At 55.9% G+C, this 54,578-nt stretch carries 45 protein-coding genes and 2 rRNA genes; 21 read left to right on the top strand and 26 right to left on the bottom strand.

Annotation, left to right across the window (positions count from 1 at the left end):
• From B9Y55_RS07865 to B9Y55_RS07835, 7 genes are all read right to left on the bottom strand, one after another.
• Window positions 1-312, bottom strand: a 312-nt coding sequence (locus tag B9Y55_RS07865) for an Rpn family recombination-promoting nuclease/putative transposase (protein WP_143340867.1), incomplete at its 3' end; no start/stop codon positions are given.
• Window positions 313-579: 267 nt separating this feature from the next.
• Window positions 580-1,668 (bottom strand): non-hydrolyzing UDP-N-acetylglucosamine 2-epimerase, encoded by a 1,089-nt coding sequence (gene wecB / locus B9Y55_RS07860; protein ID WP_085544813.1) that lies wholly within the window; start codon window positions 1,666-1,668, stop codon window positions 580-582.
• Entirely contained in the window at window positions 1,668-2,615 is a 948-nt protein-coding gene (locus B9Y55_RS07855) for an NAD-dependent epimerase/dehydratase family protein (RefSeq protein WP_159448285.1), read from the bottom strand. Before B9Y55_RS07855 ends, wecB begins: the two co-directional genes overlap by 1 nt.
• Window positions 2,616-2,617: 2 nt before the next feature.
• The gene (locus B9Y55_RS07850; protein WP_085544818.1) at window positions 2,618-3,154 is read right to left on the bottom strand and encodes a winged helix-turn-helix domain-containing protein; all 537 of its coding nucleotides are present in this window, start codon (window positions 3,152-3,154) and stop codon (window positions 2,618-2,620) included.
• Window positions 3,155-3,317: 163 nt separating this feature from the next.
• Window positions 3,318-6,485 (bottom strand): carboxypeptidase-like regulatory domain-containing protein, encoded by a 3,168-nt coding sequence (locus B9Y55_RS07845; protein WP_085544811.1) that lies wholly within the window; start codon window positions 6,483-6,485, stop codon window positions 3,318-3,320.
• A 174-nt stretch (window positions 6,486-6,659) separates the two neighbouring features.
• Window positions 6,660-9,695, bottom strand: a complete 3,036-nt coding sequence (locus tag B9Y55_RS07840) for an efflux RND transporter permease subunit (protein ID WP_085544810.1) — start codon at window positions 9,693-9,695, stop codon at window positions 6,660-6,662.
• 9 nt (window positions 9,696-9,704) lie between these two features.
• Window positions 9,705-11,006 carry an efflux RND transporter periplasmic adaptor subunit gene (locus B9Y55_RS07835; protein ID WP_085544809.1) on the bottom strand — a complete coding sequence of 434 codons (1,302 nt, stop codon included), beginning with the start codon at window positions 11,004-11,006 and terminating at the stop codon, window positions 9,705-9,707.
• Window positions 11,007-11,109: 103 nt separating this feature from the next.
• Between B9Y55_RS07835 and B9Y55_RS07830 the strand changes: the two genes are divergently transcribed.
• Window positions 11,110-12,081: a DMT family transporter gene (locus B9Y55_RS07830; protein WP_085544808.1), complete on the top strand. Its 972-nt coding sequence runs from the start codon at window positions 11,110-11,112 to the stop codon at window positions 12,079-12,081.
• A gap of 1 nt (window position 12,082) precedes the next feature.
• Here the strand turns inward: B9Y55_RS07830 and B9Y55_RS07825 are convergent, their stop codons facing one another.
• A complete protein-coding gene (locus B9Y55_RS07825; RefSeq protein ID WP_085544807.1) occupies window positions 12,083-13,780 on the bottom strand; it encodes a putative bifunctional diguanylate cyclase/phosphodiesterase in 1,698 nt (565 codons plus the stop codon).
• A 430-nt stretch (window positions 13,781-14,210) separates the two neighbouring features.
• Between B9Y55_RS07825 and B9Y55_RS07820 the strand changes: the two genes are divergently transcribed.
• Complete coding sequence (locus tag B9Y55_RS07820; protein WP_085544806.1) at window positions 14,211-15,107, top strand: DMT family transporter; 897 nt, start codon at window positions 14,211-14,213, stop codon at window positions 15,105-15,107.
• Here the strand turns inward: B9Y55_RS07820 and B9Y55_RS07815 are convergent.
• Window positions 15,104-15,508 (bottom strand): FAD binding domain-containing protein, encoded by a 405-nt coding sequence (locus B9Y55_RS07815; RefSeq protein WP_085544805.1) that lies wholly within the window; start codon window positions 15,506-15,508, stop codon window positions 15,104-15,106. The genes B9Y55_RS07820 and B9Y55_RS07815 overlap by 4 nt on opposite strands.
• Entirely contained in the window at window positions 15,505-16,482 is a 978-nt protein-coding gene (locus B9Y55_RS07810; RefSeq protein ID WP_085544804.1) for a GNAT family N-acetyltransferase, read from the bottom strand. Before B9Y55_RS07810 ends, B9Y55_RS07815 begins: the two co-directional genes overlap by 4 nt.
• A gap of 232 nt (window positions 16,483-16,714) precedes the next feature.
• Between B9Y55_RS07810 and B9Y55_RS07805 the strand changes: the two genes are divergently transcribed.
• From B9Y55_RS07805 to B9Y55_RS07775, 7 genes are all read left to right on the top strand, one after another.
• On the top strand, window positions 16,715-17,185 hold the full coding sequence (locus tag B9Y55_RS07805; RefSeq protein ID WP_085544803.1) for a methylglyoxal synthase: 471 nt from the start codon (window positions 16,715-16,717) through the stop codon (window positions 17,183-17,185).
• Between the two features lie 3 nt (window positions 17,186-17,188).
• Complete coding sequence (locus tag B9Y55_RS07800; protein ID WP_085544802.1) at window positions 17,189-19,015, top strand: methyl-accepting chemotaxis protein; 1,827 nt, start codon at window positions 17,189-17,191, stop codon at window positions 19,013-19,015.
• A gap of 51 nt (window positions 19,016-19,066) precedes the next feature.
• Window positions 19,067-19,921 (top strand): metal ABC transporter solute-binding protein, Zn/Mn family, encoded by an 855-nt coding sequence (locus B9Y55_RS07795; RefSeq protein ID WP_085544801.1) that lies wholly within the window; start codon window positions 19,067-19,069, stop codon window positions 19,919-19,921.
• Window positions 19,918-20,646: a metal ABC transporter ATP-binding protein gene (locus B9Y55_RS07790; RefSeq protein WP_085544800.1), complete on the top strand. Its 729-nt coding sequence runs from the start codon at window positions 19,918-19,920 to the stop codon at window positions 20,644-20,646. The genes B9Y55_RS07795 and B9Y55_RS07790 overlap by 4 nt, the downstream gene beginning before the upstream one ends.
• Window positions 20,643-21,434: a metal ABC transporter permease gene (locus tag B9Y55_RS07785; RefSeq protein ID WP_085544799.1), complete on the top strand. Its 792-nt coding sequence runs from the start codon at window positions 20,643-20,645 to the stop codon at window positions 21,432-21,434. Before B9Y55_RS07790 ends, B9Y55_RS07785 begins: the two co-directional genes overlap by 4 nt.
• An 82-nt stretch (window positions 21,435-21,516) precedes the next feature.
• Window positions 21,517-21,750 (top strand): type II toxin-antitoxin system RelB family antitoxin, encoded by a 234-nt coding sequence (gene relB / locus B9Y55_RS07780; RefSeq protein ID WP_159448284.1) that lies wholly within the window; start codon window positions 21,517-21,519, stop codon window positions 21,748-21,750.
• Complete coding sequence (locus tag B9Y55_RS07775) at window positions 21,734-22,036, top strand: type II toxin-antitoxin system RelE family toxin (RefSeq protein WP_085544797.1); 303 nt, start codon at window positions 21,734-21,736, stop codon at window positions 22,034-22,036. The genes relB and B9Y55_RS07775 overlap by 17 nt, the downstream gene beginning before the upstream one ends.
• 137 nt (window positions 22,037-22,173) lie before the next feature.
• On the opposite strand, the gene B9Y55_RS07770 is transcribed toward B9Y55_RS07775, so the two are convergent.
• The gene (locus tag B9Y55_RS07770; RefSeq protein WP_085544796.1) at window positions 22,174-23,580 is read right to left on the bottom strand and encodes an alkaline phosphatase; all 1,407 of its coding nucleotides are present in this window, start codon (window positions 23,578-23,580) and stop codon (window positions 22,174-22,176) included.
• 132 nt (window positions 23,581-23,712) lie between these two features.
• A complete protein-coding gene (locus tag B9Y55_RS07765) occupies window positions 23,713-25,725 on the bottom strand; it encodes a PAS domain S-box protein (protein ID WP_159448283.1) in 2,013 nt (670 codons plus the stop codon).
• 200 nt (window positions 25,726-25,925) lie between these two features.
• Between B9Y55_RS07765 and B9Y55_RS07760 the strand changes: the two genes are divergently transcribed.
• The 9 genes from B9Y55_RS07760 (at window position 25,926) to B9Y55_RS07720 (ending at window position 34,377) form a co-directional block, all read left to right on the top strand.
• Window positions 25,926-26,735 (top strand): phosphate ABC transporter substrate-binding protein, encoded by an 810-nt coding sequence (locus tag B9Y55_RS07760; RefSeq protein ID WP_085544794.1) that lies wholly within the window; start codon window positions 25,926-25,928, stop codon window positions 26,733-26,735.
• A gap of 70 nt (window positions 26,736-26,805) precedes the next feature.
• Complete coding sequence (gene pstC / locus B9Y55_RS07755; RefSeq protein WP_085544793.1) at window positions 26,806-27,675, top strand: phosphate ABC transporter permease subunit PstC; 870 nt, start codon at window positions 26,806-26,808, stop codon at window positions 27,673-27,675.
• Window positions 27,672-28,520: a phosphate ABC transporter permease PstA gene (gene pstA, locus B9Y55_RS07750; protein WP_085544792.1), complete on the top strand. Its 849-nt coding sequence runs from the start codon at window positions 27,672-27,674 to the stop codon at window positions 28,518-28,520. The genes pstC and pstA overlap by 4 nt, the downstream gene beginning before the upstream one ends.
• A 17-nt stretch (window positions 28,521-28,537) precedes the next feature.
• On the top strand, window positions 28,538-29,302 hold the full coding sequence (pstB, locus tag B9Y55_RS07745; RefSeq protein ID WP_085544791.1) for a phosphate ABC transporter ATP-binding protein PstB: 765 nt from the start codon (window positions 28,538-28,540) through the stop codon (window positions 29,300-29,302).
• 22 nt (window positions 29,303-29,324) lie between these two features.
• Window positions 29,325-30,026: a phosphate signaling complex protein PhoU gene (gene phoU / locus B9Y55_RS07740; protein ID WP_234986177.1), complete on the top strand. Its 702-nt coding sequence runs from the start codon at window positions 29,325-29,327 to the stop codon at window positions 30,024-30,026.
• Between the two features lie 2 nt (window positions 30,027-30,028).
• The gene (locus B9Y55_RS07735) at window positions 30,029-30,739 is read left to right on the top strand and encodes a response regulator transcription factor (RefSeq protein WP_085544816.1); all 711 of its coding nucleotides are present in this window, start codon (window positions 30,029-30,031) and stop codon (window positions 30,737-30,739) included.
• Window positions 30,726-32,450, top strand: a complete 1,725-nt coding sequence (locus B9Y55_RS07730) for a sensor histidine kinase (RefSeq protein ID WP_085544790.1) — start codon at window positions 30,726-30,728, stop codon at window positions 32,448-32,450. The genes B9Y55_RS07735 and B9Y55_RS07730 overlap by 14 nt, the downstream gene beginning before the upstream one ends.
• 304 nt (window positions 32,451-32,754) lie before the next feature.
• A complete protein-coding gene (locus B9Y55_RS07725) occupies window positions 32,755-33,519 on the top strand; it encodes an oxygen-binding di-iron domain-containing protein (protein WP_085544789.1) in 765 nt (254 codons plus the stop codon).
• A 15-nt stretch (window positions 33,520-33,534) separates the two neighbouring features.
• Window positions 33,535-34,377 carry a methyl-accepting chemotaxis protein gene (locus B9Y55_RS07720; RefSeq protein ID WP_085544788.1) on the top strand — a complete coding sequence of 281 codons (843 nt, stop codon included), beginning with the start codon at window positions 33,535-33,537 and terminating at the stop codon, window positions 34,375-34,377.
• Between the two features lie 4 nt (window positions 34,378-34,381).
• On the opposite strand, the gene B9Y55_RS07715 is transcribed toward B9Y55_RS07720, so the two are convergent.
• The gene (locus B9Y55_RS07715) at window positions 34,382-35,596 is read right to left on the bottom strand and encodes a CdaR family transcriptional regulator (RefSeq protein ID WP_085544787.1); all 1,215 of its coding nucleotides are present in this window, start codon (window positions 35,594-35,596) and stop codon (window positions 34,382-34,384) included.
• 146 nt (window positions 35,597-35,742) lie between these two features.
• On the opposite strand from B9Y55_RS07715, the gene B9Y55_RS07710 reads away from it, so the two are divergent.
• On the top strand, window positions 35,743-36,108 hold the full coding sequence (locus tag B9Y55_RS07710; protein WP_085544786.1) for a hypothetical protein: 366 nt from the start codon (window positions 35,743-35,745) through the stop codon (window positions 36,106-36,108).
• 93 nt (window positions 36,109-36,201) lie between these two features.
• Here the strand turns inward: B9Y55_RS07710 and B9Y55_RS07705 are convergent, their stop codons facing one another.
• The 4 genes from B9Y55_RS07705 to B9Y55_RS07690 form a co-directional block, all read right to left on the bottom strand.
• Complete coding sequence (locus B9Y55_RS07705) at window positions 36,202-37,083, bottom strand: GGDEF domain-containing protein (protein WP_085544785.1); 882 nt, start codon at window positions 37,081-37,083, stop codon at window positions 36,202-36,204.
• Complete coding sequence (locus tag B9Y55_RS07700) at window positions 37,055-39,160, bottom strand: GAF domain-containing hybrid sensor histidine kinase/response regulator (protein WP_159448282.1); 2,106 nt, start codon at window positions 39,158-39,160, stop codon at window positions 37,055-37,057. The genes B9Y55_RS07705 and B9Y55_RS07700 overlap by 29 nt, the downstream gene beginning before the upstream one ends.
• Before the next feature lie 17 nt (window positions 39,161-39,177).
• Entirely contained in the window at window positions 39,178-40,428 is a 1,251-nt protein-coding gene (locus B9Y55_RS07695) for an HDOD domain-containing protein (RefSeq protein WP_085544783.1), read from the bottom strand.
• Window positions 40,429-40,509: 81 nt separating this feature from the next.
• Window positions 40,510-42,252, bottom strand: a complete 1,743-nt coding sequence (locus tag B9Y55_RS07690; RefSeq protein ID WP_159448281.1) for a methyl-accepting chemotaxis protein — start codon at window positions 42,250-42,252, stop codon at window positions 40,510-40,512.
• Window positions 42,253-42,455: 203 nt separating this feature from the next.
• On the opposite strand from B9Y55_RS07690, the gene B9Y55_RS07685 reads away from it, so the two are divergent.
• Entirely contained in the window at window positions 42,456-45,248 is a 2,793-nt protein-coding gene (locus tag B9Y55_RS07685; RefSeq protein ID WP_085544781.1) for an AfsR/SARP family transcriptional regulator, read from the top strand.
• 42 nt (window positions 45,249-45,290) lie between these two features.
• On the opposite strand, the gene B9Y55_RS07680 is transcribed toward B9Y55_RS07685, so the two are convergent.
• The gene (locus tag B9Y55_RS07680) at window positions 45,291-45,533 is read right to left on the bottom strand and encodes a hypothetical protein (RefSeq protein WP_085544780.1); all 243 of its coding nucleotides are present in this window, start codon (window positions 45,531-45,533) and stop codon (window positions 45,291-45,293) included.
• A 14-nt stretch (window positions 45,534-45,547) separates the two neighbouring features.
• On the bottom strand, window positions 45,548-45,739 hold the full coding sequence (locus B9Y55_RS07675) for a hypothetical protein (protein ID WP_085544779.1): 192 nt from the start codon (window positions 45,737-45,739) through the stop codon (window positions 45,548-45,550).
• Window positions 45,740-45,840: 101 nt separating this feature from the next.
• On the opposite strand from B9Y55_RS07675, the gene pepT reads away from it, so the two are divergent.
• Window positions 45,841-47,058, top strand: coding sequence for a peptidase T (pepT, locus tag B9Y55_RS07670; protein WP_085544815.1), 1,218 nt, complete (start codon window positions 45,841-45,843; stop codon window positions 47,056-47,058).
• A gap of 270 nt (window positions 47,059-47,328) precedes the next feature.
• On the opposite strand, the gene B9Y55_RS07665 is transcribed toward pepT, so the two are convergent.
• The 7 genes from B9Y55_RS07665 to B9Y55_RS07635 form a co-directional block, all read right to left on the bottom strand.
• Window positions 47,329-48,465, bottom strand: coding sequence for a Fic family protein (locus B9Y55_RS07665; protein ID WP_085544778.1), 1,137 nt, complete (start codon window positions 48,463-48,465; stop codon window positions 47,329-47,331).
• A gap of 98 nt (window positions 48,466-48,563) precedes the next feature.
• A complete protein-coding gene (locus B9Y55_RS07660) occupies window positions 48,564-49,619 on the bottom strand; it encodes an ABC transporter ATP-binding protein (RefSeq protein ID WP_085544777.1) in 1,056 nt (351 codons plus the stop codon).
• Window positions 49,620-49,624: 5 nt separating this feature from the next.
• A complete protein-coding gene (locus B9Y55_RS07655) occupies window positions 49,625-51,307 on the bottom strand; it encodes an ABC transporter permease (protein WP_234986176.1) in 1,683 nt (560 codons plus the stop codon).
• A gap of 314 nt (window positions 51,308-51,621) precedes the next feature.
• Entirely contained in the window at window positions 51,622-52,623 is a 1,002-nt protein-coding gene (locus tag B9Y55_RS07650; RefSeq protein WP_085544776.1) for an ABC transporter substrate-binding protein, read from the bottom strand.
• A 118-nt stretch (window positions 52,624-52,741) separates the two neighbouring features.
• On the bottom strand, window positions 52,742-54,106 hold the full coding sequence (locus B9Y55_RS07645; protein ID WP_085544775.1) for a YjiH family protein: 1,365 nt from the start codon (window positions 54,104-54,106) through the stop codon (window positions 52,742-52,744).
• A gap of 169 nt (window positions 54,107-54,275) precedes the next feature.
• Window positions 54,276-54,390: ribosomal RNA gene (rrf, locus tag B9Y55_RS07640) — 5S ribosomal RNA — on the bottom strand.
• Window positions 54,391-54,440: 50 nt separating this feature from the next.
• Window positions 54,441-54,578 (bottom strand): 23S ribosomal RNA (locus tag B9Y55_RS07635); the annotation flags it as partial.

Genomic DNA, 54,578 nt, shown 5'->3' with positions numbered 1-54,578 from the left:
TCCCGTTTTTATCAGGTCTTGATACAGTAGTCCTATGTAGGTCAGGAGTCTCACTCCCATCCATCGGTCCACCGTGGACTGAAACTCCAACAGGATGTAGACGTACAGCCATCTGTCCCTAAATCCGATTTTCCAGATCATGTCGTCGTGTCTTTCCCTGAGGTCGTCGGAGACGTATGTCCCGGACACTCTGTCCATTTTGGAGAAGTCCAGTTCGCCTATCCAATCTTCCCTGACGAAGCCAGTCAGAAGGTCTTTCACCATCTCTTTGTTCGAGAATAGCTCTTTATATCCTAGGTCAGTCTGTCCCATAGCTCTATTCTAGATCAACCTAGGTTCAAAGGGCAAGCTCTCTCTCTGAATATGTAAAATCCGCGAGGAAATTGGTCGAGGGATAGAAGAGATCCTACACCGGCTCAGCCAATCAGGTAGATCCTTGAGGTGTAGCTAGCGCAGAGCCTGCCCAGGGTTGGGCAGGCTCTGTCTTAGTTCTCCAGTTCGGCGGCGTATACTTCCCGGTTCTCCGAGATGTCTTTGACCTTCTCCAGGGGCAGGATTATAACCAGTTCCTCGATGCTTTCACCGATACAGCCGCTCCTCCAGCGCCTTCGCCACCCGGACGGAGGCCTTGCCGTCTCCGTAGGGGTTGGGGGAGGAGGCCATCTGGGAGAGCCGTTTTTCGTCGTTCAGGAGGGCCAGGACCTTTTTCTTGAAGGGCTCTGGGTCGTTGCCCACCAAGGTTATGATGCCCGCTTTTACCCCTTCGGGCCTCTCTGTGACGTTTCTCGCCACCGCAACCGGAACAGCCAGGGAGGCTCCCTCTTCCTGGAGGCCTCCTGAGTCGGTGAGGATGAGTTCGCTGGCACAGAGGAGGGCCGCCATGGAGCCGTAGTCCAGGGGTTCTATGAGCTTTACGTTTGGCTCTCCCTCCAGAGCTGGATAGACCGCCTCCCGGACGACTGGGTTTAGGTGGACCGGGTAGACGAAGAGGTGGTCTCGGTGCTGCCTGGCTATTTCGGCCACCGCCTTGGCCAGTTTTGCTAGAACGGGCCAGTTTTCTCGGCGATGCAGGGTTACGGTGACCAGTTTATGGCCCTGTGGGACCTCCACCGGCATGGTTCCCTTTGTGGCGGCGTGCAGTATGGCGTCGACGCCGGTCTGGCCTGTGACGATTATCCTGTTTATGTCTTTGCCCTCCAGAAGGAGGTTGTCCCTGGATTCGTCGGTAGGGGGGAAGTAGAGGTCCGCTATGACGTCGGTGAGAACTCTGTTGGCCTCTTCAGGAAAGGGTTCGGCCATTGATCCCGAACGTAGGCCAGCCTCGACGTGTCCTATAGGGATTCCCTCCAGGAAGGCGGCCCAGGCCACGACGAAGGTGGTTAAGGTGTCGCCGTGGACCAGTACGTAGTCGGCGTTCAGCTCCCTCAGGGCTTTGGCGGCCTGGGGGAGGATTTTGGCCGCCAGATCCGGGAGGGTCTGGCGGTCGGTCATTACGTCCAAGTTTGCCTCGGCGGAGATGGAGAACAGATCCATGGCCTGATAGAGCTGTTCTCTGTGCTGGCCTGTGAGGAGGATTTTTGGGTTTAAGGAGGTTTCTTTGAGGGCCAGATAGACCGGGGCCATTTTTATAGCTTCCGGTCTGGTGCCGAAGGCTAAGACGACGTTCATTATTTTGCACCTACGTAGTAGGCCAGGGTCCGCTCTATGCCTTCCTCCAGTCCGACGAAGGAGGAGAGGTCGATTATGGCGGACAGTTTGGTCAAGTCGGCGAAGCTGTGCTTTATGTCTCCGATCCTCTCGGGCAGAAACTCCGGCGGAAGGGGGTTTTGAACCATCGAGGAGAGTATGCGATATACGCCGCTGACCGATTCTCTTCTGCCGCTGCCTACGTTCATCACCGAGGGGACCGATGGGGCACTTTGTTCCGCCGCTTTGACCATGACCCGAGCCACGTCTTTTACGAAGATAAAGTCTCTGGTCTGTTCTCCGTCGCCGAATATGGTGGCCGGTTTGCCTTCCAGCATGGCGGTGGCGAAGCGAGGTATGACCGAGGCGTAGGCCCCTTTAGGGTTCTGTCTCGGACCGTAGACGTTGAAGAACCTCAGTCCCGCCGTCGGTATGGAGTAGCACCGGGAGGAGGCGGCGGCGGCCAGTTCGTCCATGGCTTTGCTGGCTCCGTAGGGGGACTGGGGCATAGGGACCTCCGATTCCCGTCTCGGTCCGTCGTCGGTGCCTTCGCCGTAGATGGCGGCGGAGCTGGCGTAGACCACCGGAACCGGGCGAGACCTTATGACGTCCAGCAGGTCCGAGAAGGCTGTGAGGTTGGTGCGGTAGCATTCTGCGGGCCGCTCCACAGAGAGGGGAACCGAGACCATGGCGGCGAGGTGAAACAGTCCGTCGCAGCCTTTGACTATGGAGGACATGAAGTCCAGGTCCTCTACGTTTTTGACGTGGAGCTTTACGCCGTTGCCCTCCAGATGCTTTATGTTCGATCCGTCGGAGAGGGACAGGTTATCCACCACGTCGACGGCCCAGCCCAGTTCGATCAGGTGTTCACACAGGTGGGATCCTATAAATCCCGCTCCTCCTGTGACCACCGCTTTTTTTCGTGCCACTTTTATTCCTCCCTTTTCCACACCACAAGCGAGTCCTGGCTCTCGAAGTTGGGCCTAAGTTTCCGAAACTCCCCTTCCGATAGGACCAGCCATCTTATCTTGATCTTAAGCTCTTCCTCAAGCCGGGATATGAGGCCCTGGAGGTAGTCTTTCTCTATCTTGCCCACCAGCACCAGATCCATCAGGCCCGAGTTTACCCCTTTTGCGTAGTCTCCTGTGACGAAGGCGAGACTTACCTCTCCCAGCTTTGTGACCACCGATTCGACCAGTCTGTCTATGCCTAAGGTCTTTCTGACCAGTCCCTGTATCTCCGGAAACAGCGGATGGCCCTTGTTTGCCTTGTAGACTTTGGTCCGGCCCTCCGGTGCAGACTCCAAAAGGCCCGCCTCGGCGAGGCGGTTTAGCTCGACCCTGACCGAGTTGGTGGATTCGCCGAACTCGTCGGCGAGCTCCCTAAGGTAGCCCGACGATTCGGGATTCAAAAACAGCTTCATGAGAAGCCTGACCCTCGTTTTAGAGGTTATAAGAGATTCTAACATTAAGACCGCTCCATTCCTTTTTCGGGAATAAAACTTCCCGCCCCTTTTTTGGAGACTCCTCACTCAGCGAGCCTCCATGAGTCAAAATACTACTCACGGCGGTCCGGGTCAAGGAAAAAAACGAGCTGGCGGAGAGGATATCCGCCAGCTCGTTTTTAGCTGTTTACCAACTGTAGTATGGCCAGTTTCCGTTAATCTCTCTAAGTGCGGTCTTTTCGGGATTCTGTCCTTTAAGGACCAGGTCCATGAGGGACCGATAGCCTGTCACGTTGTCGAAGTCGACGACAGAGAGGGAGAGGGTCGGGTTTACGCCCTCCAGCCATACCTCAAGCTCCTTGGGGAGCTGGGGGAAGGTGTAGGTACGATCGCCTTTTTCCTTTTCCATGGCCGCTTCCCATTTGACAATGGATGTCTCGTCTGTGGTGTACCTGTAGCCGTTAATACCGACTATGAATATGTCTATGTCGTCGGTGGTCTCCAACCTCCAGGAAGCGGTCCTCTTGGTAGGAGCGCTGTCGGAGCTAACTACGTCCAGACTGACTTTGGAGAAGAGGTAGTCCGGCAGTTTCGCCGTAAGGCTCGAAGGCCTGGATGATCCCAGTCTCTTTTCCTCTTCTACGCCGGTTATGTCGGTGCTCAATGCGGGGTTGACATTTAAGCCTGATGCGGACTGGTAGAACATATCGGCTTCGAGATCGGCCACTTTGAGGATTCCCGATTTGGCTTTCTTTTCCATAGCCGCCTTCTGCTGAGCCCTTATTTCCTCCGCGGAGAAGCCCGTTCCGTGGTGGCTCCACATCTCCGCAAGGGTGTACTCTACCCCTTTACGGGCCGCCGAGAGGGATAGTCCTGTCAGGTCGACGTTGGAGGACCAACCTAGGTTGATCGGGGTCCTGTCCAGAGGCATGTTGTACATCTCACCGGAGACCGGGGTTACGTCGTATATTACTCCCCACTTGGCTAGGCCGATCTCGGAGGTCGTCTCGTCCCATTCCTGGACTATCGAGAGCAGGGTCATCTTGCCGTCGCTCTGAAGGTGTTCCCTGAGAACCGCTACGTCGTCTTTGAACGGCGAGTACTGATACAGCCAAACGTCGGTGAAAGGTTTTATCTGGGCACTGGATCGATCCCCTAGGTCCGCTGAGTTCACCGACAGGCCGATGGTCTGTAGACGATCCTCAGAGGTTGCCCCTGTCTCGTCGTCACCGAGAATATCCACCAGTATCTTGAGTTCCGCTACCGGTACGGCCTCCACAGTTCGGATAACCTTTCTGTTCACATCCCCTACCTTGCCTTCAAGGCCGTAGGAGATGGTAGCCGTCGGTCTTCCGATGTTGCCAAAGTCCGCTTTGCCCAGTGCGTTGGTGGTTATGGTTCGCTCAACCGATTTTGCATCGTCGGCCCTGTGAAGCACGACAAGAGCACCGGGAACGGGCTTGCCGTCTTTATCCACCAGATTTACCACGAGTCGACCTGCTAATGGCAGGGTTCCCCAGGATAGAGGCACCGTCATAGAGGTAGATTTACCCTCCAAGTCGGTGGCTGTGAAGGTAACCTGAGCCGTTCCAGACAGAGAGTTAGGAGCTGTCCAGATGGTTTCAGATCCTGTAGCGACGGACAGGGTGCCTTCGGTAGCCTTCCATCTATAGTTAAGGACACCGCCTTCAGGGTCAACCGCCTCTCCGAAAAGCTTGACCGATCCAAGGACGTTTACCTGTCCCTCAGGGTCTCTGGCGAGTTTTGTTATCACCGGGGCCTGGTTGGGAACGTTGAAGTTTACCGTTTCAGGTGTTGCCTTATCCTTAACGGTGACGGTCTTGCCCTCGACTCCCGCTATGTATACCGTCACAGGAGCCCCAACAGGGACCTTGAAGGAGTAGGCACCGGAGGCGTCGGTCTGGACCATTCCTCCCACGCTGGAGAATACCTTGATGTCCGCCAGGGCTTTGCCCGCTTCGTTGGAGACTTTGCCCTTTATCTCTCCCTCAAAGCTGACCTTAATAACGTTGGTTAGCTTGATGGAAGGTCTGCCATCGGTTCTCTCACACTGTTTCTCGTCGTAAGGTGTATAGATGTCGTCGGACACAACAGCGCCCTCGTCCGCGGAGATAACGTCGTACATGAACTTGACGTTTCCTGCCAGAGCATAGACCTGAGCCCTCTCCCTCTTATCCTTAGGATCCGCTGTGGACTTTTTGACCACTATTCCGCTGGCCCAGCCGTTTTCGTCGGTCCTGACGGGCTGGGATGTGTTTTTGTAGGTCACTCCCTGGGAGAATACCGGTACGTCCACTAAAGGCTTCCCGTCGCCGTCGACTACCTGAACGCAGAAGTAGGAAAATTCTTGAGGATAGTCGGCGTTCCACCAGCTAAAGTGGTTTACCATAGCGTTAACGTAGAGTTTTGCCGGATCCTGACCTTTTGATACATCACCGGAGGTAATCCAGGCCTTTCTCAGAGGATCAGCGGGCTGATCGGGGCTCACCGCGTCCTCCTGGACCCATTTAGCATCGTCTTTATCGTAGGACCACCATTCGATGAAGTCTCCCGAGACGTAGCGAGAGTTTGTATCGGGGTTCATGAGAGTCCCGTTCTGATAATCCTGAGGAAGCAACAAAGCCACCTCGATCGGATCGAATTTTTCGACCTTTGTATCCCCGCTGGTCAAGGTGGCCTCGAAGAAGGCCATGCTCACCAGGGGCACGTCGTCGCTGTTCGACCTGGCGGCCATGTAGTCGCCTGGGAAAACCGCCGCACCGTCGGAACTGGTCGGGTCTCCGACGAACAGGGTCATCTCACCTGTCCCTGGGGCTTTTATGCTTATGAGGTCGGTGGAGATAATTTGATCCTTGCTCACAGGCTTGGACGTAACCTCAAGGAGCACCGCGTGGACGGGATGAACCTCTCCGGGCTTAACGTTGATGGCCTTTTGATAGGTTATCCTGCCACTCTTGCTGAAGGTAAGGACCAGCCTGCCGCCCTCCTCAGGAACGGGGACGTCGAAGCCGTAGAACCCATTTCCGTCGGTAGTTGTGGTTCTTGCCAGCTCCCAGCCGTTCATAGAGGCCACAATCAAGACTCCGTCAAGGCCTGCCCCCGAACTTAGGCTCGAAGCCCTCATGGCACTGGCCCGTCCTGTCGCCGCCACGTTGATCTCCTTGCCCACCGAGTTGCTCACCTGCCCCGATACGGTCACCAGCCCGGAGGTCACAGGCTTGGGCTTCGGTCCCGGATCGTCGCTGCCTCCTACGTCGCACCCTCCAAGCAGGAAGGCCGAAGCCACCGCCAGAAGGGCCAGAAGGCCCCATCTTTTTAACCAGCTACTAGCCATTTCTCCCATCACTTCCTTTCATCACTCCAGCGTCCCATAGAGACGCCCCTCAGCCTATTGGCACTCACTTCTATAATACCATTTATCAGACAAAAGGCCAGAGCCGTCTGCGAGATATACGCCATGACTTAAGTCACAGAGTATATTCACCGACGGCCCTGGCCTCAAACTAAACTACTCCGGCACCTTTATCCCATAGAACAGGACGAAGAGAACCGGCACGAACACCAGTGTTAGCACCGTGGCGAAGGTGAGGCCACACATTATGGTCACCGCCATGGAGCCGAAGAGGACGTCGGTGACAAGGGGGATCATCCCAAGCACCGTGGTTCCCGCCGCCATGGCCACGGGCCTTAGCCTGCTGACACCAGAGTCGACCACCGCGTCGTAGGGAGTCATCCCCGCCTCCTGGTTGAGGTTGACCTGGTCTATGAGGACTATGGCGTTTTTGATTAGCATCCCCATGAGGCTGAGCACCCCGAGGAGGGCCATGAAGCTGAAGGATTTGCCAAACACCAGCAGTCCCACGGTGACCCCCACTATGTTCATAGGCAAACATATGACTATTATGGCGGTCTGCTTCATGGAGTTAAAGAGCATGACTATGATGGATAGCATTACCACCAGGCTCAGGGGGAGCATCTTTTTTATGCCGTCCTGGGCGTCTTTGCTGCTTTCGTACTCTCCGCCCCATTCCATTTTGTAGCCATGGGGGATGGGGATCGCCTCCACTTTGGACCTTACCCTGTCGAAATAGGCGGTGCTGTTAGCGCCTATGACCGGGTCCGCCATGACCGTGAGGGTCCGCTCCCTGTCTCGCCTGCGAATTATGGGGTTCTCGAACTCGGTGGAGACACCGGAGACCAGGGAGGTCAGGGGAACCATCTTGCCAGTCAGGGGGCTCCATACCTGGACGGTCCTCAGGTTGTCCACTCCGTCCCTTTCTCTATCTGGAAGGCGGGAGTATATGTTAAGCAGCCTGTTTCCCTCCCTATAGACCCCTACCGGCCTGCCCTGGTAGCTGACCATGAGGGCCTGGTTTATCTCCGCTCTTGATAGGCCGAAGTTCCTCATTTGGTTCTCCATTACGATAGGCCGTATGACCTTTTCCATCTGTTGCCAGTCGGTCCTTATGGAGCCAGACTGGTAGTCCGAGGCGAGGACCGCCATTGCCTGTTCACCTAAAGATCTAAGCACCGCCGGGTTTTGACCCTGGTAACGGACCTGGACCTTGGCCTGGCTCCCTCCCCCTTTGCTGAAACGAATGGCCTGGGCGGAGGCTCCAGGGAGGTTTTCCCTGACGAACTCCTCCGCTCCTATCATGGCATCCATAAGGGTGTTGGAGTCTTTGAGTATTACAACCGCCTGGGCGTAGGCTGGGTCCGAGTCCTCGGCGGTGTAGGTTAAGGTGAACCGAAGGGTTCCTCCTCCTACGGTGGAGGCAACCGCCTCTACGTCGGGACGGCTGAGGAGATAGGCTTCCAGTTTAGCCATATCCGAGGAGGTCCTGTATATGCTCGCTCCCGATGCCCTCCACAGGTCTACGGTGAACCTGGGAGCTGCGTCCTGGGGCATGAAGGATTTATCGACGAACTGAAATCCCCACACCGCCAGAACCAGCGATCCCGCCATTATTGCGGCAGTCAGTTTGGCGTTTTTAAGTGCGGTGAGGAGGACCGATCTGTAGGCCTTAAAGAACTTGCCCTTGTAGGGATCTTCGGGCTCGCCTTCCGGGTCCTTCAGCACCATGACCGCCAGGAGGGGGGTCACTGTGATGGCCAGCACCCAGCTCCAGAGGAGAGATATGCCGACGACCTGGAAGAGGCTTTTACAGAACTCCCCTGTGCTGTCAGGGGAGAGGCCTATGGCGGAGAAGGCCATTATGGCTATGATCGTGGCTCCTAAGAGGGGCCATATGTTTCCGGCGATGGTTCTTACCGCCGCTTTGGCCCCTCCCTCTCCCTTTTGGACCCCTATGAGCACCCCTTCTGTGACCACTATTGCGTTGTCCACCAACATACCTAGGGCTATGATCAGCGAGGCCAGTGAGACGCTCTGCATGGTTATGCCAGCGAATAGCATGGTGACGAAGGTGGCGGCGATGGTCAGCAGGAGTATGCCTCCTATAAGCAGGCCGCTCGTCATTCCCATGAAGACGACCAGCACTCCGACGACTATGACCAGCGATTCGGCAAGGTTGATGATGAAGCCGTTTACCGCCTTGGTGACCTCCTGGGCCTGTAGGTAGATAGGTTCGAGCTCCATCCCTACAGGGGTTATCTCCACCAGCTCTTTCAGCCTTTTGTCCACCGCCAGCCCCATGTCGACTACGTTACCACCGTTTACGGTGGATACACCGATTCCCAGGGCTGGGTGGCCGTTGTATCTCATTAGGAGGGTCGGGGGGTCGACGTATCGCCTCTCTATTGTGGCCACGTCTTTAAGCCTTATGACGCCGCCTGGACCTCCCCCGATCATGACGTCGCCGATCTCCTCCACCGATTTGATCGCTCCGGTTGGGTCTATCCTGAGATAGTCGTCTCCGACCTCCACCTTAGCCACCGGAGACAGGGCGTTCTGCTGATTTAACACCGAGTAAATATCGCTAGGGGACAGGCCTAAAGACGCCGCCCTGGCCCTGGATATCTCCACGTATATGCCCTCGGGCTGATCTCCGGTTATGGCTACGCTGGCGACTCCCTTTACAAGGAGAAGCTCTCTTTTGAGCTTGTCGGCGTGGTCTTTGAGCTCCCGATAGGAGTAGCCGTCTCCCACAAGGGCGAAGAACTGGCCGTAGACGTCGCCGTAGTCGTCGTTGACCACCGATGGTTGGACCCCAGGCGGCAGGCTGCTTTGGACGTCGTTGACCTTACGCCTCAGGATGTCCCATATCTGGGGAAGTTCCTTGGCGACGTATTCGTCCTTTATGTCCACGTATATTATGGACACGTCGGCTCTGGAGAGGGATTTTACCCTTTTGACCTCCCCCATCTTCTGGATGGCTTCCTCTATTTTGTCCGAGACTTCCTGCTCGACCTCTTCCGCCGTAGCCCCAGGGTAGGCGGTGTAGACCACAGCGGTCTTTATGGTGAAGTCGGGATCCTCAAGCTTTCCGAGTTTGAAGTAGGAGGCTATTCCGGCCAGGGCAATAACCACCGACAGGTAGAGGACCACTACTTTTTTATTGAGACAAAACTGAGCTATGTTCATGGCGAGCCTCTAGTTATCCGTCATGAGACGGACTTTCTGTCCCTCCCGTAGGAAGTTTACCCCTGCGGTTACGACTATCTCTCCTGGGGAGAGCTCGCCTTTTACGGAGATCCTATCTCCCTCAAGCTCCCCTAGGGCTACCGGGACCTTTTTGACCCTCCCGTCGACAAAGAGCCATAGGTAGGTGGCCGCTCCGTCGGAGAAGATGGCGTCGGAGGGGACGGAGAATCCTTCGTCCTCTTTATGCTCTAAAATGGCCTTTGGGGTTACGTCCACGGTGACTGTGACCGCCATGCCCGGTAGAACCGTCATGCCCTCGGGATAGGCCATGGTCATAGTGGCCTGGTAGGTCTGGGTCTTAGGGTCCGCCTGGGTGGAGAACTCCTTGAGCGTGACCGGGAAGGCCCGACCTGGTATGGAGTCCAGCGTCGCGGTCATGGTGAGATTGTCCACCTCTTTTTCCCTCATTCGAACCACGTCTCCGTCGGGAACGTGGACGACCATCTCTATGTTGCTCAGATCCTGAAGGCTCAGTATGGACTGTTTGGCCTGGACGAATTGGTGATTGTCGGCGAAGGTGTCCGCCACAACCCCGTCGAAGGGGGCCTTCAGCTCAGTGTCGGATAGAGCCGACTGGGCCGCCTCCACCACCGATCTCTGGGCGTCTATGGCCGCCTGTTGCTGCTGAAGCTCTTCCTTTCTGGCTCCAGAACGGGCCTTTTGGAGGTTGCCCTGGGCGGACTGGAGGGACGAACGGGCCACGTTGTAGGCGGTACGATACTGTTCGTACTGAACCTGGGACACCGCTCCCTGCTCCATAAGGGACTTAAACCTCTTGTAGTTGGCCTCGGCCTCGGAGAATTGGGCCTGAGCGGCGTTTACAGCGGCCTGAGCGGAGGAGACGTCCTCGGCCCTGGCGCCGGACTTCATCTCCGACAGTTTTGCCTCAAGCTGTTTTAGCTGGCTGTTGGCGCTGTCCAGGTGGTTTTTGAAGTCCCTGGGGTCCACCTTGGCTAGAAGGTCGCCCGTCTTGACCTGTTGCCCCTTTCGAACCGGAAACTCCACGAGAGGGCCGGATACCCTAAAGGACAAATCCACCCTCTTGGACGCCTGGGTTGTCCCCTGATATATGCCTTTAAATCCCTGGTCCCTGTGTCCCAGCACCTCCGCCCTGACAGGACGAACTACCTCGGGCTCCTCTTCCTTTTCCCCAAGCCTGGACCTGAGGACCTCCATAGCTCCGTATCCTCCGACGACGAGGATAAGCACCACCAGGGCCACTTTTTTACCTGCCCAGATCATTCGCTTCATAAGCAAACCTCCATCTTTACAAAAGGTATAGGTACTATAGGACGAGTATAAGCCATAACCGATGAAGAGGGTTAGAGCAAAAATGACCACTTGAGACGAATATATGATAGAGTCGTCAGGAGGGTTCCATAATGGAAGAAAGGGTGTGAGGGCCTTTAGGCCTGGGGATATGAACGAGAGAATTTACGACAAGAAAAAGATGATTTTGGGGGATCTGGGGATACTTACCTGTGCCCTTCTGTGGGGGGTGTCTTTCGCCGCCACCAAGGAGGTTCTGAAGTATATGGGCCCTCTGTGGCTGCTGACCTTTAGGTTCGCCTTCAGTTTTATTCTGATAGCCGCCATAACCCCTAAGAGGGTGAATAACACGGGCAAGCGAGACCTGAAGGTCGGAGGGATCATAGGATTTCTGCTGTTGGTGGCTATGGCGCTACAGACGATAGGGATACAGTACACCACGACGGGAAAATCGGCCTTTATAACCGCCTGCTATGTGGTGATGGTCCCTTTTATAACCTGGGCTGCGTCCAGGAGAAACCCAGGTCTTAAGGCTTTCGTGGCGTCGGCCATCTGTCTGGTGGGGATGGGGGCTATCACCTTAGACGAAACCGGGATGGGGTTTGGCCTTGGAGAGATGCTCACTCTGGGCTGTGCATTGGCCTTTGCGGTGCAGATAGTGGTAATAGACAGGATGGCCCAGGACAGGGACGCCCTGACCTTGACCATGATAGAGACGGCGCTGAGCGCTGTGGCCTGCGTCGTTGCGGCGCTCATATGGGAGCCTCTTCCGACCTTTTGGTCTCCGGCGGTGGTGGGATGGATGGCCTATCTTGTGGTGGGTTGCACTTTGATTCCCTATTCTCTACAGATAAAGTCGCAGCAGCTGACCTCGCCAACCCACGCCAGTGTGCTCATGATAATGGAGTCGGTCTTCGCCCTGATAGTTGGAATAGCGTTTCTCGGCGAGCCAATGACGTCTAGGCTGGTGTGGGGGTGTGGGCTGATATTTTTGTCCATACTTATAACAGAGCTGGACGTGGCGGGATTTACCAAGATGAGGAGACAGGAAGCCTGAGTTATTGGGCTTCCTGTCCCTTTATGGACTCTATGAAGGGAGGGATCAGCTGCGGGTCCAGAGGGCGGCTATAGAAAAAGCCCTGGATCACCAGGTCCTGTCGCTCTTTGCCGATTCGACCTATCTGGCCCTCGGTCTCCACTCCCTCTATGACCACGTCTTTGACCAGGTTTCGGGCCATCTGGATGATAGAGTCGGCCACCGCGGCGTTTCTGGCCGATCTCTCCAGGTCCAGCACGAAGGACCGGTCTATTTTCAGGGTGTCGAAGGCGAAGTTCCTTATGAAGTCGAAGGAAGAGTAGCCCGTTCCGAAGTCGTCTATGGCCACTTTTACCCCTAGATCTCTCAGGGATCTAAACACCGAGGACAGCCTGCCTCGGTCGTCTCTCAAGGTGTTTTCCGTTATCTCCAGGACCAGCCGTTCGGCGGGAAAGCCGGTCTCCTGTAAGGTCGACTGGACCGACTGGAAGAGGTCGTCTCCGTATATCTGGACCGGCGAGATGTTCACCGACAGCTTTAAGTCGTACCCCGCCTTACGCCATGTCTCCCCCTGAGAGCAGGCATCCGTAAGGATCCAGCGTCCCAGTCTGGCCATGGTGCCAGTCTCTTCGGCGAGAGGTATGAACTCGTTCGGGGGAACTATTTCCCCTCCCTGCCGTCTCCAGCGGAGAAGGGCCTCGACGCCGACCACCGAACGGCCTCCCATGGTTACCTGAGGCTGATACTGGAGGAAAAACTCACCTTTCTCCATGGCGGAGAGTATGTCCTGCTCGAGGGAGGACCTCCTTCTGGCCTCTAGGTCCATTTCCTCGGTGAAGAGGGCGTATCCTCCCCTTAGGGCCTCCCTCTTTACCCTGTGAAGGGCCAGCCCGGCGTTTCTTATGAGGCCGTCTCCGTCGGAGGCGTCCTCAGGATAGTTGCTGATTCCTACGCTAGCGGAGAGATCCACTTTGATGTCCCCTACGGAGATAGGGTGTCTGAAAAGGTGACAGATAGATCGAACCAGGAGGTTTACCCTGCCTGAGCCCTTTTCGTGAGGGACGACTAAGGCGAACTCGTCGCTTCCTACCCGAGCCACCAGCTCGTTATCCTCCGCAAGAGCTCTAAGCCTTACCGCTACCTCCCGGAGGACCCTGTCCCCTGCCAGGTAGCCTAGGCCGTCGTTTACGTCTTTAAACCGGTCAAGGTTGACCACCAGCAGGCCTACGGAGGTGTCCGACTTTCGGGCCTGGTCCACCGATAGGGCGATTCTCTCCATGAGGACGAACCGATCCGCCAGCCCCGTGAGAGGGTCCTGGCTCCTGTGGAGGGTCCGACCCTCCAGCCTGGATCTCATCCGGGATAGGTCGGAGAAGACCGCCAGGAAGTAGTCCCTTCCGTCGGTGCCGGGAATCTTCCTTATGCAGAGCCACTCGGGGTAGACTTCGCCGTCTTTTCTTCTGTTCCATATTTCCCCTGCCCACCGGCCCGAGAACCTTATGTCCTCCCACATGGATATGTAGAACTGGTCGTCGTGATGGTGGGATTTGAGTATTCTCGGATTTTGTCCTATAGCCTCGGCGGAAGAGTAGCCTGTTATGGCGGAGAAAGCGTCGTTTACCTCCAGGATCGTCCCCCGATCGTCGGTCAGGGTGACCCCTTCGGTGATCTCCTGAAGGATCGCCGAGGCAAGGTGGTCTGTTTTGATAGGTACCGACATGCCAATCCCCTCCCCTGATCTGATAACTGCCTAGACTGTTGTATTTTACCTGTACCGGGGGAAAAGGTCAAAGGTCTTTGTTTTGATGGAGAGTTGACAGGGTAGCTCAGGTGGTGTAATAGTGATGGATCCAAAGCTCTAGGGATCCTCTCAAAACTCTGACCCTCGGAGAGACCGTCCCGACGGAGCCCATTTGAGCCCGTATAATCGACATGCCGTCGTGTAGTCGAATGGGGCGACAGGACGTCGCCCCAAGCCGAGGGGGCACAGGACGTGCCCTCCGAGGCGGTTCGTACGAAACAGGCAGGTCGAGTATACGATTGGGCGAAACAGGGCGTAGGCGGGACGGTCTCTCCGAGGGGACTCGAAGGTGAGTTTTTAGAGATGCCCTCCAGGGATATCACCTAGAGCAAGAAAGGTTTGAGATAATATGATGGTCGACGAATACAGAGGATGGCGGGCATCCTGGCCTATGGTCACGGCGACTTTGCTGTGGGCAGGGGCTTTTGTGGCGGGAAAGATGTCGGTAGGGGAGTTCCCTCCGGTGACTTTGACCTTTTTGAGGTTTCTGGCCGCCGGGGCGATTATGGTTCCTGTGGCCATACTCTCCAGGGCGGAGTGGCGTTTTCCTAAAAAGGACTGGCCAGCGGTGGTGTTTTTGGGCCTGACCGGAATGGTGGGGTATCATCTGTTTTTTTTCGAGGCACTGAGACACACTACCGCCGTAAATTCCTCTATGATAGCAGCCACAAGTCCTCTGGTGACCGCCTTTTTGGCGGCGGTTATAGGCTCGGAGCGACTGGGGGCTAAGCAGATCGGGGCGGTGGTACTGGCGGTTTTAGGTGTGGTGGTCATAGTCACCGACGGACAGGTCCATCACCTGGGATCGGTGTCCTTCAACCGGGGAGACGTTACTATGTTTGGGGCGGTGGTGTCCATGGCGGTCTATTCGGTGGTGAGCCGTCGGTCGGGGCTGTCCCGCTCCCCTGTAGGGCTGGTGACCTGGACCTTTTTGGTCTGTGCGGTGGTTACGGGGTTTTTGAGCCCTCTTGAGGGGTCGGTACTCGAGATAGGCAGGGCGGCCTCCGCCGACGCCTGGTGGTCGGTGGCCTATATGGCGGTTTTCGCCTCCTGTTTCGGCTATTTTCTGCAGATGTTCTCCATAAGGAGGATAGGAGCCGCCAGGACCATGGTTTTTATAAACCTGATCCCCGTGTTTTCCACGATCCTGGCGGTTATGATTTTAGGCGAGTCGGTGTCCGCCCCTAAGGTGGCGGGGCTGGTGGTGGTTATCTCCGCGGTGTGGCTGAACTCAAAGGCCAGCTAGGCCAGAGGGATCAGCACCGATCGGAGGAGCTCACCTTCGGCTATAGGTAAGGGGAACGACAGGTCGGTTTCCCTGGACGAACCGCTGGACAGGAGCTCCACTTTGGCGCCTAAGCTTATCAGTTTTTCCCCAGGGCCCTGGGGAGAGGGCTTCAGCAGCTCCTCTCCCAGGGTCCTGTTCTGTTCAAAGCCCTGGGAGAGCTCCAACAGGGAAGGGGCCAGCTTTTGCACCAGGTCGCTGCCCCTTATCCTTCCCCAGGTGACCATAGGCCCTATGGCCAGATAGTCCCCTTTTATGGAGATCCATTGGAGGCACCGAACGTCCTCAAGAGAGACGTCCTGAGGCAAACCGGCCCAGTCTCCTGCGAGAGTAAAAAGGTCCTCCAGAGACTGGGGGTTCAAAGCAGTGTCTCCCTGTCCTTCCTGACGATGCCGAGAAGCCTCTGCCCTCTCGGGGTGACCGCCTTTATCTCGTCCCATCTGGGCAGTCCGGTCCTCTGAAGAAGCAGTCCGTCGGAGTTCTCGAACCATCTAGGCAGAAAGCCCCCCAGTCGGAAGCCCTGGGCGAAGGCCTCCTCCACCGCTCGGTCGATCCCCTTCACCAGAGGAAGCTGAAGCATGGTGGCGGGGAAGGAGTCGTAAGGAGCCAGCTCTTTTTTGAGATCCGCCCCAAAGCCCTCTCCTAGGGACAGTGCCGCCCCGTAGGCGGTGCCAGCGACGGGGAAGGCTGAGACCTCGAAAGAGCTTTTTCCCTCAGGAGCACCGTCGTCCTCGACGAAGTCCCTGGAGAATCCCTCCGCCAGTTCCTTTAAGACCTCTGCGTATCTCGACGGAAGGTATACCGCCGAGGCGTCGTCCTCTTTTTCCGCAAATCCCATGACGCAGCTGACCCGACCGGAGGCTATGAAGATATCGTCGTGTCTGTAGGTCGAGGGAGGTAGGAGATTTAGAGCCAGTGCACAGTGACGATGGCCCATCTTAAGGTCCACCCTCTGGGATATGTCGTGAGCTGTGGTGCTCTCGGTGTAGCGAGCGACCCAGCCCAGTTCAGGCAACAGCTGAGACATAAGGTTGGACGCCAGCATTCCCCCTATCCCCAGTCCTCTGAACCTAGGCAACACCAGAAGCCCTGTTAGCTCGAAGAGCTTAGGGTTCCAGGGGGATCTGACCGCCGCAACCTGACCTACTATACGATCGTCCTTAAAGGCAAGTAGCGTGGCCTGACGGCCGTCCTCTTCCCTCTTCTCCAGCTCCACAGGATCGTACACCCAGGGAATCGGGAAATCCTCTCCGTATATGGATCGATACAGCTCGCATACCGCCGGTACGGTGGAGCTGTCCAGTCTCCTTATGGAAATGTCGCTCTTTACACTCATGTGAAATCCTCCTGTAACATAGATATTCCCCTCATAGCTCCCCGCCCCATCTCGTTCTGACTGTTCCGATTATACCGGAAAAGTTTTGTTCTGGGAAACTCCGTGTAGAATGGTGAAAGACGGTTCAAAAGAACCATTTTCCGTGGGCCCAAAACCCACGGAAGTTAAGGCCTTAACGAGGCAATATACAGCTTAATAGAAGTGTGCCAGAACATCTGAGGGAGGGATTTTTATGGACGCGGTTAAGAGGTTGGCCCTTGTGGCCCACGACAGCAGGAAGAACGATCTGATCCGGTGGGCGATAAGACACAAAGAGGCCCTGTCCAGACACGTGCTATGCTCCACCGGCACCACCGGAGCGTTGCTGGAGAAGATTTTGGGCCTGCCCGTGGAGAGGCTCAAGTCGGGGCCACTAGGAGGGGACCAGCAGTTGGGGTCCAGGATAGCCTGCGACAGGTTGGACGGCATCGTGTTTCTGTGGGACCCGCTTAACTCCCAGCCTCACGACTCGGACATAAAGGCCCTTTTACGAATAGCCACCCTCTACAACATTCCAATGGCCTGCAATATGTCGTCGGCGGACTTTCTGTTCTCCTCTCCCCTTATGGACCAGCCCTACGACAACGTCAGAAGGGATTTCGACTCATATCAGGAGAGGAGAAACAAAGAGGCTATAGAGAAGTACAGGGAACAGGAGGGCTAAAAAATGAACCAAGTATGGGCAAAGGGAGCGGCTTTAGGGGTTGTGGCGGGAGCGGCAGCTGCGGCAGGGTCGGCGATGGCAAACTGGTGGAGCGTTCCGGCGGCGGCCATAGCTACCGCGGCAACAGGGGCTTTTCTGCTCCAAGGGAAAAAAGATAAGGAGCCTGAGCTTAAGGCCCTTCCCACCGGGCCGAGCCTCAGGCCCCTGGCCCAGAAAGGACAGACCCTGGCGGAGGACCTGGAGGTGCTTGTATCCGACGGATCTCGCTCGATGAAGGGAATTGGAGGCCACGCCGACGGTATGGCCCGTTCTCTGGCGGAGCTGGACCGGATTCTCGGCAACCTCAGCGACGAGGTTGGAGAGATAGGGAAGCTTCACCGACAGTCCACCGACCTCTTGAAGGAAATAGCCCAGGGTGGCTCATCTGTGAGGGATAAAGCGGAGGTCAACAGGGAGCTGGCCCAGAGGACCGAGACCGCCAACGACCAAGTCGTCCAGACTGCGGCGGCTTTAGGGGAATCCATAAAGAAGATGGTGTCGGTGAGCGGCGATATAAGCCGGTTCGTGGGGGTCATATCTGGAGTAGCGGACCAGACCAACCTGCTGGCCCTTAACGCCGCGATAGAGGCAGCCAGGGCAGGAGAGCACGGCAGGGGCTTCGCAGTGGTGGCCGAGGAGGTAAGGAAGCTAGCGGAGGAATCGTCTCAGGCGGCCAGAGAGATAGGCCAGCTTGCCCAGTCCATAGGGGCTTTGGCTAAAAACGGCCAGGAGAGGATATCCGACGCCGATCGTTCGGTGACCACCGCCATGGAGCAAGCGAAGGAGAGCAGGAATAACCTCGAGGCCATGGTGGAGGGTTTGTCAGGGGTCCAGGAAAGGCTGGAGAGGGCCACCAAGGCGGTGGAAAGCCAGTCCGACGGAATGGAGGGCTTCGTGGCTTCCCTCCAGCAGACCTCGACGGTCATATCCCAGGAGACCACAAGGCTGGACTCTCTGGCGGCGGCAATTGGGGAACAGGGCCTGGTCATGGATTGTCTGGAGCGAAGATCATCGGTGCTCGGCCCAGTGGCACTGGGACTGGAAAAGGGAGCTATCTCCGGCGAGGAGGGAGATCCGTCGGTTGAGTCCATAGTCCAGGAGGGAGCCTTAAAGGTGGCCATGCTGGACTCGGACTACGGTCTTTTCCATTTCGACCTTCACGGCGACCCCAAGGGCTTTGAGGTGGACCTCTCCAAGGCTATCGCAAAGGATATAGGGGTTCCCCTTAAGATAGTTCCCGTGCCAGGAGGTAGCGATGAGCCTGGAACTCGGTCGGGGATTCTAAACAAAGGCCTGTGGGGCGAGGGTATTCACATGATGGCCTCGGCGGTGACAAAGACCGCAGAGAGAAGCGAGGTAGTGCTGTTCTCCCCTGTGTCCTTCGCCAGCGGCCAGTGTGCCGTAGCCCTATCGGGCAAAGGATACCGCCATCTTAGGGATATGAAGGGCAGGTCCATAGGGGTCTACGGCGGTCTGACAGGGGAGACCCTGGCCAGGAAGGCATTCCCAGGAAGTTCTATAGCCCTCTTCGACGGCTGGGAGGATATTTTTCAGGCGGTGGAGTCGGGCAGGGTGAATGGAGCGGTGGTCGAGACACCGGTATACCTCCAGAGGCGGGCTAAAAACCCCGATCTGGTGATGGTGGGGGCCCAGATGGACAGAGAGAACTACGGCGTGGCGATGCCTATAGACTGCTCCCCCGACCTCTACCAGCTGGTGGCCAAGGTTGTGGAGAGGGAGAGATTGTCCCTCGAAAGAGTGTGGTTTTCCGGGGGCTTGAAAAAAAGTTAGGTTGATCGTATAATTCGACCTGAAAATCGCTCTCAATAACAGGAGGTTAAAATGAAAAAGATAGCTTTATTGACCTTGTTTGCGCTGATCCTGACCACCTCCGCCTTTGCGGAGACCAAAGTGGCGGTCAGCGTCGTTCCTCAGAGATATTTTGTGGAGAAGATCGCAGGAGATGCCGTAAGCGTCGTCACCGTGGTTCCCGAGGGGGCCAGCCCGGCGACCTACGAGCCTAAGCCCTCCCAGATGGGGGAGCTTGCCAGTTGCTCTTTGTGGTTCACCATAGGGGTTCCCTTCGAGAGGGCACAGAAGGACAGGATGTTGTCCGCCCTTCCCAACCTGAAGGAGATCCCGACCCACGATAACGTCAAGCTCAGGCCCATAAAGGGCCACGACCACGACGGACAGGGGCATCAACACGATCAAGGTTACGATCCCCACGTGTGGCTTTCTCCGTCGGCGGTGATGATCCAGGCCAGGACCATAGCCACCGGCCTATCGGAGCTGGACCCGAAAAATCGTGCGGTCTACATGGAGAACTACGCCGCCTTCGTGGCGGAGCTGGGGTCTCTGGATTCGGAGCTGGCGGAGCTACTTTCAGGCTCCAGGGGCAAGGCCTTTATGGTGTTCCATCCCTCCTGGGGATATTTCGCCCACGATTACGGTCTGGAGCAGATAGCCGTGGAGGTTGAGGGTAAGGAGCCTAAGCCTGCGGAGCTGGCCAAGTTGGTGGAAAGGGCCAAGGTCCTAGGCATAAAGACGGTTTTCGTCCAGCCCCAGTTCTCCACCGCCGCCGCAGAGGCCATAGCCAAGTCAATAGAGGGCCAGGTGGTCCCTCTGAACCCTTTGGCGGAGGACTGGCGGGACAACCTGATAAAGGCGGCGGAGGCTTTGGGGGCGTCCTTTTGAGCGCCCTGGAGTTTAACCAGGTCTCCTTCGGATACGACAGAGGCTCGATCTTCGATCGAGCCTCCTTTTCCGTTCCTAAAGGGGAGTTCCTGGTGATCATAGGGCCAAACGGCGGCGGCAAGTCCACCCTTCTGAAGCTGTCTCTGGGGCTATTGTCCCCCTCTCAAGGGGATATAAAGGTCCTGGGAGAGGCCCCAGGCAAGTCGAGGTCCATAGGCTACGTGCCCCAGGACGTCGGCCAGGGCCTCGCCATGCCCGTTACGGTGGAGCGAGTGGTGTCCATGGGGACCATGGGCAACCCTAAGGCCAACGGAAAATCGGTGGACCGGGCCATAGAGGCCATGGACTTAGCTAGCATAAGGAAAAATCCCATGAGGGATCTGTCCCAGGGCCAGAGACAGAGGGCCCTAATAGCCAGGGCCCTGGCGGGAGATCCCGACCTTCTGCTTCTGGACGAGCCCTTCGCCAGCGTGGATCCCGAGTCGAGACAGTCGGTTTTTCGGTGTCTCAAGGAGGCGGCGGCCAGCAAGACGGTGGTGGTGGTAAGCCACGACTATTCCATAATACCCGCCTGCGCCACGGCGGTGGCCTGTGTGGACAGGGGTATCTATTACCACAATAAGGGGGAGCTGACCGAGGAGCTTTTCCGAAGGGCGAGCTGCTCCTGTCCAGTGGAGGTAATAGGCCACGGACTGCCTCACAGGGTATTGGGGGATCACTCATGATAGAGCTTTTACAGTATGATTTTATGCGGAGGGCCCTGGTGGCGGCGCTCCTGGTGAGCGTTATCTGCGGCGTACTGGGGCCTATATCGGTCATAAAGAGATCGGTGATGACCACCGGGGGGATAGCCCACGGGGCCTACGGTGGGCTGGGCCTGGCCTGGTTTATGGGCTGGCCTCCCAGGGCGGGGGTCTACGGTGCGGCGGTGCTTTTGGCGGCCATGGCGACCTGGATGGAGAGGAAGGCCCCTAACAGGTCCGACACGGTCATGGGCATGATCTGGGCGGTTGGGATGGCGACGGGGGTCATCTTTACCGACCTGACTCCGGGATACGGGACGGAGCTCACCAGCTACCTTTTCGGCAGCATTTTAACGGTGTCCTCCGGGGATATCGCCATAATGGCGGCGTTGGCTCTGGGCTCTTTAGGCCTTGTGACTTTGGGCTTCCGCCCGGTTGAGGCCTTTTTGTTCGACCGCACCTTCGCCAGGACCAAGGGGGTTCCGGTTGGTTTTATAGATCTGACTATATCCCTCCTCACGTCACTGGCGGTGGTGGCGGTTATAAGGGTCGTTGGGCTGATTATGGTCATAGCCCTTTTCACCATGCCGTCGGCGCTGGTGGAGAAAAGCTGTCGCTCCTTGGCCTCGATGATGGCTCTGTCGGTGTTGGCGTCGCTGTTTTTCTGCCTTTCCGGCCTATGGATCTCCGTAGCCTTCGACCTGACCGCAGGAGCGGCGATAGTGGCAGTAGGCGGCCTTATAACCGTGGCTAAGAGGCTGATTTCCTAGAGGAAATGCTCGGCCCTTTGTAAAGGTAGGTTGTCGTGGTATGATTGGTATTACCAAGAATACGAAGAGAGGGGGAGTCAAAATGAAAACCGTGCTCACCGTAAAACTCGATGAAGACCTAAACCGTGTTCTTTCCGAGCGGGCGATCCGTGAAGGCAGGAGCAAAAGTTTTTATGTCCGTGAGGGACTGATCCAGTATCTTGAGGACCTCGAAGACCTTGAGGTCGCCGATGCAGCGTACAAAGATTGGGCGGCCGATGACTTTAAGACCCATAAGTGGGAGGACGTGAGGCTTCGTCTTGGCTTGGACGATTGAACTATCGTCAAAGGCGGAAAAGGAGCTTCTAGCCCTGTCCACCGAGGATCGCAAACGTGTGGGCCGCTATCTGGACGATCTTCTGACGCTGGAGACCCCCCGTGACCGAGGCCGAGCCTTGACGGGACAGTTCCGAGGATATTGGCGGTACCGCATAGGCGATGTTCGTGTGATCTGCGACGTCGAAGATAGGCGTCTTGTGATAGTGGCACTACGGATCGGCCGTCGAAATCAGGTGTACGATAGCCCTCTACCTCGAAGGGTCAGAGGGCGACCTGAGCGGTAGGTCTCAAAAGTGGCATCTCTGAAAACTCACGTTTCATTCCCCTCGGAGAGATCGTTCCGCTGGCGCCCTTTCTCAGGCGTAGGCGGAACGGTCTCCCAGAGGCCCAGCGTTTTTAGAGCCTCTTCAGTCCTTTCTGCCTACCTGTTCCTGTGCTCCATCCCCATGGCGGTCAGGATCTTTTTTGGTATGTCGGTGTTGTCGTAGGATCCGGAGAACAGGTCCTGGCCCTCTCCCTCTGCGGTTACGGGAACCGGTTGGCCGGTGTGGCCGAAGGTGGTCCAGGAGATTCCCCCTCTGGCCCCTATTATACCGGTCAGGGAGACCGAGAGGGGGTCGTGCCAGCCGTAGAGCCGGGAGAAATCCTTTCCCTTGGTCCTGTCCTTCGGCTCTTTCATCGATTCCACAAAGGCCTTTTTGATGGACTCCTTCTCCACCGTCGATAGTTCCTGCCAGGATATGCCGAAGGCCTTTTCTATCCGAGGGAGGAGCTTTTCCAGAGAGCCTTTTCCGGCGGTAGATCGCCGGTAGGAGAGGGTTATCTCGTCGAAGGCCTCGTAGGAGATCCTCTGCCTATCTATTACACTGACAAACCTCTCTCGGTCCTTTTTCGCCAGCTCTAAGGACATACCTCCGGTCTCGTGGTCTCCTGTCACAACCACCAGGGTATCGGGCCTGGTCCTCTGAAACTCCAGGGCAACCTGGACCGCCTGGTCGAAGGCCAGGGTGTCAAAGACGGCGGTGGCTCCGTCGTTGGCGTGACAGGCCCAGTCGATCTTTCCTCCCTCGACCATCAGGAAGAATCCCTCCGGGCCGTCGAGGAGCTCTATTCCCTTGGCGGTGAGTTCCGCAAGGGAGGGGCCTCCCTCTCGTCGGTCTATGTCGAAGGCCATTGAGGCACCGCCGGTCAGGATCGGGGTTACCGCCACCAGAGGCAGGTCGTCTTTGGAGAGAGCCCTAAAACCCTCCAGAGACCGGACGTAACGATACCCCCCTCGCTCTATGATCCCGACGACGTCGGGCCTGACGCCTTTTAATCCTCTGGGCCTGACGAAACCCCCTCCGGCAAAGTAGTGAAAGCCGCTTTTAGGTATCTGGACCGCTATATCGTAGTAGTCCTTTCTGTTCTTTTGGTGGGCGTAGAAGCAGGCGGGAGTGGCGCTGTCTAAGGAAATGGACGAGACTATCCCTACCTTCATGCCTTTTTTAGAGGCTTTCTCTGCTATTGTCTCGTAGGGCTTTGTCCCCGACGGGTCCATGGAGACGACCTTGGAGTTGGTCTTTCGCCCGGTGGCCAGCGCCGTTCCCGCCGCCGCCGAGTCGGTTATGGACGAGTCCAGGCAGTGGGTCGTGGCGGTTCCTCTCACCGCCATAGAGTCCATTGCGGTGGGACTCCCCAGGTAGAGGGAGGCGGCCTCCCTCTGGGCGGTGGACATTCCGTCGCCTATCATGAAAAAGACGTATTTCGCCTCCCCCCAGGAGAGGGAGGGCAGGGTTAGAAGGGCTAGTAAAGCCACAGAGATGGCTAGAAATCTTTTCCCGATCATCAAAAAACCCGCTTTCTGTGGTAGTCGCCACAGAGGGATCGACAGCCTGTCCTGACGGACGGGCTGTCGATCCCTCTTAATGAAACATCTAAAAACGCTGATCCTCGGAGAGACCGTTCCGACGGGTTTTGGTCAATCGACGAGAAAGTCCAGGTTTTCCCTGGTCCTGAGGAGGCCCATACAGGCGTCCACCGCGGCGGGGTCGTAGAGGGAGCCCTTTCCTCTGGCTATTTCCTCTAGAGCCGCCACCAGGCCCAGGCCCGGTCTGTAGGGCCTGTGGGAGGTCATGGCCTCCACCACGTCGGCCACAGCAAGGACCTTAGCCTGAGGGAGGATGTCCTTTCCCGATATTCTTCCCGGGTAGCCCGATCCGTCGATCCTCTCGTGGTGCTGGGCGACTATGGTGGCCACCGGCCATGGAAACCGGATGTTGGACAGTATTTCCTCCCCTATCTGGGGATGCTCTTTTATCATGTCGAACTCCAGAGACGACAGGAGGCCCGGCTTGTTCAATATCTCCGTGGGGACCCTTATCTTGCCTATGTCGTGGACCAGGGCGGATATCTTGAGTCCCTTTCGGAAATCGTCGTCCATCCCTAGCCTTGCGGCTATCAGGTTCGCCAGCCTGGAGACGTTTTTCTGATGTCTGGCGGTGTAGGGGTCTCTGGCGGCCAGCATCTCCCCCATGGTCTTTATGCTGCTTTCAAAGGTGTCCTGGATCGTGAGGTAGTTAGCCTTTAAGTTTTTTTCCCCTTCCTGTCTCTCAAGGGCAGCGGATATTATGCTGGAGAACACGTAAAAGTCGGACATCCCCTCCGACCTGTCTCCAAGCCTCGACGATCTGCCGAGACCGATAAGGCCAGACAGCTCCCCTCGGAGTATGAGGGGATAGAACAGGAAGTTATCCGCACCGGAAGCTTCCATTATCTGTTTTTCCAGTATGGCCTGCTGAGGTAGGGCGTCGGAGACGTTTACGACCACTACGTCGTCCTCTTTCAGCCTGCTCCACAGCCAGGGGATGTCTTTCGGCGAGATCCCCCGGGCGAGCCTCTCGAACTCCAGTGACCCTTCTGAAGGGTCGCCGTCGTGCCAGCCCAGGGAACGAATCACCTTGCCCGTTCCATCAAACTGGATAAGCCTGCACAGGTCCGCCTGGAAGAACCGTCCGAAGTCCTCAAGGGAACGGGTTATGAGGGAGTCTATCTCCTCCGAGGGCACCACGAATCGATAGGATACCCGGGCCAGGAGGTTCTGAAGGCTCGAGTGGTACCTAAGCCTTTCCTCGGTCTTTTTTCTGTCCGATATGTCCCTATATCCGCAGTAGGCGAAGGTCTCACCGCCAAAACGGAATGGGGAGGCGTGGATGGAGACGGGGATAAGGGAGCCGTCCTGCTTGGTCCTGTACGTATCGTAGACGAAGGATTCGCCGCTGAAGAGCTTTTTGGTCATTCTCTCTGCGTCCATCTGCACACCAGGGGAGTTTCCCACCAAGGTATTTATAAATGCCCCTTTTACATCCTGGCAGTCGCAGCCGAACATTTTGCAGAAGGATTTGTTGACCTGGATGATCCTGTCCTCTCCGTCCAGAAAGGCTATGCCCTCCGGGGACTGCTGAAAAAGCTGCTCCCAGAACCGTTTGCTCATGTCCAGCTCTTCGGTTCTGGAGCGGACCTCTCTCTCCAGTTTTTCCTCCCACTCTATCCTTTCCGCCAGCTCCTGTTGAAGGGCGGCGTAGGCCTGCTCCAGGGCCTCGGTCCTGGCTGCAAGGGGATCCTCCTCTTCCCTTTCGCTCCAACGATCCCCTATGTCCACCATGGAGATTAGATAGGAAACTATCTCTCCATCCCTCCTGATAGGGGATACGGTGAGCTCCACCCAAAAGGGGTCTCTACCTTTGGTCCTGTATCGCCGCTCCAGCCGTTTTATACCTAGTCTGTAAAGTCCCTTTATCTCCTCAACGGTAGGTGCAACGGCTTCGTCCTCCCACCATGGAAAAGGGGGCCTCGCTCCTAGGAGATCGGATTCGGCAAAGCCGGACATGCGGAGGAAGGCCTCGTTGACCAGCTCTATCTCCAGAGATCCCTTTAGGACCACTATAGGAACGGGCGACTGGAACAGTAGATCGGAATGAACGTTCTGTGACAAAGTACTCCCCCCTCGATACTCTATATGCCTCTTTGAGTATAGAGCCAAAGGGAACAGCGGGAAAGGGCCAATATGCCCAAGACGGGACACGAGATGTTACGTTGTCGTTACCTTAGCTACACAACTCCGTTACCTAGACGGTCTATACTTTCCCTGTAACGAGGGACGACCTATCTTTAGACCTAACAGGAGGATTAAGAATGAGAAAATCAGCTATTGCTATGGCGATCGCGGCTACTTTGTCACTGACAGGTTCGGCTTTTGCGAACAACCTGGTGCTTAACGGTTCCACAACGGTGCTTCCTATAGCCCAGTCGGCGGCGGAGAAGTTTATGGAGGCAAATCCCGATGTATCGGTGACGGTGTCCGGCGGAGGAAGCGGCAACGGCATAAAGGCCATTATCGACGGAACCACCGACGTGGCCAACGCCTCTAGGTTCATAAAAAACAGCGAGGTCAAGGCGGCTGTTGAAAATGGAGCTTATCCCGTTCCTTTCGCCGTGGCTATGGACGCCCTTCTCCCGGTAGTCCATCCCTCTAACCCCGTTAAGGATATCTCTATCGACCAGCTTTGCAAGATCTACAAAGGTGAGATCACCAACTGGAAAGAGGTCGGAGGCGAGAACGCCAGAATCGCCGTCGTAGGCAGGGACACCAGTTCGGGCACCTACGAGGTTTGGGACGAGAAGGTCATGCACAAAGAGAGGGTGACCCCAAGGGCTCTGGTCGTGGCCTCCAACGGAGCTATGGTCCAGACTGTAGCTAAAAACAAGCTGGCACTGGGTTATATCGGGGTAGGCTACGTCGACGATTCGGTCAAGACCCTGTCCGTCGAGGGCATTGAGGGCAATATGAAGACCGTTTTAGACGGCCAGTTCCCCGTCTCCCGGTATCTCTACATGTTCACCAGAGGCTGGCCTGAAGGCAACGCCCTTAAGTTCATAAACTTCGTCCTCAGCGACGCCGGTCAGGAGATCGTCGGCAAAACCGGATACATCCCCCTGAGATAGGATAGGTTCCCCCCCGGGCCTGTCGCCTTCGGTGACAGGCCTTATTCTATATCGAAAGAGAGGCCTAGAGATGAACGAGAAGACCCCAGGAGCGGTCATAACGGCCATCGCCAGTATGAGCCTGGTTATAATGATATTCCTCCTTTACTTTCTGCTCCAGGAAGGGATTCCCGCACTTCGGGAGATATCCCTGAGGGAGTTGGTTCTGGGGTTCGACTGGTACCCTACCGAGGAACCGCCAGCTCTTGGAATGGCTCCTCTGATAGTGGGATCCCTTTCAGTAACCGTTCTGTCCGCCTTTATAGCGATACCGGTGAGCATCGCAATAGCGGTGTTTCTGTCCGAGGTGGCCCCCGCCAGGGTTCAGGAGATACTTAAGCCCGCCTTAGAGCTTTTAGGTTTTCTTCCTTCCATAGTGCTGGGGTTTCTGGGCATGGTGGTTCTGGCCCCCTGGCTTCAGGAGAGGTTCGACCTCCTGTCGGGGCTGAACCTTCTTAACGCCTCGGTGCTAATGGGAGCGATGATAGTCCCTATAGTGGCATCCCTGGCGGAGGAGAGCTTTCAGGCTGTCCCCAGGGAGATGAGGGACGCGTCCTTCGCCTTAGGGGCGACCAGGTGGGAGACCATAAGGAAGGTGGTCTTTCCCGCCGCCCTGCCCGGCCTTCTGAGCGCATCTCTGCTTGGGATAATGAGAGCCCTTGGGGAGACTATGGTCGTCCTGATGGCGGCGGGAGGGGCGGCGCTGGTGCCCCTGTCTATCTTCGACCCTGTCAGGCCTCTGACATCGGCCATAGCGGCGGAGATGGGGGAGACCCCTGTGGGATCCACCCACTACCACGCTTTGTTCTTCGCCGGGCTGATCCTTCTGCTGATGACTTTAGGGATAAACCTCCTGTCCATGTGGATAGAGAAGAAGGGGAAAGAGAGGTGGATGGCTTGAGCCGGAAGAACGTCGATCTGATAGCCTCGGCGGTCCTGTGGATCGCGGCGACAGGGCTGGTGGTGGTGCTGATGTCGGTGCTGGCCTACGTCGTCGCCCACGGTTGGGAGGCCATAAGCTGGGAGTTTTTGACCCAGCCCCCTAGGGACAGCATGACAAAAGGAGGGATCAGCACCCCGATCATAGGGACCTTTCAGCTCGTCCTGGTGTCCATGGCCTTCGCCCTTCCTGTGGGCATAGCCACAGGGATATACTTCGCCGAGTACGCTTCTCCTGGGATCTTCACCACCTTGCTCAGGCTGTGTGTCCGGTGCTTAGCGGGGGTTCCGTCGGTGGTCTACGGCCTTTTTGGCCTGTCTCTGTTCGTCATATTCCTCCAGTTCGGCTCCTGTCTCCTGTCGGCGGGGCTGACTCTAGGATGTCTGTCCCTGCCTCTTATAATAACCGCGTCGGAGACCGCCCTTTTGGCGGTTCCCCAGGATTTCAGGCTGGCCTCCTACGCCCTGGGAGCGGGCAAGTGGCAGACGGTGAGAAAGGTCGTCCTCCCCGCCGCACTGCCTACCATTCTCACCGGGGCGATCCTGAGCGTCGGACGGGTAGCAGGGGAGACCGCCCCTATAATATTCACCGGTGCGGCCTTTTTCGCCCCTAACGTGGCTAATAGCCTGTTTCAAGAGGTCATGGCCCTGCCCTATCACATAATGGTACTGGCTACCGCAGGAACCCATATAGAGCAGACCAGGCCCATCCAGTACGGCACTGTGCTGGTCCTTCTGGCGGTGGTAATGGGGGTCAGCTCCGTAGGCATAGTGACAAGAGCCCGGCTACGCCGGAAGAGAACGTGATTGGGAGGTTTTGAGGTATGGCAAAGGACAAAACAGCCATAAAGGTGACAGGACTTAACCTGAACTACGGCACGGCCCACACCTTGAAGGATGTGTCTATGGACATAAAATCCCACTCGGTAACCGCCTTTATAGGTCCCTCCGGCTGTGGCAAGAGCACTTTTTTACGGTGTCTTAACCGGATGAACGACTTTATCCCCTCGGCGTCTATATCCGGTTCGGTGGAGATAGACGGAAAGGATATATACTCTTCCGGCACCGACGTGATAGAGTTGAGGAAGAAAGTGGGGATGGTCTTTCAAAAGCCCAACCCCTTTCCTATGTCCATCTACGATAACGTGGCCTTCGGACCGAGGATACACGGTATAAAGGACAGAAACAGGCTGGACGGAGTGGTAGAATCCAGTCTCAGAGGGGCTGCCCTTTGGGACGAGGTAAAAGAGAAGCTTCACTCTCCCGCCAGCGGCCTGTCCGGTGGGCAGCAGCAGAGGCTGTGTATCGCCAGGACTATAGCCACCGAGCCGGAGGTGGTCCTCATGGACGAGCCGACCTCGGCGCTGGACCCTATGGCCACCGCCAAGATAGAGGAGCTTTGCCGCCAGCTGAGGGAGAGGTACACGGTGGTCATAGTCACCCACAATATGCAGCAGGCCGCCAGGATCTCCGACCATACGGCGTTTTTCCTCATGGGAGATCTTATCGAGTTCGGCCCTACGGACGTGATTTTCACCTCGCCGGAGAACAAAAAGACCGGCGATTACATTACAGGGCGGTTCGGCTAGCCCTTAGGGGAGGCTCTTTGCGATGATGATGACCATAGATTCCAGAAGCCACATAGAGGAGGAGCTCGGGGCTCTCAAGAGGGAGACCCTTTATCTGGCGGCCCTGGCGAGAGAGTCCATAAACCGGTCGGTGTGGGCCCTCAAGGAGAGAGATGTAGAGGCGGCTAGGGAGGTCATACAGAAAGACGACGAGATGGACGATCTAGCGGGAGCCATAGACCAGAGGTGTCTCCAGTTTCTCGCCCGGTTCCAGCCTATGGGGGAGGACCTCAGGACGGTGCTGTCCATCATGCATATGGCGGTGGATATGGAGAGGATAGGGGACTACGGCGACAATATCGCCAAGGTGGCCCTGGAGCTATCGGACCAGCTGCCTATAAAGCCTCTGGTGGATATCCCCAGAATGGCCCAGGCTTTCTGCCAGATGCTGGACCGGTGCATGGAGGCATTCGATAGCTGCAACTCCGAGACAGCCATGGCGGTTTTTCCCATGGACGACGAAATGGACGATATGGAGACCCAGATACTCCGGGAGCTTCTTTTCCTCATGATGGCCAAGCCCGAAAGGATAGAGCAGGCGACAAAGCTTCTGACCGTCGCCAGGACGCTGGAACGCTCAGGAGACAGGGTTACCAACATGGCCGAGCGGGTGGTCTATATCTGCACCGGCGAGACCGTCAGGGCCAGTAAATACAGGAGACCTAAACAGGAGGGATCCCTTTGACCATGCAGGGCAAGAGGATCCTTATTGTAGAGGACGAGAGTTCAATAGTTAACGTGGTTTCCCAGGCGCTGAGACGGCACGGTTTTGAGGTGTCCACGGTGGACAACGGCGACGACGCCCTGGATATGCTCTACCCAGTCCTGCCGGACCTGGTCCTGCTGGACCTTATGTTGCCCGGCATGGACGGCTGGGAGGTGTGCCGAAGGATCCGATCGGCACCGGAGAGCAAAGGCCTTCCCATAATCATGATGACCGCCAGGAGGGACGAGAGAGATCTGGTCCAGGGCCTGGGCCTCGGGGCGGACGATTATATAAAGAAGCCCTTTTCCCTGGTGGAGCTGGTTGCCCGGGTCAAGTCGCTCATCCGGCGGACCCAGATGGTCCAGACCGAGCCGACTCTGTCGGTAGGGGAGCTGGAGATAGACCTGGAGGGACAGATGGCCCGACTTGCCGGAGAGGAACTGAGCCTTAGCTTGACGGAGTACAAGCTTCTTAGGATTCTGGCGGAGAGGCCAGGACAGGTGGTCCCCAGGGAGAGGCTGCTTTCGCTGATCTGGGGGGTCTACGGCGGCGATACCAGGACCGTGGACGTCCATATATCCAGGCTGAGGAAGAAGCTGACCCAGGCGGCAGACGACAGGGCTCCCGCTATAACCGCCCTAAGGGGCCGAGGATACAGACTGACAGTGGAGGAGCACCATGAAAACCCTTAAGGGCAAGATCCTCCTGGCGGTGACCACGGTTGTGGTACTCGCCTTTGTAGGTTGCTGGTTTCCCATAAGCACTATGATGAGAGAGCACATAACCGCCGAGGCGGAGAAGGAGACTATTCGACAGGCGTCGCTGGTGGTGAGGATATTGAGCAAGGAGATGAGATCCAAGGCGGTGACCGACGAGCTCCTCTCCGATCTGGCGAAGGATTTAGAGTGTCGCATAACATTGATATCCCCGTCAGGATCGGTTCTGGCGGACACCGAGAGAGCTCCTCAGGCCATGGACAACCACAGAGACAGGCCGGAGATAGCGGCGGCGTTGTCCTCTGGGAGGGGCTCGGAGATACGGTACAGCCGAAGCCTGGAGACGACTATGGTCTACGCCGCTCAGACCCTGTCCGTAGGGGACGATCCGATGGTCGTTCGGCTGTCGTACAGGCTTTCCGCCCTTGATCAGGCCATAAAGGAGGCCCTCATGGGGCTTATGGCCCTCCTGGTTATAACCGCCCTGGTGGCCCTGTCTTTGACCCATGTACTGATACGAAGGTTGCTTAGACCTCTTGACCGAATCGTCTCCGTCGCAGGAAAGATAGCCTCGGGGCAGGACGTCCCTTTCCCCATAATGAAGGACCAGGAGCTTCAGAGGCTCTCGGGAGCCTTGGACGATATGTCCAGACGGATACACCGGTCCATAGACGAGCTCCGGCAGGAGAGGGGAGACCTGGAGACCATCATTTCCTCCATGCCTGTAGGGCTGATCCTCCTGGACGGCAAGAGGTCGGTCAGGATAGCGAACGACTACGCCAGAGACCTATTAGGGCTCCACTCAGGGGTGCTTCTGCCCGGCAGACTCCATCCCCTCATAGAGGAGGCCGCCCAGGGAGGCTGTCGTTCCCTGTCTATGGATATACCGGAGAGGTCTATATTCATAGGGGCCACAGCAAAGCCTATAGAGTCGGGGATTCTGCTGGTCCTTCAGGACCTCACCGAGGAGCATAGCCTGGATATGGCCAGGAGAAACTTTATAGCCGATGCTAGCCACGAGTTCCAGACCCCTCTGACCTCCATAGGGGTGACCGCCGAGTTCCTCCTGGAGGAGGAGGACAAGGAGTCGAGGGAAGGCTACCTTAGATCAATTCTAGAGCAGCAAAGAAGGCTGACCGAGCTGGTGGACGACATGCTCCTTCTGTCTCGGCTGGAGTCCAGGCCGCCTCAGGAGGAGATGGAGGACCTCGACTTGGTCGAGCTGGTCGAGCTGGTGACGTTGGAGCACCGAGAGCACCCTTTGGCGTCTGAAGTGACCTTCTCCACCTCGCTGCCAGAGGACGCCCTCTGTAAGGGCAGGAGGGACGATCTGATAAGGGCCATCGGAAACGTAGTGGGCAACGGAGTGAAGTACGTCAGGAAGAGGTTCGACGACCGGCCCGGCGGAGCTATATCTATTTCACTGGAGGATAGGGATTCCCTCTGGGTTCTGACCGTTGATGATAACGGAGTGGGAATCAGCGAGACTCTGGGGGCATCGATTTTCGAGAGGTTCAACAGGGGGGACAGCTCTCGGACTAGACAGGGCTGGGGCCAGGGCGGCTACGGTCTGGGGCTCGCCATAGCGAAGAGGATAGTGGACTCTCACGGAGGGACGATCGAGCTGATCCGCTCCCAGGGAGGAGCGACTTTCGAGATCTCCCTGCCACAGTCCAAACGACCTTAGGGTATCTCTAAAAACTCTCTTCAGAGTCCCCCTCGGAGAGGTGGTCCCGCCTACGCCCTGGCCCAATCGTATACTCGACCTGCCTGTTCCGTACGAACCGCCTCGGAGGGTCAGCGTCTTAGATGTTCCTGTAAAATAGCTCGGGCCGATCCTATGATCGGCCCGAGCTATTTTTAGCAAAGCCTTACCCTTTTATAGGTATTATCCCTTTTCAAATGGCTTGTTATAAAATAACGTTAGGTCTATATTCAGGGCGCTGATTTCTGGTACTATATGACTATATATATATTAGGGGGGTTGTCCCATGAGCACTTTCAATACGTCCGTACTTTTCGAGGAAGGTAACCATAGGTTTATACATCTGGGCTGGGAGGAAAAAGAGGAAAAGAGCATCGTCCAGACCAACCAGTACATGATATCCCACGGTAACGAGGTGGTCCTTCTCGATCCAGGCGGAGCCCACGTTTTTCCAAGGGTCCTTGCCAACGTGGCGGAGATAGTGGACATTCAGTCCATCAGCCATATCTTCTACTCCCATCAGGACCCCGACGTATCGTCGGGCATAACCCTGTGGCTGTCCATAGCGGAGAGGACCATAGCCCACATATCGGAGCTTTGGACCAGGTTTTTGCCCCATTTTGGCATATACGACTCTAAGAGGATAACCGCCATTCCCGACAAGGGAGGCGATATAACCCTTAAAGACGGCCTGAGGCTGAAGTGCGTCCCGGCCCACTTTCTCCACTCCACAGGCCAGTTTTCCCTATACGACCCGGTGTCTCGGATAATATTCACCGGGGATATAGGGGCGGCGGTGTTCCCCGAGGGCAAGCGTTATCCCTCGGTGGAGAACTTCGACGATCACGTGAGGTATATGGAGGTATTCCACAAAAGGTATATGGCCTCCAATTCGGCGTGCCGTAAGTGGGTGGACCAGGTGTCAAAGCTGAAGGTGGACGCCATAGCCCCTCAGCACGGCGCTGTCATGAAAGGCGAAAACGTCGGCAGATTCCTCGACTGGTTCGGCAACCTCCGCTGCGGCGTGGACATAATGGACCAGCTTTTTTAGTCAGGAGGGTTTTTTTTGGACAACAGAGAGAGGGAACTGATAAGCCGGCTTTCGTCGGCCTATTTCGGCAGCGTCCTCATGAACTCCTTTATGGACCAGCTCGACGAGGCATTAGTCCGTCGTGTCACGTCGGTCCAGGAGGAGCTTTCTGAGATATCATGTGATTTTCAGGAGCTGGACTCTATGCTCTCCGGCACGGTCAAGGAGTTCCAGGTTAGCAGCGACCACGCCAGGGAGAACGTTCAGGCCATAGGCAGGATGAACCAGGAACTGGAGGAGGAGCTACAGAGGTCGGGCACCGACATAGAGAACATGAGCTCCGACGTTGAGAAGACCGTGGATACCACCTACGAGACTCTAAACGGATTTTTAGAGGTGGAGAAGATCTCCGCCGAGATAACCAGAATAGCCAAACAGACCAACCTCCTGGCCCTCAACGCCTCCATAGAGGCCGCAAGGGCGGGGGAGCACGGCAGAGGGTTCAGCGTGGTCGCCTCGGAGGTCCAGAAGCTGTCGGTCCAGAGCAAAGACGCATCGGACAAGATAACCGCCAGGGTGTCGGAGATCTCCCTGTCGGTAAAGGAGGCTATGGACAACGTGAAGAGGGTCAGCGATATGTTCGGGGTGGTGAGGAACTCTCTTTCCAGTTTTATGGCCTTTTTGGAGGAAAACCGTGCCTTCATGGACGACATGACCAAGCTCCTGGACGAGTCGGGAGGCAAGATGGACGAGGGCTCCAAGGGCATAGCCCACTCGGTAGGGGTCATGAAGGAGGCCATAGACCGTTTTGAGGCCATGGCATCCATAATCTCGTCTATAGTGAGGGCACAGAAAAACCTTCAGGACATAAGGTTATAATTAATCAACCCAAGGGCTCCCCTGGAGCGTAGTCACCTCCACCGGATCTCTGTCCATCTCTGTTTAACCGCTCCATTATGAGGGCCCAGTATATTCGGCTCATCTCCCGAAAGTCCCTCATGTCGACCCTTAAAAGGGAGGAGAGCTTTTCCAGTCGATAGTTTACCGTGGTGCGATGAACGTGGAGGAGCTCACCGGTTTTGGTGACGTTGAAGCCGCTCTCGCACCACGCCACAAGAGTATGACACAGGTCTTCCCTGTCCCCTCTATCCTCCAGAGGGGACAGTTCTCTTTTGGACATCTGGTCCATAACGACCCTGGGAGATGAAAACAGGACCTCCTCGACCCTATATTTCCAGATAGGATGGAGGGAGCTTGAGGCGGAGGTCCTTCTGCCTATCCGAAGGGCAAGCCTGGCCTCTTTGCAGGACCTGGCTAGACCGTCGATACCTCGGCCTAAGGTGCCTATGCCCACCGTTCCCGCCATTCCCATAGAGGCAAACTGTTCGTCCAGCCAGAGGCATTTTTGCTCCAGAGAAAGGTAAAAATCCCTTTCCATAGACTCTCGGCCCGACATAGGGACGAAGGCGACGTAGAGATCGAGCTTCATGGCTCCTACGATGGATCTGGCACCTCCAAAGGCCTCTTTCAGCCTGAGGAGAAGTCGATCTCTACCGACGGTGTCCCTGTATCCCGGAACTCGCCTTATCTCGAAGGCCAAGGCGGAGTAGGACATGCCGGGGTCGTAGCCGAACTGCTCCGCCCTGTTGGAGACCAGATCGGGGTCGTTGATCCTGGGCTTGAAGAGGTATATGTCGGAGATGAGGGTCTGAAGGTTTCTCTCCCTTTCCATAACCTCCCTCATAACCGTCCTCTCCCGGATATAGAGCTCCGCCTGTCTTTTTACGACCAGGGCGAAAGGCTTTACCTTCTCAGGATCTCCGGTTATGGCTACTGTGCCTATGACCCGATTTTCCAGGTCCACCACAGGGTAGGTTACCCCTGGCCTGGTCCCTTTGAGTACCTTGACGGTCTCCTCGGTGTCCACGCTTCCTCTGCCGGTTCTGGCGGCTATCCGAGACGATTCGTTGAGGGTGCCAAGCCCTCTATCGGGATCGCTACACCCTATTATGATTCCGTCGACGTCGGTTATCAGCACGTCGTATCCTATGACCTCCGCTATGGATAGAGCCAGTTCCTGTGCTATAGGCTCGAGCACGTACCCACCTTCTTTCGTCTTTCTATAGCAACTTTCAGGCATAAAGACCGGTTACTTCATTCACGACGATGGAGACTCTCGAGAGGGTGTTGTCGTAGAATAGGGCTAAGGTAAAGACAACTTAAGTTCCTAAGGAGGAACGAGTCGTGAGAAACGGTGTGATAATTTCCGTGTTAGCCGGCGCTCTGTGCCCTGCTCTTATGCTCATGGGGCCGATGAACGCCCTCTTTGGAGCGACCCTGTTCGGTATGGTGGTCGCGGTAGGAAGCAGGAGGCTGGAGTGTGCCCTTGCGGGAAACGTAGTTCTTTCCCTGGCAGGGCTTCTCGTGTTATACAGCCCCGTGTTCGTGGAAGGCCTGTCCCATCAGGCGTATTCCCTGTTTTTAGGCGGTCTGGCCCTGTGTGCTACCGGAGCTTTCGGTGCCATGAGGGACTTCGCCGCTATCAGGGAGAACGACCTTAACAGCCCTGTCCACGTTGCGTCACTAGGAGGCCTTAACCGGGCCGCCTAGGTATATGGCACCCCTCGCCATAGATACTGTCTCAACATTTCTCTGCCGCAAAACGCCCTGTGCCCCCGCACAGGGCGTTTTGCGTTGTCGGGATCAGTAGCAGATCAGGTTTCGCCCGCCGTCTTTGGCCCTGTAGAGAGCCCTATCGGCCTGGGAGATAAGATCGTCCATGGTCATAGGAGGGGCGTACTGGGCCATACCGGCGGAGATGGTGACGTTAATCGTCCCTTCTTTCGTCTTTATGGCTTTTGCCGATATGCCCTCTCTGACCCTATCCATTATGATAAATGCCTCGTCCAGAGAGACTCCAGGGAGAATAACCACGAACTCCTCTCCTCCGTATCTGCCTACTACGTCGTAAGGCCTGAGATACCGGGGAATCTCTTTGGCTATGGCTCTCAGGACATCGTCTCCGGCGATATGGCCGTAGGTGTCGTTGACGACCTTAAAGTGATCCAGGTCCAGTAGAGCCAACATCAACGGCCCATCCTCCCTGTCCGCCCGGGCTATTTCGCCGGAGAGCCGATCGAAAAGGGCGTGGCGATTTAGCAGCCTGGTTAGATGGTCGTGGCTCGCACTGAAGGCCAGCTTGGCCTGAAGGTCCAGTATCCTCTTGCCTACCGACAGCCTCATCTGGAGTTCCTGGGAGTCGAAGGGCTTTATAACGTAGTCGTCCGCCCCTGCCTCAAGGCCTTTAACTATGTCCTCCTGGTCGCCCTGAACGGTCAGAAGGATTATGTATTGATATATCCCCTGCTTGAAGTTTCTCTCTCTGACCTTTCGGCATATGTCGGTGCCCTCCATGCCGGGCATGAGCCAATCTATCACCGCCAGCGACGGCGCTCCCTCTTCCGACAGGATACGCCAGGCGTGGTTGCCGTCGGAGACCACCACCGTATCGTAGCCCCATTTACGAAGCAGCGACTCGAGCATTACCTGAGTGGTTCTATCGTCCTCCGCTATGAGAACCTTCACCTATACCCACCTCCTCTAAATAAGAGTTCAACTCTGAGAGTTCGAACTTTAAGTCCTCAAGGAGAACGCCAAGCATACCCCAATCCCCATTTTCCGCCGCCCTCTGGAGCCTGTAACCCACTATTTTGAGTCCGTTAGCCCCTACTCCAGCGGACGCCCCTTTCAGGGTATGGCCCTGTAGCCTTATCCTTTTCAGGTCCTTTGACGCCAGACCATCTCTCAAGGAGGCCTCTATCTCAGGCAGGTCGGCTATAAAGGTGTCCAAAACCCTGTCCACAAGCTGCTGATCCCCTCCCATACGGTGGTAAAGTTCCTTTAGATCCAAGACGAAAGATCGGCCACCTTCGGCCTTTTTTCTCGGAGAAAAGCCGGAGAGGACCTGCCGAAGCTCATCGGGCATTATGGGCTTAGGGAGATAGCCATCCATTCCCTGGGAGATGTATTTTTCCCTGTCCCCTCTCATGACGTTAGCGGTGAGGGCCACCACAGGAACCGATCTGTCGGTAACCGAGCTGGACCTCTCCCTGATCAGGGCGGTGGTCTCCAAACCATCCATTCCGGGCATGTGTATGTCCATAAAGACCAGGTCGAAATGTCCCTCCGTCAGGGCCTTGAGGCCGTCCCTACCGGAAGGGACCGATCTCACGGCGTGGCCAAGCTTTGCCAACATGGCCTCCGCCACCGTTCGATTGGTCTCGTTGTCCTCCACCAGGAGTATCCTCATAGGCAGCTGAGGAGGGGGAGCCGTTTGAGGCAGGGCGACAGGAGGATCGCAGCCTTCAAAGGAAAGGGCGAATTGGAACGTGGTTCCCTCACCGGTATGGCTGTCTATCTCTATGATCCCTCCCATACTCTGGACTATCCTCTGAGAAATGGCAAGGCCTAAGCCCGTTCCTCCGTACTTTCTGCTCGTCGAGCTATCCGCCTGGGAGAAGGAGTTAAAAAGCCTGCTCTGGCCTTCTCGGGAGATCCCTATGCCGGTGTCGGACACGACGAAATCTATGTCCCAGGTGTTGCCCTCCTTAAAACATCTCACGTCGAGGGAAACCGATCCGTTATGGGTGAATTTTATGCCGTTGTCCAAAAGGTTTACCATGACCTGCCTCAGCCTCACCGGATCGCCGGTTATCCAGACAGGCCCTTCTGGCACCATAGAGACCGAAAGATCGATGGCCTTCGCCTTCACCACCGATCGGTATATCTCCTCCAGCTCTGCCACTATCTCCGACAGGTCGAAAGGGACCTCCTCCAGGTCCATATGGCCCGAGTCTATCTTGGACAGATCCAAAAGATCGTTGATGAGCCGTAAAAGAGCGGAGCCCTCTTTCCTTATGACCTCTAAGGCCCTGTCGACCTCCTCAGGAGATTTTCCCTTGGAGATCACCGCTGTGCCTAAAATAGCGTTTAGAGGGGTCCTTATCTCGTGGCTGACGTTGGCGAGAAAACGGTCTTTGGCCTGGTTTGCCCTGGCGAGCTCCCTCTCCGATTCCTCAAGCCGGTTTACCTTACCTCTAAGCTCACGATTGAGGTCGTTGATTACCCGGTAGAGCCTGCTGTTTTTTATTATCCCCGCCGTTGAGCTTAGTATCACGGTGATGAAAGCCAGAGATATGTCCATTATCCTGTCAGGATCTCCCTCCATAAGGGCCATCATGACACCGATAGGCTCGTCCTGAGACATTAGGGAGTGGACAAAAAGAGGATCTCCTTTGGAGGAGGTCACTATTATGGACCGGTTTCTGCTCAGAGCCCAGGCGATAGTTCCGTCGTCGACTAGAAGATCCTTCTCCCCGTCCAGGTCGAAGGATATCCCGGGAGGGTCCTCCCAGGCACAGTAGAAATCCAGACCGTCCTCGGAGAGCAGAAAGAACGCCATCTCTCTGACGTTCAGTAAGGACCTGACCCTGGAGCCCGCCTGTTCCAGTATAGGGGAGATATCCTCCGATTCTCTGAGGGAAGCGGTCAGGCTTAAGGCGTCGACGGCGTCGTCTAAAACCCTTCTCGCCCTCTCTCTGTCCCTGGTCATCTCCGCAATTTTAAGCTCCAGCTGGGCTATCTTTCTTTCACTTTTATCCAAAGGTCCCTCTCCTTTCGTCAGGACATGAGAAATATCCTCAGGATTTCGCTCATCTGCCTTTCGGACTGTATAAAAACCGACCTCAACGTCTCCGGCTCCAGCCCCACTAACTGCCATATCTCCTCCTGAGCGGGGGGGAGGAAGTAGGTGCCGCTGGAGCCCACTTTCATGCCGTTGGCCATCCAGTCCGCAAGCCATATAAGGGCGGCCTCCTCGGGCTTATCGTGTTTTTCCGGCTCGTGATGCCAGGACGCTAGTCCAAGTATAGGCTCGGGGATGTTCCACTGGCTGAGGAGCTTGAAGGTCGCCTGGCCGTGGTCGAATCCCAGAAGCCTTTTCTCGACCTCCAGGAGAGGAAGTCGGAAGAAACGGGAAACCCCCAGGGCGTGGCCCATCCAGGAGGGGAGCTTTATGTAGAGCAGGGCCCTTCCTATGTCGTGTAGCAGTCCCGCCAAGAAAAAGGTCTCATCTCTGTGGATCTTTTTATGGGAGGCTAGCACCCTGGAGATAACTCCGCAGGCGATAGAGTGCCTCCAGAAAGACCTCATATCCACGTATTCCGATGGGATGTGTGAAAAGGCGCTCATCGTAGAGGCCGCTAGAGCGAGGGAGGACAATTCCCTTATGCCCACTATGGCTATGGCTCGGGATATAGAGCGAATAGGCACGGGAAAGCCGTAAAACGCGCTGTTTACCAGCCGGAGCAACCTTAGGCTCAGGTTAGGATCGGTGCTAACGACTTTGGCGATAGAGGCAGCGGAGCTCACGGGAGACTTAATAACGTCCATGATCTTGAAATAAACGTCAGGCAGGGAGGATAGGGCGACATCCTCACCGACGATCTGCCTCAAAACGGGGCGGTCTTCTTTGAGGTCGAACCTGGAGGGCATAGACTCTGGAGAGTTATGGCCGGTGATCTCATCTATAGCACCTCGGTCGCCGGAGACCACCAGCCGACTACACCTCTCGCAGCAGAGGTTGAACATCTCTCCGTGAGGTTCTAGGTCCAAAGAGGGGGGGAAGTAGCTTCTGACCATCGATTCGCACTCTCCCTTTATGTCCTCTCCCTGATTGCCGCCGATATCCGACGAGCTATCCTCTCCCGATCCCTCCACGTCGGCGTAAGCTATCCCCCAGACCTTCATCATAGATATATTTTTATCCGACAGGACGGAGCCTTTGGAGAGGATTTTCCTGCCCCCTGGAGTCGTTAAATGGTCCGCCAGTACCATTCCAGCTTTGAGATCGGAGGTCCCAAGTAAGGGCATGAGAATCACCTGCCTTTCCACAGCTAGATTATAGCGAAAAAAAGGGCGGGGTAAGCCCCCGCCCTTTTTTTCGTATCTAAACTACCGGTTACAGTTGGGCATTAGGCCCTTACCGGTGGAAACGTTAAAACGATTCACTTCCATCTGGAGGGTTTCCGCCATGGCAGCCAGAGATTCGGAGCCCACTGCGACCTGTTCGGCCACCGTGCCTACGTCCTTCATCTGACTCCTTATAACTCCCGATATCTCCGCTACGTCTCCCGTCCTGTTCGCCATGTTCTGGACGGCAGTGGTTATCTCCTCGCTGGAGGCCGCCTGTTCGGTGGCCACCGCCGCCATGTCCTGAGAGGCTGCGGCTATAGCGGCAAGGGATGTAAGGATGGTCTCTATAAGCTCCTCCGCTCCCTCGGCGTCCGCTCTGGCCTGGGTGGCCTGGCCTTCGTTGCCCTCCACCAGCGATATTACCGCCTGGAGGTCGCCGGAGATCTCTTTGGCCAGGTCGGAGATCTTTCCCGCGGAGGCGTTGCTCTGTTCCGCCAGTTTTCTCACTTCCTCGGCGACCACCGCAAATCCTCTGCCGTGCTCTCCTGCTCTGGCGGCCTCTATGGCGGCGTTCAGGGCCAGTAAGTTGGTCTGATCGGCGATAGAGCCTATGTCGCTGACGAAAGACTGGATCTCCTGGGCCCGTACCCCTAGGTCTCTGACCCTCTCCATAGAGCTTCTCGACTCGTCGGCTACCTTAATAACAGCACGGACCGCCTTTTTGACGGATAAAAGCCCTTCTTGACCGGAGCGGCGAGCGTCCTCCACCTGTTCCGCCACGTCGGAGCTCTTTCCTGCGGCGGACTGAGATCCTGCGGCTACCTCTCCCACGCTGGCGTTTATCTCCTCGGTATTGGCGGCCAGGTTGCCCACCATGTCGCCGGTACGGTCCACCTGAGCGATTACCTCCTCCACCGTGGCGTTAGCCTCCTCGGCGGTAGCGGAGAAGGTCTGGGCATGGCCTGAAAGTTCACAGGACATATCCTTGACCTTTATCATAGCCCCCTCGAAAGCGTCGAAGAGGGAGTCCATGGCGTTGGAGATGGCGGTTATCTCGTCCTTTCCTTCTTTGGATCCTCTATGGGTGAGATCCATGGACTGGGCAACCGAACGGATCTCCCGGACTATGGCCCCTACAGGACGGGAGATGGAGAGGACCACCAGAGCGGAGAGAAGGACGGACAGAGATGTCACCGCGATCACGATCCAGAGGGCGTTACGTTTGGTGGTGTCCCTCCGTATCAGGATATCTCCGTAGACCTGTTCCATGCTGGCGGAGGCCGCCGCCACAAGTTTTTTGATGGAGTCGTCCAATTTCATGGTGAGATGTGCCCCCGACGACGCTATGGCCATAAACTCCTGTTGGTAACCACCTCTCTCCAGTACAGAGACCAGAGAGTCGGTCATAGGGCTCCATACACGAAAGACCTCCACCGAATTTTCCAGAAGAGCCTTTCCGTTAGAGCTCAAATCCAGGGTACTAAGGCGTTCCAAGGCGTCTCCTAACGCCTTGTGACCTGCCATGACCCGAGCCCCGAAGCCCCTTCGGGCCTCAGGGTCCGACGCGTTGAGGGCCCTATAGAGGTTGACCGCGACCTGGTTCATGCCGTCCGCCGCCTCGTAGGCGGTAACAGCCCCTTTGCTTCCTCTGCCGTAGAGATCCCCTACCATCGTGGACACCGAGTTAAGGGCCTCTATCAGGGCGAACGAGGTGAGGACGGAAAAGGATACCATCAGAAAAACCAGGATAACTAACCTCGCTCGAATTGAAATTTTTCTCATATAACTGAGAAACCTCATTCACCTTCACTCCCTTCGATTATGAACGTATAAACCTATCAATCCCACTCTAGCTATAACTTTACAACCAAGGTGTAAAATTGACGCCTTTTACTTTTGGACGAATTTTTTGACGCCGTTTGACATTGTCAGATGATTTGTGAGATATTATAGTTCTCGAGAACCTATATCTGAGGTGATACCCTATGTACGCTAGGCTTTTTGGACCGCCGTCACTGAGTCTCAGAGGGGAACCTGTCGCCTTTCCCTTCAAGAAAGTGGAGGCTCTAAGCTATATACTGATAACCGAGGGGGGAGCCTCCAGGACATGGCTGGCCCAACATCTATGGCCGGAGAAAGACGAGAGATCGGGAGCGAAGAACCTTAGAAACGCCCTCTATCAGCTGAGGTCGATCATGCCTCAGTCGACCATACTCTCCAACAACAGCCGTATATCCATAGCCTCTGGAAAGGTAAGGAGCGATCTGGACTTTCTCTCCGACCTGGAGAGTCTAGGGGAAAGGGATCTCAAAAGGCTGGGACTGCCCTATCTGGAGGGATTTTATCTGGAGGGAACCGAAGAGTTCAACCACTGGCTCCAGAGCAAACGGGATTATTTCAGAGATCTTTACGTGAAAAACCTCCGACACCAGGCGGAAAAGGCCACTCTCTCCGGCGAGGACGACAGGTCGGTGATGTTGCTGACAAACGCCCTCTCCATAGCCCCATGGGACGAGGAGATCGCCAAAAAACTGATGGAGTCTCTGGGAAAACAGGGAAATCTGTCCCGAATAGTTGAGACCTACGCAGCTCTCTCGACTAGGCTTAGAAACGAGATGGGAATAGATCCTTCCCCTGAGACCACCGACCTCTACAAATCGATATTCCAGAAACTGGACTCTGTATCGGTCCAGCCTAGAGACGATTTCTCAAAAGGCCTATGGGGAAGGGACGGAGAGAAGGCCCAGATCCTGAACCTGATCGCAAACCAGGACGAGAGACCTCTATGCATATCCCTCTGGGGGGCCGAGGGAAGCGGGAGGACCGCTGTTTTAAACCGGATATTGAGGGATCACAGCGATATGGTTGGGAAATCCATCGTGTGCAGTATCTCCCATCAGAACAGGGGAAATCCATGGCACGATCTGTATCAGGTGGCGACGAGATATGGCCTGTTTCTGAACTCAGATGCTCCTTTCAGGGAACAGGGAAGGGATATCGCCGACTTTATAGGCAAAAGATCTCAGGAGGGGAGAATTACCTTTTTTCTGGACGAAGTGAGGTTTATAGGGAGAGAAGAGATAGAGCTTATGAAGATGGTCCTGTCTTCGGAACCGGAGAACCTGACCGTCCTCATGGTCGACCACCCGGAGACTTTCGGCGATAACGATCGATGGCTCGGCGCCATGGCGGCGGAGGGAAAGATAAGATACAGATCCATAAAAATACTTCCCTTTGGACCGAGGGAGTGCGGGATGTTCTGTCGTCACGTTCTGGGAATAACCGAGGATATACCGTTGCCCGACGAGGAGGAGCGTATATACGAAGAGACCCTTGGACTGCCTGTGTGTCTTTCCGCTCTCTCAGAGCTCTACGCCCAAGGAAGAGGCCTTGAAGACCTAGGGAACCGATTAGAGTTCCCAATAAGGGCCATGTCCAACAGGCTCTCTCCGGTCCACATAGATATAATGGAGACTCTGTCGATCATAGACGAGCCCGTATCACTGGATATCCTGAGAGGCCATATGACAGAGGGGAATCTGGAACCGGAGCTCATAAAGCTGGAGAAAATGGACCTGTTGAAAGCGGAGATATCGGTGGACGGCAACGCAGCTCTAGCGGTCGTCCACCCTCAGATAAAGGCTTTCTTTCGGAGATCCGCCCCTAAACTGAAAAGGCACTTCGTCTCCCAGAGGATGCTCGCAAAATCGCTGGAGAGGGATCCTCTGGGATTTTACCCGCCGAGTCTGTGTCTGAGGGATATAGACCGAAGCAAAGAGGGAGGATCGCTGGAACAACGGATAGAGGCCCATGGCCGCTACCTCAGACTGCTGGTGAGGGCAAAGTGCGAGGGCTTTCCGCCGATAGAGGACGGAATCCTGAAAAAAGTCGAGCGAGACAGTAGAAACTGGTCGAAAGAGATCGATAGGCTTACTTTGCAGATTCAGGCGCTGTTTCAGAGGTCCGTAGGAAGTAGCGAGAACATTCGATCGCTACAAAACCGCTTTGAGGCCACTACCGGTTTTCACCGACTCTGGGCCGGAGAACTGGATAGGGGAAAGAGACACCTCATCGGAGCCCTGGAGGAAAGCGTGAGGAGAGGGGACCGTTCCCTTTCCATCGAATGCCTTCACGGTCTCTGCCTGCTGGCCATCAGGACAGAAGACGACGACCTTCTGAGCCGCTACGGCAAGGAGATAGAGATAGCCAGCGAAGGGAACCGTCTAAACCGAGCTATCGCCTTGAGGATGAGGGGCGTCGCAATGGCTCGAAGTGGCTTCATCGAGGAAGGCAGACAGCAACTCACGCTATCCCTTGAGATCCTGGAGGACCTTAAAAACCTCGGCCAGAGATACAGCTCTCTCTTCTCTATGGTCGAAAGCTCTCTGGGAAAGATCGCTCTCGATAACGACGATCTGCCATCGGCGGAGATACACCTGAGAAAAGCCATGATGGCACTTATGAGAAGCGAAGTCCATCAGGGGAGGTGGATCATACACATAATGACCGCCCAGCTCATGTGGCTAAAGGGCGACCATGAGGGACTATCGGAACACCTTGCCCAAGCCGAGGAATATAGAGACGAGATTATATTCGGCGATCTAGGGGTCCTATTCAATTCACTCTGTGCCTACGATCACCACGTCAAAGGAGACCTCCAGGGAGCGGCTAGACACCTGAAGAGAGCCCACTTTTCCGCCACCTGGCTCGTGAAGAAAGACCGTTCCATGGACTTTTTAGAGCAATTAGAGTCCTATATAGCTGCTACGGTTAAATAGCAAGAGGAGGGCCTTTAAGGCCCTCCTCTTGACGATTAACTATCAGTCAACCACCTTGTAGGTGAACTCAACCACCGTTTTTTTGCCCATACCGGAGGGGAGGAAAATAATATCGTCTCCAAAACCTATCTGATCGTTTTCCCTTATGTTGTTTATGTAGTTTATCATGTTCATCTCCATCTCTTCTCTATCTCCGTAGTTACGGACGATATCCCTGGAGATCACGTGGTGCTCGGTTACCGGAATGTGGACCTGCATCATCATCTGAAATCCTCGTACAGACATATTACTCTCTCCTTTCAGTTCGACAACATCTTAAGCGCTATGACCACAAAAGGCGACAGAAGGATCGAGACGACCGCCACGGTGAGGAGATATCTTTTCCGATCGTAACGAGCTATATCCTGCCTATCCTTCAACTTATCCTCTACAGCTCCCCTACGGACCGGATTTCCCCACATATCCGGGTCAGGAGATATCAGTTTTCCCATAAACCGCCCCCCCTTCGTAAATCATCGCACCCTCTATTATACTATCGGCAGGCTCGGGTGTATCATAGAGTGGATTTTTTTTGAGGAAAGGAAGGGATTTTATGTACGACGTAGTGGATCGCTTTCTCAGATACGCAAAGGTACACACCACATCGGACGAATCGTCAAACACCTGCCCCAGCACCGACTGTCAGTGGGACCTCGCCAGGATGCTGGTCAAGGAGATGGAGGAGATGGGGCTTAAAGACCCCTCGGTGGACGAAAACAGCTACGTCACCGCCACGTTCCCCGGGAACTCCGACGGGCCGGTGATAGGCTTTATAGCCCATATGGACACCGCGCCGGACGTGTCCGGGGAGAACGTGTCTCCGAGGATCGTGGAGGATTACGACGGAGAGGATATAAATCTGGATAAAGGCGGTAAAGTGATCCTGTCTCCATCGGACTTTCCATGTCTAAAGGACTACGTCGGTCAGAATCTCATCGTCACCGACGGGACGACCCTCCTTGGGGCCGACGACAAGGCCGGTATCGCCGAGATCCTTTCGGCGGTTGCCTACCTGAAGGACCATCCAGAGATACCCCGCTGTACCATACGAATAGGGTTCACCCCCGACGAGGAGATAGGCAGGGGAGCGGATAGGTTCGACGTGAAGGCCTTCGACGCCGATTGGGCCTACACCGTGGACGGAGGGGTTTTAGGTCAGATGGAGTTCGAGAACTTCAACGCGGCATCCGCCACGGTGAACATACAGGGCAGAAGCGTCCATCCCGGGACCGCCAAGGACCAGATGATCAACTCCATCCAGATCGGCATGAGGCTGGCGGAGCTGATGCCTTCCACGGAGGTGCCTGAGAAGACCGAGGGCTGCCAGGGATTTATCCACCTCCACACCTTCAAGGGCCTGGTGGAGGAGAGCGTTATGAAGTTCATCATTAGGGACCACGATAGAAAGCTCTTCGAGGAGAAAAAGGATTTCGTGAGAAAAGCGGTGGCCCAGATAAACCGGGAGTTCGGAAACAGGGCCACCCTTGAGATAAAGGACCAGTACTACAACATGGAGGAGAAGATCCGGGAGAGAATGGATATAGTGGACCTGGCCAGACGGGCCATGGAGGCGGTGGATATAACCCCGTCGGTAGAGCCTATAAGAGGCGGCACCGACGGAGCCAGGCTGTCCTACATGGGGCTGCCCTGCCCCAATATCTTCACCGGAGGCCATAACTTCCACGGCAAGTACGAGTTCATACCGATCCAGTCCATGGAGAAGGCCACCGAGACGATCATATCCATAGCGAAGCTGGCGGCAAAACCCTAAATCAAAAAACCCAGGGCTTCCCGTAAACTTACCTTCGAGTCCCCTCGGAGAGACCGTCCCGCCTACGCCCTGTTTCGCCCAATCGTATACTCGACCTGCCTGTTTCGTACGAACCGCCTCGGAGGGCACGTCCTGTGCCCCCTCGGCTTGGGGCGACGTCCTGTCGCCCCATTCATACTACACGACGGCATGTCGAGTATACGGGCTCAAATGGGCTCCGTCGGAACGATCTCTCCGAGGGTCAGAGTTTCTAGAGACACCCATAAACGATCAAGCTTTTAGCCCATCCAGGTTCAGTGAATACCGGCTCTCCCCTGCCTTAACGATCAGGCCCAGCTCCAAAAGACCTTTTACGTCCCGTCGAGCGGTCTGTTTGGTGACCTTTCGATAAAGCAGTGAGAAAGGCCTCTCCTCCATCAGGTCGTTTAGGGAGAAAACACGTATATCGTCGAGCAGAAGGGACAGTAGGTCGAACTGCCTGACCGTGATTTCCCTCTGGGCCTTTAGCTGGGCAAGGTGCTCCCTGAAAACCAGCTTTTTTATCAGGTCCGTTATCCTATCCTTGATATCGAGCAATGACTCGGTGACTCCTTCCACGGCGAACCTCAAAAAAGGGGTTACGTCCTTTCCTTTGAGCTTTATGGTCTGGGAAAAGGCGGAGTAATAGCCGTCGATGTTTCGATAGTAATAGTTGGACAGCATTTTAGGTACGTAACGGACGTTCGCCGCCTGGAGCAGTATCGCCTCTATCAGCCGGGCGGTCCTGCCGTTTCCGTCGAAAAAGGGATGGATTAACGCAAAATGATAATGGGCCAGTATGGCCCGGACGAAAGGTCCCTTCGAGATAAGCTCCTCGCTGTTGACCCACTCCACGTATTCCCCCATCAGATCCTTTATGTCCTTCAATATTCGAGGAGGCCTGTAAACCCCGCCGTGGGCCTTGTCTCCGACCTCCGTATAGCCTACCGTCTCGTTTCGGTATCTTCCGGGCTCGTTGAAATCGTAGCGTATTCCTGCGGTGACGATTCTATGCAGCTCTGTTATCAGCGACTCCTCCAGGATAAAGGGACCCCCTGTCGGCTTGATATTCGACAGAAGCTCGTAGGCTTTGACTAGGTTGCGAATTTCCATCTCGCTTTTAGGCATCACATCGGCGACTTGGTCGTTTTCGATTATGCCGACTACGTCCTCCTGAGAGAGAGGGTTGCCCTCGATAGCGGCGGTCCCGAAGATGGATTGTCGGATAAGTTCGGTCTCAAGCTGAGACACCTTCCGAGGCAGAATCGGGAGATCGGCGACGGTCTGGTTAAGCATGGTAGCGACTAACAACGGAAGGGACAGGATCTCCTCGTTGTATCGTTCGCTGAAGTAGAATGGACCGGACTTACAGGTCATATACTTTCGCATTTACGCCACCTCCCTTGACACGAAAAATGTAACACATATATTCAGCTATATCAAGGTGTTGAGGGACATCCATCCAGTTTATATGATACCCTAAAAGATCACTCTTTTTCCAGTATATGTAGGGTCTCGGGGCGCAGGGAGACCTGAATGGACTCTCCGGGACGAAAGAGCTCTCCTGCCATGGGGTTGACCTGGTGTACCGTCAGGGTTCCCAGGTTTGGGCATTCCACCTCGTACTCGACCAGATTTCCCAGGAAGGTGGTCCTCATTACCTCGCAGGGAAAATGGCCCTCGTCCCGTGACAGGACCAACGCCTCGGGACGGGCGACGACCTGGGCCTCTCCGACCTCCGAGGGAGCTATGTCCATAGGGTAGGACTTCCCGCCCAGGATAACCCCACCCTCGGAGGCCGTCCCATCGAGAAAATTTGCCTTGCCTATAAAGTCTGCGACGAAACGGTTTCTGGGCCTGGCGTAGAGGTCCACAGGGGAGCCGGATTGCTCTATTCGGCCGTCTTTCATGACCACGACTCTGTCGGAGATGCTCATGGCCTCCGCCTGGTCGTGGGTGACGTAGACCGATGTTATGCCCAGGGCCTTCTGGAGACGGCGGATATCTATCCTCATCTGTTCTCTGAGCTTGGCGTCCAGGTTAGACAGGGGCTCGTCGAAGAGGAGTAGCTCTGGCTCCATGACCACCGCCCTAGCGAGAGCTACCCTCTGCTGCTGCCCTCCGGACAGCTGGGAGGGACGGCGGGTCTCCATGCCACCTAGGCCAACCATATGGACCACCTTTTCCATCTTGGACCGGATGTCCCCCTCCTTTAGGCCCTTGAGCCTTAGGCCGAAGGCGATGTTCTCGAAGACGTTCAGATGGGGGAAAATGGCGTAGGACTGAAAAACCAAAGTGGCGTTTCTCCTGTTCGGGGCCACGTTGTTGACCCGCCTGTCTCCGAAGTATAGGTCCCCCTCCGATGGATCCTCAAATCCCGCTATCATCCTGAGCAAGGTGGTTTTTCCACAGCCGCTGGGGCCTAGCAGAGTGACCAGCTCGCCGTCGGCCACGGTCAGGTTCACCGAGTCCACCGCCCGAACAACCGCTCCTCCGTCGTGGCTCGGAAAGACCTTGGACACCTCCGATATGCGTAACTCCATCTCAACTACCCCTCTCGAACCTGAATGGTTGACGCTCCTCCGGTCCTTCCCGGAACGAGCTTTCCTATAATCCCTATGGCGACCAGGACTATGGACACCAGAATGACGCTGAACGCCGCGGCGACCCCAAGCCTGCCCGACCCCACCTGGTTGAGTATCTGGACCGTCAGGAGGTTCCAGTTGGCGGAGACCAGGAATATGGCGGCGCTGATGGCGGTCATGGCCCTGACGAAGGCAAAGACCAGGCCGGAGAAGAACGCCGGAGCTATCAGGGGCAAGGTGACCTTTCGAAAGGTGGTCACCCCGTCGGCCCCAAGGTTCTGGGCCGCCTCCTCTATGGATGGGTCTATCTGCCTGAGGACCGCCACGCCGGACTGGATCCCTACCGGGATATACCGGAACACGAAGTTCAGCACCAGTATGGTCAAGGTTCCGACCAAAACCACAGGGGGGCGGTTGAAGGCCAGTATGTAGCCGATTCCCACCACTGTGCCGGGAACGGCGAAGTTAAGGATAGAGCCGAACTCCAGAAGGCCCTTTCCAGGGAAGGACAGCCGGACTATCATGAAGGCTATGAGCATGCCCATTATCCCCGAGATAGGTGTGGCGAGGGCCGCCACTATGAGTGTGTCCTTTATGGTCTGACCTCCGACCTTAAAGGCGTAGAGCAGGTGGGCGGCGGTGAAGGTAAAGTCGTAACCCCAGACCTTGGTGAAGGCCCCTACGGCTATAACACCGTAGAACAGCGCCACCGACAGGGCGAATAGGACCAAAAAGCCGTGGAGGACCACCTTAGCCCCTGGACCTATTAGCTTGGAGGTGGAGTCCACCGGTTTGCCGGTCACGGTGGTGTACTGTCGCCTCTGGATAAAGTATCTCTGTATGATAAAGGCGGTCACAGATGGAATTAGCAGCACCACCGCCAGAGCGGCACCAAGTGGCAGGTTGAAAGATCCGGTTATCTCAAGGTAGGCCTGGGTGGCCAGCATGGGGAAGCGGCTCCCGGCCAACACGAGAGGGTTGCCGAAGTCCGCCAGAGACTCTATGAAGACCACCAAAAAGGCACTGGCTATCCCCGGAAGGCTTAAGGGGAAGGTCACCTTCCAGAAGGTCTGCCACCGAGATGCCCCGACGTTCATGGCGGCGTCCTCCAGGGTGGGGTTCAGCGACTCCAGGACCCCTCTGAGGGTGAGGTAGGCCACAGGGGCGAAGGTGAAGACCTGGGATATGAGAACCCCTTTGAAGCCGTAAATCGAGTAGTTTCTGATGCCCAAAAGACCTCTGGTTATGAGACCGTTGGAGCCAAAGAGCATGAGCACCGAGAGGGCGCTGGTGAAGGGAGGGGCTATAATGGGCAGTATGAAGACCAGGTGTAAAAACCTCTTATACGGCAGGTTGGTCCTGACCATGGTCAGGGCGGCGGTGTATCCGACCAAAACCCCTATGACTCCGGTCAGGACACCTACCGATAGGCTGTTCAGCAGTGCGCTCTTAAGGTACTTAAACTGGGCAAAGCGGCTGTAGTTCTCGACGGAGAGTGCTCCCTCGACGTTTTGAAAGCTCTTCACCAAAACCATCCCCAGAGGGTAGACCACGAACAGAATCAGAGCCACCGCCACGGAGAGCACCAAAAAAGCCACCAGTGGATCTCGACAGAGCAGTCTCAGCTCTCTAAGGCTTTTTCTCAAGTAATCACGTCCTTATTCCATGTATGACAAAGGGCCCGGGAGCCCCCGGACCCTTCGTATTGAGGGCATCTCTAAAAAGTTTGCTCCTCGGAGAGATCGTTCCGACGTAGCCCAGAGCCCGTATACTCGACCTGCCGCCTTTGAGTACGAATGGGGCGACAGGACGTCGCCCCAAGCCGAGGGGGCACAGGACGTGCCCTCCGAGGCGGTTCGTACGAAACAGGCAGGTCGAGTATACGATTGGGCCAGGGCGTAGGCGGGACGGTCTCTCCGAGGGACTCAAGTGTGATTTTTCGGAGATTCCCTTTTCGATCCTACTGTCCCAGTACCTCTGTGACCCAGCGATCGACGATCCGCTTTTTGTCCGCTGCGGCCTTTTCCCTGTCGTAGTCCACCAGTTTTATCTCCGACAGAGAGGGAACGCCCTCACCTGCGGAGACGTCGGGCCGAACCGGGAAGAAGTAGGTCTTGGCCTGGCTCAGGACCTCCTGCCCTCTTCTGGAGACCATCCAGTCCACCAGGGCCTTGGCCTCGTCCAGGTTCTTGCTGCCCTTTATGATGGACATGGCGGCTGCCTCGTAGCCAACTCCCTCTTTAGGGAAGACGACCTTGGCGGGGAATCCCTGGTCCACAAGCTTGAGGAAGGCGGGGGTGAACTGTATAGCCACTAAGGTCTCCCCTATGGCCAGATTCTGGCTGGGGCCTGTGCCGCTCTGGGTGTAGGTCTGGACGTTGACGTTGAGGTCCTTCATATAGGAGAAAGCCTTGTCCTCCCCCATGATGGCCATCAAGGTCTGTATGAGGGCGTAGGACGTGCCGGAGGATTGAGGGGACGGCATCTGAATAAGGCCCTTATACTCGGCCTTAGCGAGGTCCGTCCAGGAAAGTGGCTCGGCTACTCCGTCTTTTTCCAGATCCTTATATAGGATCCCAAATCCCAGGGGGTTCATGTAGAAAGCGTGCCAGAAACCCTCGGAGTCTTTGAAGTTATCCGCCAGGTCCGCCGCCTCAGGGGAGACGTAGGGCTCGGTGAGCCCTCTGGTCTTGGCGACTATATGGTTCTCGTTGGGGGCTCCGAACCACAGATCCGCCTGAGGGTTGGCCTTCTCCGCCTCGATACGGCTCATGGCTGGGCCGGAGGATAAAAACACCATATGGACCTTTACGCCTGTGTCCTCGGTAAAAGCCTTGAGGATAGCGGAGGCGTTTTCCTCGTCCACGCTGGAGTAGACCACCAGCGACCTTTCCGACGCAAAAGCACCGGTACACATACAGGCTAAAATCAGCAGAGCTAAAAACCGTACCTTAGATAACATGCACAAACTCCTCCTCGTAAAGGGCTTCAGAACGTCACAAGGTGACTCTAAGACTATACCATAAAACAGCAAAAAGCAGGAAAGGCCGCCCTAGGGCGGCCTTTCCTGCTTGGGGAGGTTAGAAGAACAGCTTGGCGAAAAGACACACTATGGGGAGGGTTATGATGGTCCTTTCGATAAAGATGATAAACAGGTCTTTCAGGTCCACGGGAATATCGGATCCCAGTATGACCGCTCCGGTCTCGGACATGTAGATCAGCTGGGTGACCGACACCGCACCGACTATGAACTTAGTCATAGGGGAGGTTATGGAATCAGCCATAAGGGAGGGTACCACCATGTCCGCAAAACCTACGACCAGGGTATGGCTCGCCGCTGTGGCCTCAGGCACCCCAAGAAGATTGAGCAGAGGCATAAAGGGCATTCCCAACCACTGGAAGATAGGGGTGGATTCGGCCAGTACCAGGGCCAGAGTTCCGAAGGCCATTATTATGGGCAGAACCCCTAGCCACAGGTCCAGGACGGTCTTGCCGCCGTTTATAAGCAGGTGTCCTACGTGACCGCTGTTATCCGCCTTTTTGACCGCCATGGAGAGACCCCACTGGGTTCTGGAAAGGCCGTCGGGGATCAGTTCTCCCGCCTCTTTTCTCTCTCCGCGATAGTAGTCGTCCTTTTTTCTGGAGAGGGGAGGAATTCTGGGAACGATGAGGGCAGCGGCGATACCGGCGACGGTGACCGCCAGATAGTAGTGGGCGAAGTAGTCCATCATGCCGATGTTCTCGAGGACAACCAGACAGAAGGTGATCGAGACGGCGGAGAAGGTTGTGCTTATTATGGCCGCCTCTTTAGCGGTGTAGTAGCCTTCGGTGTACTGGCGGTTGGTGAGGGCAACTCCGATGGTTCCGTCTCCGACCCAAGAGGCTATACAGTCGATGGCGGAACGACCGGGGAGCCTGAAGACGGGCCTCATAATCTTAGTGAGGTAGACCCCTATGAACTCGAGGAGGCCGAAGTCGGTGAGAAGGGGCAGTATAAACCCCGCGATGAGGAAGACGGTGAAAAGACCGCCGATGAGGTCGTGAAGTATAAGACCGCCGGTATCATCGGACCACAGGATCTCGGGGCCTAGGTTGAAATAGACCATGAACGCTATCACGAGCCCCAGGATCCTGGCGGAGGTCCAGAACCAGGAGATATCGAAGATCTTTTTCCAGTAGTCGTTTTCCATTATGAAAGATGGAGCGGAGAGTTTGCAGAACAAAGCCAGCAAGGTACTGATCGTAATGAACACGAGGACGAGTATGGGTATAGGGACAATACCATCGATAAAGGCGTTGGTGGCCTTGGACATGAGGGACACTAGCACCGTCTGTCTGCCGTCTATAACCAGAGGAGTCATCAATAGGAACACCCCTAGCAACGATGGGACGATAAACTTCGCTAAACGACTTGCGGAAAAACTCTCATTTTTTCCTCTTTCCATAATTGCACCTCCTGCGATATTAGTAACTCTTTCCCCAATACAGTTTATTTTTTCCGTTACTAACATAACCCATAGAAGGGCAACTTGTCAACATCATTAAAAAGTTATCTACAACAAAAAGCTCTGTCTCGTTAGAGACAGAGCTTTTTTAAAACTGAATAGAAAAGATCCTTGGCAACGACCTACTCTCCCACGAAGCGAATCGCAGTACCATCGGCGCTGGAGGGCTTAACTTCCGGGTTCGGCATGGATCCGGGTGTACCCCCTCCGCAAAGGTCACCAAGGACCTTCTCAAAATATAAACACCAAGACATAGGAACTAGAGAAACCAAAAGAGGTTAAGGCCTCGGCGTATTAGTACCGGTCAGCTCCACACGTTGCCGTGCTTCCACCTCCGGCCTATGTACCCTGTCGTCTACAGGACGCCTTACTTGCTTATGCAATGAGGTATCTCATCTTGAAGGCGGCTTCC

This window comes from Dethiosulfovibrio salsuginis, from assembly GCF_900177735.1.
GTDB lineage: Bacteria > Synergistota > Synergistia > Synergistales > Dethiosulfovibrionaceae > Dethiosulfovibrio > Dethiosulfovibrio salsuginis.
The sequence above is the reverse complement of the archived record's forward strand: the minus strand, read 5'-3'. Positions and strand labels throughout refer to the sequence as shown.

Coding starts and splice junctions, on each gene's coding strand:
- B9Y55_RS07645 (WP_085544775.1), bottom strand. CDS start 54,106: ATGGAAAGAGGAAAAAATGAGAGTTTTTCCGCAAGTCGTTTAGCGAAG.
- B9Y55_RS07840 (WP_085544810.1), bottom strand. CDS start 9,695: ATGAACATAGCTCAGTTTTGTCTCAATAAAAAAGTAGTGGTCCTCTAC.
- B9Y55_RS07730 (WP_085544790.1), top strand. CDS start 30,726: ATGAAAACCCTTAAGGGCAAGATCCTCCTGGCGGTGACCACGGTTGTG.
- B9Y55_RS07825 (WP_085544807.1), bottom strand. CDS start 13,780: ATGTCGGTACCTATCAAAACAGACCACCTTGCCTCGGCGATCCTTCAG.
- B9Y55_RS07760 (WP_085544794.1), top strand. CDS start 25,926: ATGAGAAAATCAGCTATTGCTATGGCGATCGCGGCTACTTTGTCACTG.
- B9Y55_RS07800 (WP_085544802.1), top strand. CDS start 17,189: ATGAACCAAGTATGGGCAAAGGGAGCGGCTTTAGGGGTTGTGGCGGGA.
- B9Y55_RS07805 (WP_085544803.1), top strand. CDS start 16,715: ATGGACGCGGTTAAGAGGTTGGCCCTTGTGGCCCACGACAGCAGGAAG.
- B9Y55_RS07660 (WP_085544777.1), bottom strand. CDS start 49,619: ATGGAGTTACGCATATCGGAGGTGTCCAAGGTCTTTCCGAGCCACGAC.
- B9Y55_RS07785 (WP_085544799.1), top strand. CDS start 20,643: ATGATAGAGCTTTTACAGTATGATTTTATGCGGAGGGCCCTGGTGGCG.
- phoU (WP_234986177.1), top strand. CDS start 29,325: ATGATGATGACCATAGATTCCAGAAGCCACATAGAGGAGGAGCTCGGG.
- pstC (WP_085544793.1), top strand. CDS start 26,806: ATGAACGAGAAGACCCCAGGAGCGGTCATAACGGCCATCGCCAGTATG.
- B9Y55_RS07725 (WP_085544789.1), top strand. CDS start 32,755: ATGAGCACTTTCAATACGTCCGTACTTTTCGAGGAAGGTAACCATAGG.
- B9Y55_RS07770 (WP_085544796.1), bottom strand. CDS start 23,580: ATGATCGGGAAAAGATTTCTAGCCATCTCTGTGGCTTTACTAGCCCTT.
- relB (WP_159448284.1), top strand. CDS start 21,517: ATGAAAACCGTGCTCACCGTAAAACTCGATGAAGACCTAAACCGTGTT.
- B9Y55_RS07850 (WP_085544818.1), bottom strand. CDS start 3,154: ATGTTAGAATCTCTTATAACCTCTAAAACGAGGGTCAGGCTTCTCATG.
- B9Y55_RS07830 (WP_085544808.1), top strand. CDS start 11,110: ATGATAGAGTCGTCAGGAGGGTTCCATAATGGAAGAAAGGGTGTGAGG.
- B9Y55_RS07685 (WP_085544781.1), top strand. CDS start 42,456: ATGTACGCTAGGCTTTTTGGACCGCCGTCACTGAGTCTCAGAGGGGAA.
- B9Y55_RS07695 (WP_085544783.1), bottom strand. CDS start 40,428: ATGCCCTTACTTGGGACCTCCGATCTCAAAGCTGGAATGGTACTGGCG.
- B9Y55_RS07795 (WP_085544801.1), top strand. CDS start 19,067: ATGAAAAAGATAGCTTTATTGACCTTGTTTGCGCTGATCCTGACCACC.
- B9Y55_RS07820 (WP_085544806.1), top strand. CDS start 14,211: ATGATGGTCGACGAATACAGAGGATGGCGGGCATCCTGGCCTATGGTC.
- B9Y55_RS07810 (WP_085544804.1), bottom strand. CDS start 16,482: ATGAGTGTAAAGAGCGACATTTCCATAAGGAGACTGGACAGCTCCACC.
- B9Y55_RS07690 (WP_159448281.1), bottom strand. CDS start 42,252: ATGAGAAAAATTTCAATTCGAGCGAGGTTAGTTATCCTGGTTTTTCTG.
- B9Y55_RS07675 (WP_085544779.1), bottom strand. CDS start 45,739: ATGGGAAAACTGATATCTCCTGACCCGGATATGTGGGGAAATCCGGTC.
- pepT (WP_085544815.1), top strand. CDS start 45,841: ATGTACGACGTAGTGGATCGCTTTCTCAGATACGCAAAGGTACACACC.
- B9Y55_RS07845 (WP_085544811.1), bottom strand. CDS start 6,485: ATGGCTAGTAGCTGGTTAAAAAGATGGGGCCTTCTGGCCCTTCTGGCG.
- B9Y55_RS07665 (WP_085544778.1), bottom strand. CDS start 48,465: ATGCGAAAGTATATGACCTGTAAGTCCGGTCCATTCTACTTCAGCGAA.
- B9Y55_RS07650 (WP_085544776.1), bottom strand. CDS start 52,623: ATGTTATCTAAGGTACGGTTTTTAGCTCTGCTGATTTTAGCCTGTATG.
- B9Y55_RS07735 (WP_085544816.1), top strand. CDS start 30,029: ATGCAGGGCAAGAGGATCCTTATTGTAGAGGACGAGAGTTCAATAGTT.
- wecB (WP_085544813.1), bottom strand. CDS start 1,668: ATGAACGTCGTCTTAGCCTTCGGCACCAGACCGGAAGCTATAAAAATG.
- B9Y55_RS07835 (WP_085544809.1), bottom strand. CDS start 11,006: ATGAAGCGAATGATCTGGGCAGGTAAAAAAGTGGCCCTGGTGGTGCTT.
- B9Y55_RS07680 (WP_085544780.1), bottom strand. CDS start 45,533: ATGTCTGTACGAGGATTTCAGATGATGATGCAGGTCCACATTCCGGTA.
- pstB (WP_085544791.1), top strand. CDS start 28,538: ATGGCAAAGGACAAAACAGCCATAAAGGTGACAGGACTTAACCTGAAC.